This window comes from Mesorhizobium sp. WSM4976 (assembly GCF_029625685.1).
Lineage (GTDB): Bacteria > Pseudomonadota > Alphaproteobacteria > Rhizobiales > Rhizobiaceae > Mesorhizobium.
In genome coordinates, this window is sequence record NZ_JARTVT010000004.1 from 222,958 (window position 1) to 278,359 (window position 55,402).

Genomic DNA, 55,402 nt, shown 5'->3' on the forward strand with positions numbered 1-55,402 from the left:
TCGAGGGTGAGCTGATCGAAGTGCCGCCGCTGGAGGAGCGCGAGGAATTCTCGCTCGACGGCGTTACCTACGAGGCCTTCAACACCTCCGGCGGCCTCGGCACTCTGGCCGAGACGCTCAAAGGCAAGGTGCGCACACTGAACTACCGCACCATCCGCTATCCCGGCCACGCCGCGATCATGAAGGCGCTGCTCAACGATCTCGGCTTGCGCCACCGCCGCGACGTGCTGAAGGACATTTTCGAAAGCGCCCTGCCGGCGACGCTGCAGGACGTGGTCATCGTCTTCGTCACCGTCTCGGGTCGCCGCAACGGCCGCCTGCTGCAGGAAACCTATGCCAACAAGATCTATTCGCAGCGTGTCGGCAACATCGTGCGCAGCGCCATCCAGATCACCACGGCTTCGGGCATCTGCGCCGTGCTCGACATGCTGTCCAACGGCTCGCTCCCGGCGAAGGGTTTTATCCGCCAGGAAGACATCGCGCTCGACACCTTCCTCGCCAACCGCTTCGGCCGCGCCTACGCCCAGCACGAGATGGTGAGCCGGCTGGCGAGCTGAGCTGGCTAATCTCCCCCCTTGAGGGAGATGTCGCCAAAGGCGACAGAGGGGGTCGCCACGCGTGAAGCGCTAACCTCCTCGCGAGGGGCGCTTTTCCTCTCCCCCCTCCGGAGGGAGAGGAAAAGGGGAGCTTATACATGCAGCGCGTGGCCCAGCGCCTTCAGCGCCGCTTCCTGAAAACCCTCGCCTTGCGTCGGATGCGCATGGATGGTCCCTGCGATATCCTCCAGCCGCGTGCCCATCTCCAGCGCCAGCCCGAACGCTGTCGCCAGTTCCGACACGCCTTGCCCGACCGCCTGGATACCCAGCACCAGGTGATTATCCGCGCGGGCCACGACCCGCACGAAACCGTCCTCGCCCTGTTTCGTCATCGCCCTGCCGTTGGCCGCGAAGGGAAACTGGCCGATCTTGATCTCGCCGGCGAGCGCCTTCGCGTCTTCCGGTGACAGGCCGGCGGTGACCAGCTCCGGATCGGTGAAGCAGATCGCGGGAATGGCGCGCTTGTCCCAGCTTCTTTTGTGGCCGGCGACGATCTCGGCCACCATCTCGCCCTGCGCCATCGCCCGATGCGCCAGCATCGGCTCGCCGGTGACGTCGCCGATGGCATAAATGCCGCGCATCGAGGTGCGGCACTGGTCGTCGATGCGGATGAACTTTCCAGCCCTGTCGAGGTCGATCTGCTCCAGCCCCCAACCTTCGGTGAGCGGCTTACGGCCGACCGTGACCAGGATCTTGTCGGCAGCGATCTTGGTACTCTTGCCGTCGACAGTCTCGACCAGCAGCGCGTCACCCTTGGTCGACAATCCCTTCGCCTTCGCTCCTGTCATCACCTCGACGCCGAGCTCGCCGAGCCGCTTCAGCACTGGCCTCGTGAGCTCGGCATCATATTGCGCCAGCACGCGCGGCAAAGCTTCGACTATCGCGACCTTGGCACCCATCCTGGCGAAAGCCATGCCGAGCTCGAGCCCGATATAGCCGCCGCCGACGACCGCGAGCTTCTTCGGCACTTCGGCGAGCGCCAGCGCTTCGGTCGACGAGATCACCGGACCGCCGAAAGGCAGGAACGGCAGCTCCACCGGCGCAGAGCCGGTAGCGATCACCACCGTTTCGGCACGGATGACTTGCGTCCCGATCTCGGTCTCGACCTCGACGGTCTTGCCGTCCCGGAACGTCGCCCAGCCTTGCACGGTTTTGACCTTGGCCTTTTTCAGCAATCCGGCCACGCCACTGTTAAGCCGGCTAACGATGCCGTCCTTCCAGGCGACGGTCTGGGCCAGCGAGCGTCGGCGCGGCGACCTTGATGCCCAGCGGATCCTTGCCGCCGGCCAAATGCGCGACCTTCTCGAACTCCTCCGCCGCATGAATCAGTGCCTTGGACGGGATGCAGCCGACATTGAGGCAGGTGCCACCCGGCTTGCCGGTTTCGACGATCACCGTATCGACGCCGAGTTGGCCGGCGCGGATGGCGCAGACATAACCGCCTGGGCCGGCGCCGATCACGAGCAGCTTGCAGGAGATTTCTTTCATTGGGTCCTCGTTGCAAGGCACGGGGATTTTGCCAAGCGGGCGCACGACGGCGAATATCCAGAGCCCAGGCGGAAACGACGGTGGTTAGCGGATGTCGTCCGAACTTCGTGATTCCAGGGCGAAGCAAGGAGCAAAGCGACGCGCGTAGACCCTGGAATCCATGCCGTGACGTTCGAGCGTTGTGACGGTGCAGAATTCTGCGCCGCTTCACCCTTTGCCGCCGGGCACGGCATGGATCCTCGGGTCAAGCCCGAGGATGACGAAGGCACGGGGGCAAGGTCTCTCTCCATCCCTTCAATCCACGAAAATCAGCGCCGGCGTTTCCAGCAGCGCCTTGATGCGCTGGACGAAAACCGCGGCATCCCAGCCGTCGATGACGCGATGATCGAAGCTGGACGACAGGTTCATCATCTTGCGCGGAATGAACTGCGTGCCGTCCCAGACCGGCCGCACCATCATCTTGTTGACGCCGACGATCGCCACTTCCGGATAGTTGATGACCGGCGTGGTCGCCACGCCGCCCGTGGCGCCGAGCGAGGTGATGGTGATGGTCGAGCCGGACAGCTCCTCGCGGCTCGCCGTGCCCGCCTTGGCCGCATCGGCAAGCCGGTTGACTTCCGCGGCACTATCCCAGAGATCTCGCGCTTCGGCATGTTTCACGACCGGCACCACGAGGCCGTTGGGCGTCTGCGCGGCGATGCCGATATGGATGCCTTCATGCTGATGGATAACGCCGGCCTCGTCGTCGAACAGCGCGTTGAGGTTGGGCTGCTCGGCGATCGCCTTGACCATCGCCCGCATCAGGAAGGGCAGCAGCGTCAGCTTGGGGCGATCCGCCCGCTTTTCCTTGTTCAGCGTCGCGCGCAATTCCTCCAATGCCGTGACGTCGATCTCCTCGACATAAGTGATGTGCGCGATGCGCGATTTGGCGAGCGCCATTTTCTCGGCGATCTTGCGCCTGAGCCCAACGACCTTGATGTCCTCGACACCGTCCTTCCGGGCAAGTCCGGTGGCTCGGGCGACCTGCGGGCCGCGTGCCACGAATGCATCGATGTCTTCATGGGTGATCCGCCCGGCCGGACCGCTGCCCGGAACCTGGCGCAGATCGACGCCGGCTTCCTTCGCGCGCAGGCGGACGGCCGGCGAGGCCAGCGGCTTCTCGCCCTCCGCGCGCGGCGCGCCGGAGCTGGAGGCAGGGCGCGCGGCCTTCGGCGCGGCGGCCGGCGAAACCTTGGCCGGCGGATCGGCTGGCTTCGGCGCCACTTTCGGTGCGGCCGGCGCCGGCGCCGGTTTTGCCTCGGCCGGTGCGGCCGGCGCTTTCACCTCGGAGGCCGCCTCGGCGGCGGCCTTCACATTGCCTTCGCCGGCCACCTTCAGCCGCACGATCGGCGAGCCGATCGCCACCGTGTCGCCGATCTCGGCGCCGAGCCACAGGATCTCGCCGTCGACCGGCGACGGGATCTCGACCGTTGCCTTGTCGGTCATGACGGCGGCGAGAACCGCGTCCTCGCGCACGAGGTCGCCGACCTTGACATGCCACTCGACAAGCTCGGCCTCGGCGACGCCTTCGCCGACATCGGGAAGCTTGATGACGTGTTCGCCCATCTCAGGTTTTCCCCTCACGCTTCCAGTGTCTCGATCAGGGCGCGGCCGACCCGAGCAGGGCCTGGGAAATAGTCCCATTCCTGGGCATGCGGATAAGGCGTGTCCCACCCGGCGACCCGCGCGACGGGCGCTTCCAAATGGTAGAAGCAGTTCTCCTGCACCAGCGAGACCAGCTCGGCGCCGAAGCCGGAAGTCAGCGTCGCCTCGTGCACGACGACGCAGCGTCCGGTCTTCTTCACCGAATTCACGATTGTGTCGAGGTCGAGCGGCAGCAGCGTCCTGAGATCGAGCACCTCGGCATCGATGCCGGTCTCCTCGGCCGCGGCCTGCGCGACATAGACCATCGTGCCGTAGGCGAGCACCGTGACCGCCGATCCAGACCGGCGGATCGCCGCCTTGCCGAGCGCGATCGTGTAATGGCCGTCGGCGACCTCGCCGAGCTCATGCTTCGACCATGGCGTCACCGGCTTGTCGTGATGGCCGTCGAACGGGCCGTTGTAAAGCCGCTTCGGCTCGAGGAAGATCACCGGGTCCGGATCCTCGATCGCCGCGATCAGCAACCCCTTCGCGTCGTGCGGATTGGAGGGCACGATCACCTTCAGGCCGGAGACATGGGTGAACAGCGCTTCCGGGCTCTGGCTGTGTGTCTGGCCGCCGAAGATGCCGCCGCCGGTCGGCATGCGCACCACGATCGGGCAGGTGAAGTCGCCGTTCGAACGGTAACGCAGCCGCGCCGCCTCCGACACGATCTGATCGTAAGCTGGATAAACATAGTCGGCAAATTGCACCTCGACGCATGGCCGCAGCCCATAAGCTGCCATGCCGATGGCCGAGCCGACAATGCCGGATTCGCTGATTGGCGCGTCGAAGCAGCGGCTCTTGCCGTATTTGGCCTGCAGGCCTTGCGTGGCGCGGAAGACGCCGCCGAAGAAACCGACATCCTCGCCATAGACGATGACTTGGCTGTCGCGCCCCATCGAAACGTCGAGCGCATCGCGGATCGCCTCGATCATGGTCTTTCTGGGCATGGTCAGACCCCCGCCTGCTGGCGCTGGCGCCTGAGATGCGGCGGCATCTCGGCATAGACGCCCTCGAACATGTCGCGCGTCGACGGCTTGCCGCCGGCATGCAGCGTGCCGTGGCTCTCGGCCTCCTTCTGCGCCGCGATCACCGTTTCGAGGATCTCGGCTTCTGCCTGGGTGTGGCGATCCTCGGACCAGACGCCGTTATGGATCAGGTGGTTCTTCAGCCGGATCACCGGATCGCCGAGCGGCCAGGCGTCGGATTCGGCCTTTGGCCGGTAGGCCGACGGATCGTCAGACGTCGAATGCGCGCCGACGCGGTAGGTGACGTATTCGACCAGTGTCGGCCCGAGATTTCGGCGCGCCCGCTCGACCGCCCATTTTGCCACCGCATGGACGGCGAGATAGTCGTTGCCGTCGACGCGCAGCGAAGGAATGCCGAAGCCGAGCCCGCGCGCGGCAAACGTGCCGGAGCCGCCGCGCGCGATGCCCTGGAAGGTCGAGATTGCCCACTGGTTGTTGACGACGTTGAGCACGACAGGAGCCTTGTAGGTCGAGGCGAAGACCAGCGCCGCATGAAAATCGGACTCCGCCGTCGAGCCGTCGCCGATCCAGGCGGCGGCAATGCGTGAGTCATTGGAGATCGCCGAGGCCATCGCCCAGCCGACCGCCTGGATATATTGCGTCGCCAGATTGCCCGAGATCGAGAAGAAGCCGTGCTCCTTCGAGGAATACATGACCGGCAGCTGGCGGCCCTTCAGCGGATCGGCCTCGTTGGAATAGATCTGGTTCATCATCGAGACCATCGGATACCCGTCGGCGATCAGCAAACCTGCCTGTCGATAAGTCGGGAAGTTCATGTCCCCCGGCTGAAGCGCCTTGCGGAAAGCGCAGCTCACGGCCTCTTCGCCGAGATGCTGCATGTAGAAGGAGGTCTTGCCCTGGCGCTGCGCCATCTGCATGCGCGCGTCGAAGGTCCGAAGCGTCATCATATGGCGCAGGCCTTCGAGCAGTTCCTGGTCGCTGAGCAGCCCCGCCCACGGCCCGACGGCTTCGCCGGCTCGGTTCAGCACGCGGATGATGGAGAACGCCATGTCACGGATGGTGCGCGGATCGACGTCGATCTCCGGACGCGGCACCGAGCCGGCCTTCGGGATGGTCACATTCGAGAAGTCGGGTGTGCCGCCGGGCCGCACCTCGGGCTCGGGCACATGAAAGCGCAACATTCCAGCATCGGCCATGAGCTCAGGTCCTCCAATGTTGCCGGTGCGATCTTTGCACATCCGCGCCGCCACACCAGTGCCAATTCGCCGGGTCTGGGCACGGCCTTCCTCCCCGGCGCCGGCCTCGGCACCGGATGTGGCGCGCAGGCTCAAGATGCAGATATGGCAACGAAATTTCTTGTCGATGTTTTCGCCCAGCGCGCAATTTGGCGGAAGTTTACGGGGCGATTGCCGCCAGAAAAGGCAAATGGAGGCCGGGGCCGGGCGCGGTCTTGCCCTTCTCCCCTTGTGGAGATGGTGGAGACTCTGGTTCCTTGACCCCGCCCCGTGCTAACTCACCCGGCATGGCACAGAAGAAAGGTTACGAGGTCGATTCGTGGCTGGCGAGGCCCGATCCCTCCATGGGAATCGTCCTGCTTTACGGCCCCGACCGCGGCCTTGTCGCCGAGCGGGCAAAAACCTTCGCGGCAAAGACCGGCTTGCCTCTGGATGACCCGTTCTCGGTGGTCAAGCTGGATGGCGCGGAGGTCGACCGCGACGGGGGCCGGCTGCTCGACGAGGCCCGCACCGTGCCGATGTTCTCCGACCGGCGGCTGCTTTGGGTGCGCAATGCCAGCGGCCAGAAGGCGCTGGCCGACGACATCAAGGCGCTGACTTGCGAGCCGGCCAAGGATGCGATCATCCTCATCGAGGCCGGCGACCTGAAGAAAGGTACGGGCCTCAGGGCCATCGTCGAGGCCGCCGGCAACGCGATCGCTCTGCCCTGCTATGCCGACGAAGCGCGCGACCTGGACTCGGTGATCGACGACGAATTGCGCAAGGCCGGCATGTCGATGACGCTGGACGCCAGGCAGGCGCTGCGCCGCAATCTCGGCGGCGACCGCCTTGCCTCGCGCGGCGAGATCGAGAAGCTGGTGCTTTATGCGCATGGCCGCAAGGAGATCGACATCGAGGACATCAACGCGCTGTCAGGCGACGTCTCCGGCGCTTCCTTCGAAGACGCAGTCGATGCCATGCTGGACGGCAAGGTCAGTGATTTCGACGTCGCCTTCACCCGTCATTGCCAGTCCGGCGGTCATCCTTTCCTTGTGCTGTCCTCAGCGATGCGGCAATTGCAGGCAATCCAGGCGATGCGCGGCCAGATGGAGAGCGGCGGCCGCAACGCCGCCTCGGTCGTCGCCGGCGCCCGCCCGCCGGTCTTCTTCTCCCGCCGCAAGCTGGTGGAAAAGACGCTGGAGCGTTGGAATGTCGAGGCGCTCGGCCGCGCGCTGGCACGGCTGCAGACAGCCGTGCTGCAGACCCGCAAACGGCCCGATCTGGCGGAAGCGCTGGCACGGCAGGCGCTGCTCGGCATTGCCATCGAAAGCGCGAGGCTGGGCCAGCGCGGCTAGTCTCCGCGCCATTACAGCGCCGCGATCGGGAAAAATCGCGGCTTCGCCGATCTCTCCCCAATGGCGAGATGCCCGCAAACGGCGAAGGAGCGCCGCCGGCCCTCATCGTCATCTTAGGCCGAAGCAAGGAGCGGAGCGAGGCGTCGCAGACCCTAGGATCATGCCGTTACGCTAAGGCGTTGCAACGGTTCAGAATTCTGATGGCCGTATTCCATGGCACGGTCACGGCGTGCATTCTCGGGTCAAGCCCGAGGATGGCGAGGCGCACGGCCTGCGTGGATCGTTCTCTACGCATCGCGGTCGCCTTCAGCAGTCGCCAACAAGAAAGGGCCGGCACATCGCCAGCCCATCGTTGTCTATCACCGATATATCAGCCGTATCCAGCCTTGAGCCGAACCCTCAGCTACCGCCAAATATGGTTACGCCCCAGCCGCCTACCGCTCGTCCTTGAGGCGCCGGCAGAGCTCGTCGAGCTGCTCCAGCGAGCGGTAAGCGACGCGCAGCGTGCCGCCCTTGCCCTTGTGCTCGATGCCGACGATCATCCCGAGCGTGTCGGTCATCAGCTTCTCGAGCGCCAGCGTGTCGGGATCCTTTTCGTGCGTGCCAGGCGAGGACTTCGCCTTGGTCGGCGTCGGCCCGGCGGGCATCTGCGCCAGCGCTTCGGCCTGGCGCACCGAAAGCCCCTCCTTGACGATGCGCTTGGCAAGCCCGGCCGGGTTTTCGGCGGTCACCAGCGTGCGGGCATGACCGGCCGACAGGTCGCCGTCGACCAGCATCGAGTGGATGACGGGGGGTAGCTTGAGCAGACGCAGCGTGTTCGCCACATGGCTGCGGCTCTTGCCGATGACCTGGCCGAGATCGGCCTGGGTGTAGCCGTGCTCGTCGATGAGTTGCTGGTAGCCTTGCGCTTCTTCGACCGGGTTGAGGTCGGCGCGCTGCACGTTTTCGATGATCGCCAGCTCAAGGGCGGTGCGGTCGTTGACGTCGCGCACAATGATCGGAATCTCGGTCAGGCCGGCGCGCTGCGCCGCCCTCCAGCGCCGCTCGCCGGCGATGATCTCGTAGCGGCCGGGCTTCGACGGCGAGGGGCGCGCCACCACCGGCTGCACCACGCCATGCTCGCGGATCGATTGGGCAAGGTCGGTCAGTTCGGCATCGCCGAAATGCCGACGCGGGTTTTTCGGGTTCGGGCTGACGAATTCGATCGGTACCTTGCCGTCGGCCGCCACGACCGCGCTCGGCTTTTCCGGCGCCGCCGGACGGTCGATCTCGCCGATCAGCGCCGCGAGGCCACGGCCCAGTCTTTTTCTCGATTGGTCTTCGCTCATTATAATATCCAGATCGTTTCGGAATCGAATCGGCTGATTAACCAAGTCTGACGGCGGATTGCCGGCTCATGCGGCGCGCAGCTTGCGCTCGCGGCGGATGACCTCGGAGGCGAGCTGCAGATAGGCCTGGCTCCCTGAGCATTTCAGGTCATACAGGATCGCCGGCTTGCCATAGGACGGCGCTTCCGAGACCCGCACATTGCGTGGGATGATCGTTTCATAGACCTTGTCGCCCATGTGCGTGCGCACATCCTGCACCACCTGGTTGGCGAGGTTGTTGCGCCCGTCATACATGGTAAGCACGATGCCCTGGATGGTAAGGTCCGGATTGATCGTGTTGCGGACCTGCTCGACCGTTTCCAGCAACTGACTGAGACCTTCGAGCGCGAAGAACTCGCATTGCAGCGGCACGAGAACGGAATCGGCTGCCGCCATTGAATTCAAAGTCAAAAGATTGAGCGAGGGCGGGCAGTCGATCAGCACATAGCCGAATGGCGCCGAGCGTGCAGCTGCGGCGCGCAGCGCGTTGCGCAGCCTGAGCACGCGGTCTGGCGCCGAGGCGATCTCCATCTCGATGCCGAGCAGGTCGAGCGTAGAGGGCACGATGGATAGGCCCGGCACCGCCGTCGGCACGGCAGCCGCTTCCAGATCGAGCTCGCCGGTGAGCACGTCATAGGACGACACGGTGCGGTCCTTGCGGTCAATGCCGAGCCCGGTGCTGGCATTGCCCTGCGGATCGAGGTCGACAATCAGCACGCGTTCGCCGATCGCGGCCAGCGCCGTGGCCAGGTTGATGGCCGTCGTCGTCTTGCCGACACCGCCCTTCTGGTTGGCGACAGTGATGATACGCGGTGCTGTGCTCATGGGCCTATGCCAGTAATTCATTGCTGTTTCGCCGGGCGCAAGTCGCTGATTTCGAGGATGACGCCATGGGGGTCGGTCATGCTCGAATGTTCTACCAGATCGAAGCCCCAGCGGTGAGTGCTTTCTTCCACTTCGGCCCGGTAATCCCGTCCTTTATGGAAAAGCGCGCGCCCCCCTTTGGTCAGCCAGGGCGCCGCCAGATCGAGCAGGTCAGGAAGGGCGGCCAGCGCCCGCGCCGTGACAATTTCCGGTGCGGAAACAAGCGGATAGCTGTCGTGGATGCGTTTCGCCAAGACCCGCGCCGGCAAATCGAACTGGCCCACGACCGACTGCAGGAACGACGCCTTCTTGCGGTTGCTTTCGACCAGGTCGATCGACGCGCCGGGACGCTCCTTGAGCAGAAAACCGAGCACCAGTCCCGGAAAACCGCCGCCCGAGCCAAGATCGACCCAGCGTGTCGCGGCGGGCGCGATTCGCGCGAGCTGGGCGCTGTCGAGGATATGGCGCCGCCAGACATCCTCCAGCGTCGACGGCGCCGCCAGATTGATGCTGCGATTCCATTTCAGGAACAGCTGTTCAAAGGCCCGCAGCCGCTCGAATGTTTCACGTGAAACCGGACCCGCTGCTTTCTGCAGGTCCGCCCAGCCATCCGCGCTCACGCCACGGACCTGCGCGCCGCAAGCTCGGCGTTGCGGACATGCGCGACAATGATGGCAAGCGCCGCTGGCGTCATGCCTTCCATCCGTTGCGCGTCGGCGATCGAACGCGGCTGGCGCGTCCTCATCTTCTGCTTCAACTCGTTCGACAGGCCCGGAACATCCGAGAAGTCGATCCCCTCAGGGATGAGCCGCGATTCCTCATGCCTGATCTGCGCCACATCCGCCTGCTGGCGATCGAAGTAAACCGAATATTTCGCTTCCGTTTCAAGCCGCTCGGCGGTCTTGGCGTCAAGCGCGGCAAAGCGCGGTTCGACGCGGGCGAGCCAGGCCATGTCGACGCCCGGATGCGCCAAGAGCCCGTAAGCCGAGCGCCGCACGCCGTCCTTGTTGATCTCCAGCCCGAGCCGCGCCGCCTCGTTCGGCGTCCAGGCCACCGACTTCGCCAAGACGCGGGCGTCGTCGAGCTTCCGAACCATCCCGCCGAAGCGCTGCAGCCGTTCCGACGACGCGATGCCGAGCTTTTCAGCCAGAGGCGTCAGCCGCTCGTCTGCATTGTCAGCGCGCAGCGAAAGCCGGAACTCGGCGCGCGAGGTGAACATCCGATAGGGCTCTGCGATGCCGCGACTGGTGAGGTCATCGACCATCACGCCGATATAGGCTTCGGTCCGACTGAGCACGAATTCGTCACCGCCGGCCGCCTTGCACGCCGCGTTGATGCCGGCAAGCAGACCTTGCGCGCCGGCCTCTTCGTAACCGGTGGTGCCGTTGATTTGCCCGGCGAGGAACAGGCCTTCGATCCGCTTGGTCTCCAGCGTCGTCTTTAGCTCGCGCGGGTCGACATGGTCGTATTCGATCGCATAGCCCGGCTGCAGCATCGTCGCCTTTTCCAGCCCAGGGATGGTCTTGAGGATCTCGAGCTGAACGTCCTCCGGCAGCGAGGTCGAGATGCCGTTCGGATAGACCGTGTCGTCATCAAGGCCTTCCGGCTCCAGGAATATCTGGTGGCCTTCGCGGTCGCCGAACTTGACGATCTTGTCCTCGATCGATGGACAGTAACGCGGACCGACACCCTCGATCGAGCCGGAATACATGGCCGACCGGCCGAGATTTGCTCGGATCAGGTCATGTGTCGCCGGCATGGTCCGCGTGATGCCGCAATGGATCTGCGGGTTGGCGATAGCATCTGTCATCAGCGAGAACGGCACCGGATCCTCGTCCGCGGCCTGGCTCTCCAGCGAGGCCCAGTCGATGGTGCGGCCGTCGAGGCGAGGGGGCGTTCCGGTCTTCAGGCGCCCGAGCTTGAAACCCGCGCGCGACATCGTCGCCGACAGGCCCATGCTAGCCTGCTCATTCATCCGCCCGGCGACGATCTTCCTTTCGCCGATGTGGATCAAGCCGCGGAGGAAGGTGCCGGTCGTCAACACAACCGCGCCGCAAACCAGCCGCCGCCCGCCCGATAATTGAACGGCAGCCATCCGCCCGTCCGTGATTTCAAAATCGAGGACCTCGCCTTCGATCACATTGAGATCGTTCTGCTGCCGAATCGCTTCTTGCATGGCCAAACGATAAAGCTTGCGGTCGGCCTGGGTGCGCGGCCCGCGCACGGCGGGACCCTTGCGGCGGTTGAGCAGGCGGAACTGGATGCCGGCGGCATCGGCGATGCGGCCCATCAGCCCATCCATGGCGTCGATCTCGCGCACGAGGTGTCCCTTGCCGAGACCCCCGATCGCCGGATTGCATGACATGACGCCGATCGTGTCGAAGCGCAGTGTCACCAGCGCGGTCCTGGCGCCAGCGCGCGCGGCGGCGCTTGCCGCCTCGCATCCGGCATGGCCGCCGCCCACCACCACCACGTCATAGTGATCGGTCATTTTCCAAGAATCCGCTTTCAGGGCAATTCCAGGAAAAGTGTAAGCGGTTTTCCGTCCGGAATTGCGAAAAAACAAGGGAGATAGATCGGCTCGCTGGTTCTGTGGTGAAGAGCACTAGAGCTTGCCCGACACATGTCCCCACTGCCCCGCGCTGTCAAGGACGAAGACCAGACTCGTTTCACGTGAAACATCGATGCGGCCCAATTGCATGACGTTTCACGTGAGTCACTGCCGGGCAAAGGTCGGCTGTGTTTCACGTGAATCATTTACCAATGCAGAACTGCGAAAAGATCACGTCGAGCAGATCCTCGACGTCGACGGCACCGACGATGCGGCCGAGGCGCTCGGCCGCCAACCGCAATTCCTCGGCGCGGAGCTCCTCGCTGTGCCCCTTCAACGCCGCCCGCAGGAAATCCATTGCCTCTTGCAGCAGCTCGACGTGGCGCATTCTCGATGGCAGCACATCCCCCACATCGCCAGCCGCAGCGGCGGCGCGGCTCCCGATCTCGTTGAGAAGGTGTTCCAGCCCGGAGCCGTCCTTGGATGAAATCACCATGTCGTAAGCACCAGCACCGGCATGGGGGATATCCGACTTCGTCCCGATCCTCAGCAACGGAGTCCCACTCGAGACACCACCGACAGCCACCGGATCAGCCATATCCTCCAGAAGCAAAACGAGATCCGCCATGTCAGCCTTGGCCCGTGCCCTCTCAATGCCAATCGATTCCACCTTGCCCGCGGCCTCGCGAAGCCCCGCCGTATCGACAAGCCGCACCTTCAGCCCGTTGAGGTCCAAGGCGACTTCGAGCAGATCGCGCGTTGTCCCCGGCTCCTCGGTGACTATAGCCGCCTCGCGCCTAGCCAAAGCGTTGAACAGGCTGGATTTTCCGGCATTCGGCGCACCTAGGATCACCACATCGAAACCGTCTCGAATGATCTCCGCAGCCTTGAACCCTTCAACGTGTCGCTCGATCTCGCCGATCATCGCGGCCACGTCCGACCAGATCGCTTCCGAAACGGAACCCGGGACATCGTCCTCATCTGCGAAGTCGATCTCGGCCTCGATCATGGCTCGGGCGTGGATCAACCGGCGACGCCAGCTCGAATAGAGCTCGCTTTGCACGCCTTCGACATTGCGCAAGGCGAAACGGCGCTGCGCCTCGGTCTCGGCATTAACCAGATCGGCCAGCGCCTCTGTCTCGACGAGATCCAGCCTACCGTTGAGAAAGGCGCGCCGGGTGAATTCTCCGGGTTCTGCATGCCTGATGCCTCCGAAGCCGGTGATCGTCTCCAGCATCTTCGCCGCGACCGCCCGGCTGCCATGGACCTGGAACTCCGCGACGTCCTCGCCGGTAAAGCTGCCGGGACCCGGAAAGAACAGGACAAGCCCTTGGTCGATCTTGGAGCCGTCCGCAGCTCTCAGCGTCCGCAAACTGGTAAACCGATCCTTAACCGGCCCGGCGATCGTTTCGACAACGAATCGAGTCTTAGGGCCGGAAATACGGATGACCGCGATGCCGGCCGGCAGGCGGCCGCTGGAGAGCGCTACGATCGAATCCTTCGAACCCATTGGCGAAACCATTTGCCGGACCTGCCGAACCGCCTAGATAAAAGGCAGAGCATGTCGGCCGCGTCATCTTTCGGCATCACGCTCTAGCCCCTGCCTCAAACCACGCCGAGCCGCCCACCTTGACCTTGCCCCCGCGAAACCTGCTTGCCGAAGAAGCCAGTCCCTATCTGCGGCAGCACAGCGACAATCCCGTCCATTGGCGGGGCTGGTCGCCGGCAGCCCTCGCCGAAGCGAAGGAGCTAGGGCGACCGATCCTGCTCTCCATCGGCTATGCCGCTTGCCACTGGTGCCACGTCATGGCCCATGAAAGCTTTGAGAACGACGCCGTGGCGGACGTCATGAACCGGCTCTATGTGAATATCAAGGTCGATCGCGAGGAACGGCCGGACATCGACCAGATCTATATGGCCGCGCTCCACGCCATGGGCGAGCAGGGCGGCTGGCCGCTGACCATGTTCCTGACGCCCGACGGCAAGCCTTTCTGGGGCGGCACCTATTTTCCGCGCGAGGCGCGTTACGGCAGGCCTGGCTTCATCCAAGTGCTGGAGGCAGTCGACAAGGCCTGGCGCGAAAAACAGCAGAGCCTTGCCGAGAGTGCCGACGGGCTGACGGCCCATGTCGAGCAGCGCCTGGCCGGCGCGCACGGCAAGGCGGTGCTCGACCGCGACACGTTGGCCGATCTCGCCGGCCGCATCGATGGCATGATAGATCGCGATCTCGGCGGCCTGAAGGGCGCGCCGAAATTCCCCAACGCGCCGTTCATGCACACGCTTTGGCTGTCCTGGCTGCGCGACGGCCAGGCGGACCATCGCGACGTCGTGCTGCTGAGTCTCGAAAAAATGCTCGCCGGCGGCATTTACGACCATGTCGGCGGCGGCCTTAGCCGCTATTCGACCGATGCCGAATGGCTGGTGCCGCATTTCGAGAAGATGCTTTACGACAATGCCCAGCTCGTCCGCCTGTGCAATTGGGCCCATGCGGCCACCGGAAACGATTTGTTCCGGAGACGAATCGAAGAGACCATCTCTTGGCTGTTGCGCGAGATGCGGGTCGAAGGCGGCGCCTTCGCCGCCAGCCTGGACGCCGACAGCGACGGCGAGGAGGGGCTTTTCTACACCTGGAACCGCGACGAGATAGAGGCCGCGCTAGGCGACGACGCCCCGGCCTTCTTCCGGTATTTCGAGCTGGCCGCGCCGCATGGTTGGGAGGGTAAGCCGATCATCCGTCAGAGCCAAACGCAACAAAGCGAAGGCATCGCCGACTACGCCAGCCTTGCGCCTTTGAAAGCGACGCTGCTGGCCTTCCGTGAACAGCGGGTCAGGCCGGGGCGCGATGGCAAGGTGCTCACCGACTGGAATGGCCTGATGATCGCTGCACTCGCCGAGGCCGGCCGCTCGCTTGGTCGGCCTGACTGGACCGAGGCCGCAGCGCGGGCCTTCGCCCATATCGTCGAGGCCAGCCAGGACTGCCGTCTGCCGCATTCCATACTAGGCAGGAAGAAGCTTTTCCCGGCGCTGTCCAGCGATTACGCCGCCATGACCAATGCCGCGATCGCGCTGTTCGAGGCAACCGGCGATCCGACCTATTCCGATCGCGCCCGGCATCTGATCGCCGAACTCGACCGCTGGCACCTGGATGCGGAAAAGACCGGCCATTGGCTGACGGCGTCGGACAGCGGCGACGTACCGATCCGCATCCGCGGCGATGTCGATGAAGCAATCCCATCGGCCACTAGCCAGATCGTCGAGGCCCTGGTCCGGTTGTCCTCGCTCACCGGCGATCTCGAACTCTGGGAGAAGGCCTGGGCGACGGCCGAGCATGCGATGGGCCGGGCATCCCAGCAGGCCTACGGCCAGGGCGGCATCGTCAACGCCTGCGCCCTGGCGCTCGAGCCGTTGAAACTCATCATCATAGACAAACCGGATTCCTCAAGCCTCGTTCCGGTTGCGAATCGGAATCCCGACCCGCGTCGGGTCGACATCATCGTGCCGATCGGTTCGGAAGCGAATCGACCGCTCCTTCCGGGCGGCGTGCTACCGCCGACGGACAAACCGGGCGCCTGGTTCTGCAGCGGGCAGGTCTGCCTGCCGGTGGTGACGGATGCCCGTGAGTTGGAGAGGCTGTTGCGGCGATAGTGCCTTGCCTTCTCTCCTTGCGGGAGAAGGTGGTGGATCGGCGCGTCAGCGCTGAGACGGATGAGGGGTGTTCCAGCGGAGTGAGACGCTGGCTTTCCCCGGAGCCCCTCATCCGTGGCCTTCGGCGACACCTTCTCCCACAAGGGGAGAAGGAGCGCTGCCCATCACGTATTCATTGAATCGAAGAAGTCCGCGTTGGTCTTGGTCTGCTTGAGCTTGTCGATGAGGAACTCGATCGCGTCGGTCGTGCCCATCGGGGCCAGGATGCGGCGCAGCACGAAGATCTTCTGCAGGTCCGAGCGCGGCACCAGCAGGTCTTCCTTGCGGGTACCCGACTTGAGGATGTCGATCGCCGGATAGATGCGCTTGTCGGCCACCTTGCGGTCGAGCTGGATTTCGCAGTTGCCGGTGCCCTTGAACTCTTCGAAGATGACTTCGTCCATGCGGCTGCCGGTATCGATCAGCGCCGTGGCGATGATGGTCAGCGAGCCGCCTTCCTCGATGTTGCGGGCGGCGCCGAAGAAACGCTTCGGGCGCTGCAGCGCGTTGGCGTCGACACCGCCGGTCAGCACCTTGCCGGATGACGGCACCACGGTGTTGTAGGCTCGGCCGAGGCGGGTGATCGAATCGAGCAGGATCACGACGTCACGACCATGCTCAACCAGGCGCTTTGCCTTCTCGATCACCATTTCGGCGACCTGCACGTGGCGCACGGCCGGCTCGTCGAAGGTCGAGGAGATGACCTCGCCCTTCACCGAGCGCTGCATGTCGGTCACTTCTTCAGGACGCTCGTCGATCAGAAGAACGATCAGGTAGCATTCCGGATGGTTGGCGGTGATCGAATGCGCGATGTTCTGCAACAGCACCGTCTTACCGGTGCGCGGCTGGGCGTTGATCAGCGCGCGCTGGCCCTTGCCGATCGGTGCGACCAGATCGATCACGCGCGGCGAGATGTCCTTGGTGGGGGGATTGTCCACCTCCATCTTCAGCCGCGAGGTCGGGTAGAGCGGCGTCAGATTGTCAAAGTGGATCTTATGCCGGATCTTTTCCGGATCGTCGAAATTAATGGTGTTGACCTTCAGGAGCGCGAAATAGCGCTCGCCCTCTTTCGGGCTGCGGATCGGCCCCTCGACCGTGTCGCCCGTCTTGAGCGAAAAGCGCCGGATCTGAGACGGCGAGATATAGATGTCGTCGGGGCCTGGCAGGTAGTTCGCGTTGGCCGAGCGCAGGAAGCCGAAACCGTCCTGCAGCACCTCGACCACGCCGTCGCCGATGATCTCGATGTCTTGCGCAGCGAGCTTCTTCAGGATCGCGAACATCAGCTCCTGCTTGCGCATGACGCTGGCGTTCTCCACCTCGAGCGTTTCGGCGTAAGCGATCAGCTCCGGCGGCTTCTTGTTCTTGAACTCTGCGAGTTTCATTTCTTGCATTAGATAGACTCTGGGTAGGCTTTTGGGAGAAAAATCGGCTGAATACGACAAATGCCGGGCGCGGCCGAAAGCGAGTAAAGGGGCGGCGCATGACGGGAAGGAAGACCCGTCTTTTATCGTCGGTCGTCCGAAAGAGCAAGCCGCCTTTTGCTGGGCTTCTTCTGGTTTGGCAGGATCCTAGAACGGCTTCACGACGACCAGGATGACGATGGCGATCATCAGCAATGTGGGGATCTCGTTGACGATCCGCCAGTGCCTGGCCGGCTTTTCGTTCTTGTCTTCGGCAAATTTCCTGACGGCGCCGGCGAGATAGCCATGCAGTCCCGACAGGACGAGCACCAGCGCGATCTTGGCGTGCAGCCAGCCGCCTTGGAAGGCGAAGCCCTTCCAGGCCAGCCAAAGGCCGAACACCCAGGTCACGGTCATCGCCGGATTGATGATTCCCCTGAGCAGCCGGCGCTCCATCACCTTGAAGGTTTCGGACTGCACCGAGCCTTTCTCGACATCGACATGATAGACGAAGAGCCGCGGCAGATAGAGCATGCCCGCCATCCAGGCGATCACCGCGATCACATGGATGGCCTTCGCCCAGAGATAGAAGCCCTCGCCAGCCACCAGGTAGAGAAGGGCAGTCGCCACCACGAGAACGACAATGCCGATCACCATGCGCTTCATTGCCTGGCCGGTACTGTTCTCGTTGCCTGCATTGTTCATCGGTGGCTCCTCACCATTTTCACCATCGCCTCGACATGCGCGACCGGCGTTTCGGGCGTGATGCCATGGCCGAGATTGAAGATCAGCGGTCCGCCGCCCAATGTCTTCAGGATCAACTCGACGCCATCGGCCAGCGCCTTGCCGCCGGCGACCAGCCGCAGCGGATCGAGATTGCCTTGCACGGCTCCATCGCGCTGCAGCTCCTTCGCCATGCACAAAGGCACAGTCCAGTCCAGGCCGAGGCCGGCGATGCCGGTCTTCTTCCTGTAGTCGCGATAGCGTTCGCCGGCGCCCTTCGGAAAACCGATCACCGGCACGTCGGGATGAACCGCCTTCACCTGCCGCACGATCTCGGCCACCGGCTGAACGCAGAAAGCCTCGAAGGACGGTTCGTCCAGCACCCCCGACCAGGAATCGAAGATCTGCACCGCATCGGCGCCGGCTTCGATCTGGCGGATGAGATAGGCGGCCGAATGGTCGGCCAGAATTTTCAGAAGCCGTGCGAAGGCCTCGGGCTCGCGATAGGCGAAAAGCCGCGCAGGGCCTTGGTCGGGCGTGCCGTGGCCCGCGATCATATAGGTCGCCACCGTCCAAGGCGCGCCGCAGAAGCCAAGCAGCGTCGTCTCGTCGGGCAGTTTCGCCCGCAGCCGGCGCACGGTCTCGTAGACCGGTTCGAGATTCACGTGAAACATCTCGCCGTTCAGCGCCGCAATCTCGGCCGGAGATATCGGCTTCAGGATTGGCCCGCGGCCTTCCTCGAAACGGACATTCCTTCCCAAGGCATTGGGCACAACGAGAATGTCGGAGAACAGGATCGAGGCATCGAAGCCGAAGCGCTCGATCGGCTGCAGCGTCACTTCGACGGCCAGATCCGGATCGTAGCAAAGATCGAGGAAGGATCCGGCCCGCTTCCTTGTCTCTCTATACTCCGGAAGATAGCGGCCAGCCTGACGCATCATCCAGAGCGGCGGCGGTGAAACCGTCTCGCCCTTGAGGACGTCCAGCACGATCCGTTTCCCAGCCATCCAGCGCTGCCCTCTCCGGTCCTTTAAATCAAATATCTATTTTAAAAGAGTCTTCTGATTCTAAGAGTCTGTTGGTTGTGATGGTTGCGATCTGTCCAGCCTGCGGCGCGAAAAGGCCAGTCAGCATATTGTCGCGTACAGTCTTTCGCAAATTGGAGGGATCTGGGGACAAGGCCGATTCAAGCTTCCGAGTCAAAAGCTTGGCCGTTGCGCTCCGAGACCCGTGCTGTGGATGAAATCGGCCCAGAAAAGTTGGTCCCCGGTTTTGTCCCCAGCGCAGCGACAAAGCCTACAGCAGGGCGAATTGTGGACAAGCGGCCATCTGATACAGTCGTCTTCTTACCCAAGGCCAGCCCATCCAGCCTTGTCCACAATTGCCCACAGCCTGGACCCATCCCCTGTGAACAAACCTCAGAGCTTCTTCCATCTGCATCTGATTTCCGACGCCACCGGGGAAACGCTGCTGGCCGCCGGCCGCGCGGCATCCGCGCAATACAAGGACGCGCGCGCCATCGAGCATATCTATCCGCTGATCCGGACGGAAAAGCAGATCGCCAAGGTCTTCGAGGATATCGAGGAGGAGCCCGGCATCATTCTCTACACGGTGGTCGACCAGAAGCTTGCGCGCTCGATCGACGAGCGCTGCGCGACCATGGGCCTGCCTTGCGTCTCGGTGCTTGAGCCGGTGCTCGCCGTCTTCCAGTCCTATCTCGGCACGCCCGCTGGCCGCCGCGTCGGCGCCCAGCATGTGCTCGACGCCGAATATTTCCGCCGCATCGACGCGTTGAACTTCACCATGGAGCATGATGACGGCCAGTTGCCGGCCAATATGGAGGATGCCGACATCGTGCTGATCGGCATCTCGCGCACCTCTAAGACGCCGACATCGATCTATCTGGCCAATCGCGGCATCAAGACCGCCAACATCCCGATCGTGCTCGGCGTGCCGCTGCCCGAAAGCCTGATCGCAGCCAAGACGCCTTTGGTCGTCGGCCTGATCGCCACGGCCGAGCGTATTTCGCATGTCCGGCAAAATCGCATTCTCGGCAACAGCGCCGCCTTCGTGCCGACCGACTATGTCGACCGCGCCGCGATCAACGAGGAACTCGCCTATGCGCGCCAGCTCTGCACGAGGCATGGCTGGCCGATGATCGATGTCAGCCGCCGCTCCATAGAAGAAACGGCGGCGGCTATCGTTGCCCTGCGGAGCAAGACGCGCTAACGGAGATTGGCCGAGACGACCATTGCGACGTTGAGGAGGCTCCGGCTAATCTCCAAGGTTTGTGATGACCCACCGGACCAGCGCTGGAGTCTCGGTCGCCGGCAGAACGCCCAACCGGTCGGACCAACCAAGGGAACTAGTTGGCGAAAGCATGCCCGAAAAGATCATCCTCGCCTCCGGCAGCCCGTTCCGAAAAACCATGCTCGTCAATGCCGGTCTGGATATCGAGGCGGTGCCGGCCGATGTCGATGAGCGCGCCCTCGAAGCTCCCCTGAAGGACAGCGACGTCTCGCCGGAAGACGTCGCCTCGATCCTCGCGGAGGCCAAGGCGACCGAGGTCAGCGAGCGGAGGCCCGGCTTCCTGGTGCTCGGCTGCGACCAGACCCTGTCGCTCGGCGATGAGGTGTTTCATAAGCCGGCCGACATGGAAGGCGCGCGGATGCACCTCCTGGCTTTGTCAGGCAAGACGCATCAATTGAACAGCGCCGCCGTGCTCTGCCGCGACGGCAAGGTGCTGTGGCGCCATGTCGGCGTTGCCAGCCTCACCATGCGCAAGCTCGATCCCGCCTTCATCGGCAGGCACCTGGCGCGCGTCGGCGCCAAGGCGCTCGCCAGCGTCGGCGCCTATCAGGTCGAGGGCGAGGGCATCCAGCTGTTCGAGAGAATCGGGGGCGACTATTTCACCATCGTCGGCCTGCCGTTGCTGCCGGTCCTGAAGGAGCTGCGCGCGCTGGGAGCGATCGATGGCTGACAAACGAGCCTTCGTCACCGGACATCCGATCGCCCATTCCCGCTCGCCGAAGATCCACGGCTATTGGCTCCGCCAATACGGCATCGACGGCAGCTACCAGGCGATCGATGTCGCCCCGGCGGATTTCGCTGCTTTCCTGAGTTCTCTCGGCGAGCACGGCTACCACGGCGGCAACGTCACCATCCCGCACAAGGAAGCCGCTTTCGCCGGCGTCGCCCGCCGGGACCACGCGGCCGAGGAGATCGGCGCGGTCAACACGCTATGGTTCGAGGATGGCGTTCTTTGGGGCGGCAACACGGACGGCTACGGTTTTGCCGCCAACCTCGACGAGCATGCGGCGGGCTGGGCGGCCAATGGGCCGGCCGTGGTTCTGGGCGCCGGCGGTGCCTCCCGCGCGGTCATCCACGCGCTGAAGGAGCGTGGCATCAGGGATATCCGCATCGTCAATCGGACGCTGGCAAGAGCCGAGGAACTCAGCCGCCATTTTGACCCCGGCGTCTCGGCGCATGGTGCGGCCGCAGTCGGCGAGCTGCTTGCCGATGCCGGCCTGCTCGTCAACACCACGGCGCTCGGCATGCACGGCGACGCCACGCTCTCGGCTGATCCAGCCCGCCTGCCGGACCATGCCATCGTCACCGACATCGTCTATGTGCCGTTGGAGACGCCTTTGCTTGCCGCCGCCAGGGCGCGGGGGCTGAAGACGGTCGACGGGCTCGGCATGCTGCTGCACCAGGCAGTGCCCGGCTTCGAACGCTGGTTCGGCAGGAAGCCTGAAGTCACGCCCGAATTGCGGCGCATGATTGTTGCCGACATCGAGGTCCATTGATGATCGTGCTCGGCCTCACCGGATCGATCGGCATGGGCAAGTCGGCGACGGCGAAGATGTTCGCCGAGGCGGGCGTGCCGGTCCATGATTCGGATGAGACCGTCCATCGCCTCTATGCCGGCAAGGCGGCACCCCTGGTCGAAGCGGCCTTCCCAGGCACGACGCAGGCGGGCGTGGTCGATCGCGTGAAGCTTGGCCAGCAAGTGCTCGGCGATCCCGCCGCGCTGAAGAAGCTGGAAACGATCGTGCATCCGCTGGTGCGGGCCGACGCAGATGCGTTTCTGGCGAAGCATCGCGCCGCCGGTGCGCCGATTGCCGTGCTCGACATCCCGCTTCTGTTCGAGACCGGCGGCCGCGACCGCGTCGACAAGGTGGTGGTCGTCACCGCATCGCCTGAGATCCAGCGCGCGCGCGTGCTCGCCAGGCCGGGCATGAGCGAGGAGAAGTTTTTATCGATCCTCGCCAAGCAGGTGTCCGACGCCGAAAAGCGCCGCCAAGCCGATTTCGTCATCGATACCGGGCACGGCTTCGAGGCCGCTCGGAAGGCGGTTGAGGCCGTAATCGGCGAATTGACGGGGGATAAGCCCGGCCGTGATGGTTCCTGACGTCCGCTGGCAGCAGTCCCCATTGCCATTTTGTTCTGGTTTGTGATTCTGCTCTTGGGAGCGGATTGATTCGCATGCGTGAGATCATCTTCGATACGGAAACCACTGGCCTCGATTTGCGCGAAGACCGCATCATCGAGCTGGGCGGCGTCGAGCTGGTCAACCGTTTCCCGACCGGCCGCACCTTCCATAAATTCATCAATCCGCAGGGCCGCGCCATCCATGCCGAGGCCCAGGCCGTGCACGGCATCAGCGCCGCCGATCTTGCTGGTAAGCCAATATTCGCCGAAATCGTCGATGAGTGGCTGGCCTTCACCGATGGCGCCAAGCTGATCGCGCACAACGCTACCTTCGACCTCGGTTTCCTCAACCTCGAATACAGCCGGCTCGACCATCCGGCCATCGATCCCGGCCGCATCATCGACACCCTCGCCCTGGCGCGCCGCAAGCATCCGATGGGCCCGAACTCGCTCGACGCGCTCTGCCGGCGCTATGGCATCGACAACGCGCGCCGCACCAAACACGGCGCGCTGCTCGACTCCGAACTGCTGGCCGAGGTCTATATCGAGCTCATCGGCGGCAAGCAGGCGGCGCTGGTGCTGGACACAGTGGCGGTGCGGATGAACGGCGCCGGCGAAGTGGCCGATATCGACATCTCGATCGGCGCCCGGCCCATCGCCCTGCCGCCGCGGCTGAGTGAAGCAGACCGGACAGCGCATGCCGGGCTGGTTTCGACGCTCGGCGAAAAGGCGCTGTGGCTCAAGGTGGCGGTGGGCTGAGCAGGCGCTCCTGGCGCCGATCTGCGCAGTTGGCCGAACCCCCCCATGGCGGCGTCATACTCAGGCCTGATCCGAGTATCCATGCCGTGACCTGTGCCACAGAGTGCAACGATGCAGAATTCTGCAACGCCGCAATGCTTTAGGGTAACGGCATGGATTCCAGGGTCTGCGCGCGTCGCTCCGCTCCTTGCTCCGCCCTGGAGTGACGACCCGAGCTTTTTGCCGAGGCAAATCGCAAGGTTGATCCTGACCAACAAAAAAGCCCGGCACGAAGCCGGGCTCTCCATCGCGAAAGCGAATTTTCTCAGCTCACCTGAACCTTGCTGGCTGCGGCCTGGTCCTCGGCGATGCGCTGCTGGAACATCTGCGCGAAATCGATCGGGTCGAGCATCAGCGGCGGGAAGCCGCCATTGCGGGTGGCGTCGGAGATGATCTGGCGGGCGAAGGGGAACAGGAGCCGCGGGCATTCGATGAACAGGATCGGCAGCATGTGCTCCTGCGGGAAGCCCGAGATTGCGAAGACGCCGCCATAGACCAGCTCAACATTGAACAGCACTTCCTGGTCGAAGGAAGCCTTGGCGTTCAAGGTCAGGTTGACGTCGAACTGCTTGTCCGAAAGCGGATTGGCGTTGACGTTGACATTGATGGCGATGCCAGGAGCCTTGTCGCGGCCGCGCAGCGAATTCGGCGCGCCGGGGCTTTCGAAGGACAGGTCCTTCACATACTGGGCAAGCACATTCAGCGAGGGCTGGTTCTGGGTGCCGTTGCCGTTGGCGGCGCCGGTCGCCGCGTCATCGTTGCTGGCCATGAGCCTTTAAGTCCTTCTGCCTGGGCAGCATTGCTGACCGGATTGAAATCGCGGGTTCGCTACCATGGCCTGCCGGACAAAACAAGTTTTGCCGCCTCTACCGGCTGACGGGTCCGGGACTAGTCGTTTTTCAGCCGCCGCCAGGGCGAATTGTGATCCGGCCGGTTCGGATAATCGTCGCGCGAATAGTCGCTGCCATCGAGATCGATGACGGTGTCGCGCCGTCGCGCCGAAAAGCCGCTCGAGAAGCTGGTCGCCATGACGATGCGGCTCTTGAGCAGGCGCCAGGCCAAGTCGCGCACCGGCGGCAGCAGGAGGAGAATGGCGAAGATATCGGTGATGAAGCCCGGGATGATCAAAAGGATCGCCGCCAGAACGATCATCGCGCCATGGGCGAGCTGGCGGCTGGGATCATGGCCGGCATCCATCTCCGCCCGGACCCGCGTCATGACGCCGAAACCCTGATGCCTGAGCAGCAGGCTGCCGGCGACGCTGGACAGGATGACCAGCCCGACCGTCGCCAAAGCGCCGATCTCGCGGCCGACGACCACAAAGCCGGCGATCTCCAGCAGCGGCAGCAGGAGCAGGAACAGCGGGATGAAGGAAATGCGCAAAGTCTCGACCGATCGCTTTCTTCTTTAGGGAGCTAACGGACAATCGCCGCTGGCCTTGGCGCCCTTAGATAGGTATGGCTGCCTTTGATTTGAATGATTGCGCCTGCCGTTCTATATGCTTTGGGTGTTGAACGCTATGCGACCGCGGTCCCCGACGGGGTTATGCCGGTCCGGCAAGAACAGGGTTCGAGTTGGCGGAAAATATGGGTTTCTTCGACTTCGGCACGATTTTCTTTTTGATTGCGGCGGTTGTAATCTTTTTCCAGCTGCGCAACGTGCTCGGACGTCGCACCGGCAACGAGCGCCCGCCCTTCGATCCCTATTCGGCGAGCCGCACGCGTGAGGCCGACGCGGCGCAGAAGCCCGAAAATGTCGTATCGCTGCCGCGCAAGCGCGCGCCGGGCGAGAGCTCGGCCGAGACCTATGCAGCGATCGACGCCTTCGCCAAACCCGATACCGATCTCAACAAGGGCCTGCGCGCGATCAAGGACAATGATGCGTCCTTCGATCCAAAAACCTTCGTCGACGGCGCCAAGATGGCCTATGAGATGATCGTCATGGCCTATGCCGACGGCGACCGTAAGACGCTGAAGAACCTCCTGTCGCGCGAAGTCTATGAGGGCTTCGTCGCCGCCATCGGCGAGCGCGAGGCGAAATCGGAAAAGATCCAGTCCTCCTTCGTCGGCATCGACAAGGCCGACATCGTCTCCGCCGAGATGAAAGGCTCGGAAGCGCATATCACGCTACGCGTCGTCTCCGAGCTGATCTCGGCGACCCGCGACAAGGCCGGCGCTGTCATCGACGGCGACCCGGAGACGGTGGCCGAGGTCAAGGATGTCTGGACCTTCGCCCGCGACACCCGCTCCCGCGACCCGAACTGGAAGCTCGTCGCCACCGAAGAAGAAGATTGAGATAAAGCGGCGGAGCTCGGTCGTGCCGCTCTCTTCCACATTCAGCGAGAAGTCTTTCAGCGACTTGCCTGGCTGGAGCGAGGACGACCATCTCGCCGCCTTCGCGGCCTTTCGCCGCTCGGCCTTTCATGCGCCCGTAAAGCCCTATCGCACCGGATCGCTCGGCGTCGATTTCAACGCCTTTGCCGACGCCTATGCCGAGGCGCGCGCTGTTTCGGACCCGAATCCGTCGCAAGCGCGATCCATTTTCGAACGGCATTTCATGCCGATGCTGGTGAAGGCCGACAATGGCGTGGGTCTCGTCACAGGTTTCTACGAGCCGGAGGTCGAGGCCTCGCCGGTCAGGACCGAGCGGTTCGTAGTGCCACTGCTGTCCCGCCCCGCCGACCTTATCGACATCGATGACGGCAACCGGCCGGCTGGCATGGATGCCTATCTGGCCTTCGGCCGCCAGACGAATGACGATCCTGTCGAATATTTCGATCGCGGCGCGATCGAGCGCGGCGCCCTCACCGGCCAAAATCTCGAAATTGCCTGGCTTGCCGAAAAGGTCGATGCCTTCTTCATCCATGTGCAGGGCGCGGCTAGGCTGAAGATGACCGACGGCAGGCTCGCCCGCGTCACCTATGCCGCGAAATCGGGCCAGCGCTTCACCGGTCCCGGCAGGATTCTGAGCGAGCTCGGCGAGATACCGCTGGAAAAGGTGACGATGCAGTCGATCCGCGCCTGGTTCAAGTCGCATCCGGAGCGGGTCGACGAGATCCTTTGGCAGAACCGCTCCTACATCTTCTTTCGCGAAGCTGCGGTCGACGACGCGGCGCTTGGGCCCATCGCCGCCGCCAAGGTGCCGCTGACGCCCGGGCGCTCGGTCGCAGTCGACCGGCTGCTGCACACTTTCGGCACGCCCTTCTATATCGACGCGCCGGCGCTCACCGCCTTCGACCAAAAACCGTTCCGGCGGCTGATGATCGCGCAGGACACCGGCTCGGCCATCACCGGTCCCGCGCGCGGCGACCTCTTCGCCGGCTCGGGCGATGCCGCGGGTGAGATCGCCGGCGTGGTCCGCAATGCCGCCGACTTCTACGCGCTGGTGCCCCGCGCGTTGTTCGACGGAGCGCGCCGGTGAGCCGCCGCGACGATCATCTCAGCGACGACGACCGCATCCTGTGGAATCTGGTGGCGCGTTCGGCCCGGCCCTTGAAAGGCAAGACCGCGGTCGAGATTCCGGACGTCATCGAGCCCAAGCCGGCGCCGGCCGCCGCTCCGGCCAACGGTGTCCCGGCCGTCGCCGCGAAGCCGAAGACGCCGCATGTCTCACATGCGCTTGACGACCAGACATTGCAAAAACTGAAGAAAGGCCGGCTGCCGATCGAAGGCCGCGTCGACCTGCACGGCATGACGCAGGACGAGGCCTATTCGCTGCTGCTCACCTTCCTGCATCGGGCGCATGCCGGCGGCATCCGCTACGTTTTGATCATCACCGGCAAGGGTTCGTCGTCGGGCGGCGACGGCATCCTGCGCCGCGCCGTGCCGGCCTGGCTCTCGACGCCGGCCTTCCGCCACCTTGTCTCCAGCCACGATCACGCCGCCCGCAACCATGGAGGTTCGGGCGCGCTCTATGTGCGGCTGCGGCGAACGCGGCCATGAGGATGCCTAGAGCAATTCCAGGAAAGGTGTGTAGCGGTTTTCCGTCCGGAATTGCGCCAAAACAAAGAGACGGGGCGGTTCGCCGCTTCCGTGAAGCGGTGAGCCGTTCAAGATGACCCCGTTCGGCGAGAAGCTTAGGGCGCTGCGCGCCGAGCGCGGCGTCAGCCAGAAGGCGATGGCCGAGGCCATCGGCGTCAGCGCCGCCTATCTGTCGGCGCTCGAGCACGGCCGCCGCGGCGCGCCGACCTGGACGCTGATCCAGAAGATCATCGGCTATTTCAACATCATCTGGGACGATGCCGAGGACCTCGCCCGCCTTGCCGAAAGCTCGCATCCCAGGGTCAGGATCGACACGTCCGGCCTGTCGCCGGCGGCCACCGAACTGGCCAACCTGCTGGCCGAAAGCATCGAGAGACTGGATGAGGCGGAATTGCGCCGCCTCAGCGCATCGATACGCAGGGCGCTTGGTCGGCCTTTATGATCCCGGCGTCTGGCGCCAGCGGATGGCGATGGTCCGCTCGCGCTGGTTCGTCTCCATCTGAACTCTTGAGATCAGGGCTTGCCGGCGCCGTTGGTGCTGCCCCGGCCGCCTTGGCCTTGATGGCCCTGATGGTCGCGGCCATTGCCACCGCCCAAGCAGTTCGCGGAACCGACGCTGCAGCAGCGGCCGCTCCACAGGTCATTGAGGTTTGTCGCCGCGCAGCTTTTGTAGGTCTGGTCCGCCAGAGCCGATCCAGTCAGGGCCGACACAGCGACCGCGGCAAGTAGGGTGTTGCGCAGGAAAGAAGTCATTTGGTTTCTCCATGGTTGGGTTTGCCATTCACGGCTGTCTGTCGCCGGCTGAACGGCAATGGTTCATGGAGTTGTGCGATTTTTCCGGAGGCCCGTTGCTCTCGTCGTCCACGGGCGGAGCGACGCGAAGCGGAGCGCAGACCCGAGGACCCATTCCGTGACCTCGCGCGAAGGGTAGAAGCGGGTCGTTCTCCACCGCGGTAACGTCTCAAGAGAAGGGAATTGATTCCAGGGTCTGCGCTGCGTCGCTGCGTTCCTTGCTCCGCCCTGGAATGACGAAACCGAGGGTTGGCGCGCCCGAAGCCTACTGCACCGAGCCGACTAGCACCGCCTGGCCGTCGCGGATCGAGACCCAGCGTCCGGTGTTGTCGATCGCCTGGCGCTTGAGGAAGCGGTAGCCGGTCGCGTCCCAGGCTTTGACCTTGTCGGTCAGATTGTCGAGCACATAGTCGCCCTTGTCGGTGCGCACCGTCAGCACGGCATGGCCTTCGCCGTCCGGCTTGCGCACAACGGTGATGAGGAGGTCGGCCAGCGACATGCCCAGGCGATAGAGCTGGCGCCGCTTCTCCAGCACATAGTCCTCGCAATCGCCATAGCCGTCGTCCGGATAGGCCCAGACTTCGTCCTTGCCATAGTGATCGAGATCGCTCATCGGCTTGACGGCGGCATTGACCTTGGCGGTCACGCTGACCAGCCGACGCCACAGGCTATCGGTCATATTGGCCGGTTCGAGATCGACCGGATGGATGTTGCATTCGTTCGGTTGCGACTTGCAGAAATCATAGTGCCCGATCGGCTGCGAGGTCAGGCCGCCAGTGGCCATTGCGCCCGCCGCCCAGGCGGGCACCGCCCAGTGGGCCGAAATCGCCAGCCCTGCGACTGAACACAAACGCAGAATCCGCGTTATCGCTGAGGAAGTCATTGCCCCCGCCGCCTTGTTCTTTATTAACGAAACGTTAAAGGCGATTTACAGTCCGTGTCAATTGGAGACCACGGCCAGTTTGACGGCATGGTTACCTGGACGATCTCGTAGCGGCACTTTCGCAACAGAGGCACTGCCGCAACACCAGCGGCCGCCGTCTGGCGGCGGAACGGAACTCCGCGCTGGCGCGGTCTGCGGCGTTCACCTTTTCGCGGAACGGACCAGTTTCGGTTTCGTCGCCACACGCTGCTGGCGGCCATAGCTGGAAATGAAGTCGGCAATGCGCGGCACGATTTCGGAGCGGAAGCGAGAGCCGTTGAAGACGCCGTAATGGCCGACGGCCGGCTGCGTGTAATGGACATGCTTGTCGGCGGGAATGTTGACGCACAGATCGTGCGCGGCCTGCGTCTGGCCGAGCCCGGAAATGTCGTCATTCTCGCCCTCGATGGTGAGCAGCGCGACGTTGCGGATCGCTGTGCAGTCGATCGTCTCGCCGCGATGCGTCATCTCGCCTTTCGGCAAAGCGTGGCGCACGAACACGGTGTCGACTGTCTGGAGGTAGAATTCCGCCGTCAGATCCATCACCGCCAGGTATTCGTCATAGAAGTCGCGGTGCTTTTCGGCGCTGTCGCCGTCATGCTTCACAAGGTGCATGAAAAAGTCCTTGTGGGCGATGATGTGGCGGTCGAGATTCATGCTCATGAAGCCGGAAAGCTGCAGGAAGCCCGGATAGACGACGCGGCCGAAGCCCGGCACCGGCCAGGGCGCCTGCATGATGACATTGTCGCGGAACCAGTCGATGCCCTTTTCCTTGGCCAGAAGATTGACCGCGGTGGGATTGCGGCGCGTGTCGACCGGCCCGCCCATCAGCGTCATGGTGGAGGGCACGAAGGGATCGCCGCGCCTGTCCATGAGCGCCACCGCCGCCAGCACCGGCACGGAAGGCTGGCAGACCGCCATCACATGGGTGTCGGGGCCGAGTGCGTGGAACATCTCAATGACGTAGTCGATATAGTCGTCGAGATCGAAGCTGCCTTGCGCCACTGGCACCATGCGCGCGTCGACCCAGTCGGTGATGTGCACGTCGGCGTGAGGAAGCATCGCCTCGACCGTGCCGCGCAGCAGCGTCGCGTAGTGGCCCGACATCGGCGCCACGATCAAAAGCTTCGGGTCAGGCTTGCGCCCCGTGGGCAGCGCGCGCTCGAAGCGCACCAGATTGCAGAACGGCTTCGACCAGACCGTCTTTTCGGTGACGTCGACGCTCTTCCAGTCGATCACGGTCTTGTCCAGGCCGAATTGCGGCTTGCCGTAGCGGCGGGTGGTGCGCTCGAAGAGTTCGGCAGTTGCCGCGACCGAGCGGCCGAAGGGGGTGTGGGATATCGGGTTGAGCGGGTTGGAGTAGAAGAGCCGCACCGCATCGGCGTACAAGCGCGCGGGCTGCAGCGCGGCATGGTTCATTTCGTAGAGCTGGTAGAACATCGAGAGAACCCCGCTGCCGTCCGACGACCGAAGGACGACGAACAGCGCCGAGCCTTGAATGTCTCCCGGCGAGGTTAACAAGATATTGTTGCGATGCAATACGTCATTTTGTCTGACGAATGCTTCTTTGGTTCAACCTTTTGAAAATCGGCCTTAAGCGGGCGAGCCGGCTCACTGTGCGGTGCCGAAATGTGAAGGATATGTGTATGTGTCCGGCCCCTCTTGCTGGACACTCGACCACGATCCCGAAAAGTGGATTCCGGTTTTTGTTTCGCTGACCTGCGGTTCGGAAGAGATCATGGTCCAGGGAGACCCTCAGACGCGCGCCATGCAGACGGCGGTGTGGCCCGAACCGATGAAACCGAGCTGGCTGGCGGCGCCGCGGGATAGATCGAGCATGCGTCCCTTCACGAATGGGCCGCGGTCATTGATGCGCACGACGACGCTGCGGCCATTGTCTTTGTTGGTGACCCGGAGCTTGGTGCCGAAGGGCAGGGAGCGATGGGCGGCAGTCAACGCCGAGGGGTTCATGCGTTCTCCTGAGGCGGTTCTGGAATGCAGCGCATACCAGGAGGCGCGGCCGCATTGCGCGGCGGCGGAGGAGGCGGACGAAGCGCCAGCCATCAGGCCAGCCGCTATCGTTACCGCGACAAGCGCGGTCTGGTTGGTTTTCTTCATGCTTTGGGGGCGGCTCCGTTGATCGAATAGCCCCGCCTAAGTGGCGAATGAGGCGGGAAATGCGGCAGGCTTCTGGCGGTTCCATGGCGAAGGCACACGTTTGGAGTCGCCGCGAAACAGTTTGTCATGCTATTTCTGGACCCGGATAGGCGTATTCTTGATGAATATCCAACCGGCCTCCTGGACGTTCCGGGCAAGATCGGTCCTCAAGATTTGCAGTATAGGGGAACCGAACTATTTCGATTCCTCAGCGTCTTTTGTTGAGTCCCCGTCGCCGTTCAGGATCGACTTTGGAGAGGGTCCAGCCGATGCGATTGATCAGGTTTGTGCTGGCTCTGATTGTGCTGGCCGTCGGTGCGCTGTGGTCGCTGCAGGGCCTCGGCCTCGTCAAGGGCAGCTTCATGACCGGCCAGACTCAATGGCTCTATATCGGCCTCGTCACCATGCTGGCCGGTATTGTCGGGCTGCGCTGGGCGAGGCAGTCGCGCGTCTGATCCTGCGACATGATTTTGTAACTTGAGATCGCGGCCGGCGCTGCGCTCAAGCCCGGTTGAACAGATGCTTCCGGGTGGCGGCCTCGACATGGGCAAGTTCCGCCGAACCGTGCCGGCGGGCCTGGTCACCGGCACGTCGAGGTTGAGGGCAATCCTGCCGGCGCCGATCACCACGGCGCGGTCGGCAAGCCCGATCTCGGCATTCTTCACCATGCTCGCCCAGGGCAGCAGCCGCGGCTCGCGGCGCTCCGCCCTTGAATGATGAAGGAGACGAGGCGCCGGTCTCGGACCGAACGAAAATTCTCCAATCAGCCCACTCAGGCAAATCCATGCCTCACAGGGCAGCCGAATTGAAAAGCCGGTTCCGGGCCTGGCCCGCTTAGTATAGTAATCTTATCAACATTGGGAGTGAGAGAACGATGCGCGACCTTGAAAAGACCGTTCCGGCGATCGTTGGTGGGTTGCGGCCGAGACCGCCCGCGGCGGCGGCCGCGCGCTGATCGCTCCGTTTCGGCTCGCGGTCATGGTTGGACGCGCCAATTCCATCATCATTGTCGGCGGCGGCGCCAGCGGCGTGGTGCTGGCCGCGCATCTGCTCAAATCGCCCAATCCGGACCTGCGCGTCACGCTGATCGAGAAGCGGCCGCATTTCGGCCAGGGCATGGCCTATTCGACATTGCTTTCGGCACATGTGCTCAACGTCAACGCCTCTGGCATGAGCGCCTATGCCGACGATCCCACCCATTTCGCGCGCTGGGTGCTGGAGCGCGGATTGGCCAAGCCGGACCAGGGACCATTTTATGCGCCGCGCGGCCTCTATGCCCGCTATTTGCAGGATGTGCTCGATGGCCTGGAGGAACGGGAGCGCGAGACCGGCCGCCTCCGGCTGATCCGCGAGGAAAGCCTGTCCATCTCCCCAACCCCATCGGGCGTCGACGTGGCCTTGGCCAACGGCACCAGCGTGGTGGCGCATCTGGCTGTTTTGGCCACCGGCCATGACGAGCAACCGGGCGCCTTCCAGGGTCATCCCATCCGCATGGGCACGGAGGCCGACACCGCGCTCGAGCCGCAAGCTGGTGTCCTGCTGCTCGGTACAGGCTTGAGCATGGTCGACGCCTTCCTGTCGCTGGAACAGCGCGGCCATCGCGGCCCGATCGTCGCGGTCTCGCGGCGCGGGCTGCTGCCCTCGCCGCACCGCAAGGGCAACCCGATCAAGCTCGATATCGCCGATATCCCGCTCGGCACCGAGCTTTCCTATTTCGTTGGCTGGTTCCGCAACCTGATTCGCGAGACCCAGAAGGTCGGCGGCGACTGGCGCGACGTCGTCGATGGCCTGCGGCCCTTCAACCAGACGATCTGGCAGAACTGGCCCTCCTCGGCAAAACGCCGCTTCGTCGAGCACACCAAGGCCTGGTGGGACATCCACCGCCACCGCATGGCGCCAGAGGTGTACGCGCGGGTCATCGAAGCGGTCAGGTCAGGCCGCATCCGCCTCGTCGCCGGCAGGGTTGTGAATGTCGAGGCGAATGGCGGCTTCACCGTGAGAATCCAGCCGCGCGGCAAGCAGGATATCGAGGCCCTGCAAGTCGCCCGCCTCTATGATTGCATGGGCATCGCCCGCGACATCTCGAGGACCTCGAACGCCCTCGTGCGCGCGCTGATCGAGCGCGGCGTGGCGCGGCCCGATCCGCTGCGCCTCGGCCTCGACGTCACCGCGAAATGCGAGCTGATCGCGGCCGACGGCACGGTGTCGTCGAAGCTTCTGGCCGTCGGGCCGCTGACGCGCGGCACCTTCTTCGAGATCGACGCCATTCCGGATATCCGCGTGCAATGCGCGAAGCTCAGCAAGCAGCTGCTGGGGTAGCCACACCTATCGACGCTGGCGGGACAGCTTGGCGCTGGCTTCAATAATGAGGGGTAGCGCAGTGCCTCTTCGTGAAATTCCATTCCTCCACTCGCCGCTGGATTGGCACGATCTATCTTCTTTCCGGATGAAAAGGGCTGGAAAAGACAGGGCGCGCGATCCGCGAAACCGGAATAGATTCCCGCGGCCTGCCGCGCGAGATTGCCAGGTTCCGCCTCGAACTGCTTCGATGGAGCATCTCAGATGAGCGAGCAGAGACAACCGGCGCCCGGCGGCGCGGCCAACAATTTGTCGAGGCTGCGCCCGCCTTACAATTCGGTGCTCGACCTGATCGGCCAGACGCCGATCGTCGAGTTGACCAAATTCGACACCGGCAAATGCCGGCTGTTCATCAAGCTCGAAAGCCAGAACCCGGGCGGCTCGATCAAGGACCGCATCGCGCTGTCGATGGTCGCCGCCGCGGAGAAGGATGGGCGGCTGAAGCGTGGCGGCACCATCGTCGAGGCCACCGCCGGCAACACGGGCCTCGGCCTCGCCCAGGTCGGCATACCGAAAGGCTACAGCATCATCCTGGTCGTTCCCGACAAGATGTCGCGCGAGAAGATCCAGCATCTGCGCGCTTTGGGCGCCGAGGTGCGCATGACGCGCTCCGATGTCGGCAAGGGCCATCCCGAATATTACCAGGACATGGCCGAGAAGATCGCCGCCGAGTTGCCCGGCGCCTTCTACGCCAACCAGTTCGCCAACCCGGCCAACCCGCTGGCGCATGAGACGACGACCGGACCGGAAATCTTCTGGCAGCTCGACGGCGACGTCGACGCGGTGGTGGTCGGCGTCGGCTCCGGCGGCACGCTCACCGGGCTCGGCCGCTTTTTCGCGAAACATTCCCCGAAGACCGAGATGGTGCTGGCCGATCCCGTCGGCTCGGTGCTGGCGCCGCTGATCAAGACCGGCAAGATGGAGGAGGCCGGCAGCTGGACGGTCGAAGGGATCGGCGAGGATTTCGTGCCGCCCAATGCCGATCTCTCGCTGGTGGCTAAGGCCTATTCCATCCCCGACAAGCAGAGCATGCTGGCGGTGCGCGATCTGCTGTCGCGCGAAGGCATCCTGGCCGGCTCGTCCTCCGGAACGCTGTTGTCGGCGGCCCTTCGCTATTGCCGCGAGCAGACGGTGCCCAAGCGCGTCGTCACCTTCGTCTGCGACAGCGGCAACAAGTACCTATCGAAGGTCTTCGACGATATCTGGCTGGCCGAGCAGGGCCTTGCCGACCAGGAGCAGCACGGCGATCTGCGCGACCTGGTCATGCGCTCGCCGCGCACCGGCGATATCGTGACCGTCGGCCCGGAGGAAAGCCTGCTCAACGCCTATGGCCGCATGCGACGTTCCGATGTCTCGCAATTGCCGGTGCTGGATGAAGGCAAGCTGGTCGGCATTGTCGACGAGAGCGACATCCTGGCCAAGGTCGACGGCCCCTATGACGGCCGCTGGGACCGTTTCAATGCGCCCGTGCGCACGGCCATGACGTCGAATCTGCACACGCTGCAAGCCAACCAGACGCTCGACGCGCTGCTGCCCGTCTTCGACCGCAACGAGGTCGCCATCGTCTTCGATGGCGACGAGTTCATCGGACTGATAACCCGTATCGACCTGATCAACCATTTGAGGCGCCGCGCTAAATGACTTCAAACGGCAAGAACCGCCTGGCCTTTTCCACCCGCACCATCCATGGCGGCCAGAGCCATGACCCGCTGACCGGCGCGGTGATGGTGCCGATCTACGCCACCTCGACCTACGGCCAGCAGTCGCCCGGCGTGCACAAGGGTTTTGAATACGCGCGCAGCCAGAACCCGACGCGCTTTGCCTTCGAGCGCGCGGTCGCCGACCTTGAAAGCGGCACCAGGGCTTTCGCCTTCGCTTCCGGCCTGGCGGCGATCTCGACGGTGCTCGAGCTTCTCGATTCCGGCGCCCATATCGTCGCCACCGACGACATCTATGGCGGCTCGTTCCGCCTGATGGAGCGGGTGCGCAAGCGTTCCGCCGGCCTTAAGGTCAGCTTCGCCGACTTCACTGACCTGGCTGCGGTCGAGGCAGCGATCCAGCCGGAAACAAAACTGCTCTGGGTCGAGACGCCGACCAACCCGCTGCTGCGCATCGTCGATCTCGAAGCGGTTGCCGCTTTGGCCAAACGTAAGGGTCTGCTTACCGTTGCCGACAACACCTTTTGCAGCCCCTATATCCAGCGTCCGCTGGAGCTCGGCATCGACATCGTGGTGCATTCGACGACGAAATATTTGAACGGCCATTCCGATATGGTCGGCGGCGTCGCGGTCGTCGGCGACAACAAGGATCTCGCCGACCAGCTGAAATTCCTGCAGAACGCCATCGGCGCAATCTCCGGCCCGTTCGACAGCTTTCTCGCCCTGCGTGGCATCAAGACTCTGGCGCTGAGGATGGAGCGCCACTCGTCGAACGGCCTTAAGATCGCGCAATGGCTGGAAACGCGAAAAGATGTCCGCCGGGTCATCTATCCCGGCCTCGCTAGCCACCCGCAGCATTCCATCGCAGTCCAGCAGATGCACGCCTTCGGCGGCATGATCTCCGTCGACCTCGACCGCGACCTTGCCGGCACAAAGCGATTCCTCGAACGCACCCAGCTTTTCACGCTGGCCGAAAGCCTGGGCGGCGTGGAAAGCCTGATCGAGCACCCGGCGCTGATGACGCACGGCTCGATCCCGGCTGAAAAGCGCGGGGCGATCGGGATTACCGACTCGCTGGTGCGGCTGTCCTGCGGGATCGAGGATGGCGATGATCTGATCGCGGATCTGGAGCAGGCGCTGGCGCACTAAGCAATTCCAGGAAAAGTGTGAGTGGTTGGGTTCGGCGGCTTCGCCGTAGCCTTCCGTCCGGGAACGGTGAAACGCTCTGAGCGCAACTGAGTGCACTTTGCGATTTCAGAACGTATCATAGCCGCGCCTGCCGATTGGCCGGCGGCGCTGGGATAAGAACTGATGACACAAGGACGCAGCGGTGGGGAAAAATCGGCGGCTACGCGTACCGGCCGCGCGGCCGACAGTGTCGAGCGTGTCTATGCCCGGATCAAGGACTTCGCGATCGACTATCGTTTCCGGCCGGGCGAGCGGATCAACGAGGTCGAGCTCGCCGCCGAGCTGGCGGTCAGCCGGACGCCGGTGCGCGCCGCGCTCAATCGGCTGGAGCGCGACGGCTTCGTCACCTCCGTGCCGAACAAGGGCTTTTTCGCCCGCGAGCTGACGCCGGAGGCGGTGCGCGATCTCTATGAGCTTCGCGCGGCGATCGAGCGTGCCGCCTTCGTGCTTGCCTGCGAGCGAGCGACCGATGCCGAGATCGAGGCGGCGACCGGGACCTGGACAAGACACAGCAACCTGGAAGACGAGGGCTCATGGGCGAAGATCGCCGTCGCCGACGAGAGCTTCCACATGGGCCTGACGCGATTGTCGAAGAACGCGCAGATGATAAGCGCGCTCGAAAGTCTCTGCTCGCGTATCCGCTTCTTCAGATGCATCGACCTGGAGTCTTCGTCGCGTCGCGAACGCACCTATCGGGAGCATGACGCGATCATTCGCGCCCTGCGCCGCCGCGACGCCGCGGGCGGAGCGAGCCTCCTCGAAAAGCACATCACGCTGAGCTCCGCGCACGCTATCGAAGTGGCCGCGCGCGGTCTGGCTCGGCTTTTCCCGGAGACAGCGGCGTAGGGAGCTTTCGCGGAAAACCTCAACGCCGCGGCCCGCCATCTCAAAAGACGGCCATTTGCAGGCTACCCCTTGCGGATCTCGCGTTAAATTCTAAAGTGTACTCACTTTGCGATCTCCGGAGGCGTCATGCGCGTGATCGTGTTGGGTGGCGGCGTGGTCGGCGTCACCACGGCTTACCAGCTGCAGAAGGATGGGCACGAGGTCGTCATCCTCGAGCGCCAGCCTCAGGTCGCCGCCGAGACCAGCTGGGGCAATGCCGGCATGATCGCGCCGGGGCATTCCTTCGTATGGTCCTCGCCCAGGGCGCCGATGATCCTGTTGAAGTCGCTGGTGCTGAAGGATCAGGCGCTGCGTTTCAAGCTTTCGGCCGATCCGAGACTCTACAGCTGGTCGTGGCTGTTCCTGATGGAATGCACGGCCGAGAAGGCCCGGCGCAACACGCTGCTCAAGCACCGGCTCGCCGTCTATTCGCAATCCGTGCTGAAAGAGGTGGTTGCCGGCGAGGCGATCGACTACGACCGCAACGATCGCGGCATCCTCTATTTCTATCGCAGCCAGCAGGCGCTCGACAAAGGCGTCGAGCATATGCGGCTGCTCGAATCCGACGGGCAGCTGATCAAGGTGCTCGACCGCGACGCCATCGTCGCGCTCGATCCGTCGCTGGCCTCGGCGAAGGAAAAGATCGCCGGCGGCATCCATTGCCCGACCGACGAGACCGGCGACCCGGCGAAATTCACCCGGGCGCTGGCCGCCAAGCTGGTCGAGCGCGGCGGCGAGATCCGCACCGGCACCACCATCACCGGCATCGAGACATCGGGCGACGCCGTCGCGCAGGTGATGACGGACAAGGGCGCGGTCAAGGGCGACGCCTATGTGCTGGCGCTCGGCTCCTACAGCCCGCTGATAGCCAGGACGATCGGGCTCAGCCTGCCGATCTATCCGATAAAAGGCTATTCGCTGACCATCCCGACCGGCAACCGCCCGGCGCCGCCGACCATCGCCGCCATCGACGAGCACAATCTCGTCGCCGTCTCGCGCTTCGGCGACCGGCTGCGCGTCACCGCCACCGCCGAATTCGCCGGCTACGACACCAGCCACAAGCCTGCCGATTTCGCCTTCATGAAGGGCGTGACCGAGGAGCTCTATCCGGAAGGCGCCGATTACGACCGCGCCGAGATGTGGGCGGGTCTGCGTCCGATGACGCCGAACAACCTACCCGAATTCGGCAAGCGGCGCCTGCGCAATCTCTATCTCAACACCGGGCACGGCCATATCGGCTGGACCATGTCGCACGGCTCGGCCCGCATCACCGCCGACCTGATTGCCGGCCGCACGCCGGCGATTTCGATGGATGGACTTTTGAACTGAACGTTCGCTCCGTATGGGATCGACAAGAAAAAAGGGAACGCCATGTCCGTCAGCGCCGCTACCCGCCCTCATTCGTCAAGACCGGTCGATCTGGGTGTGCTACCGTCGCAGATCGATGGCGGCCTCGCCTCGCGCGCGGCGATCGGCCTGGCGATCCTCGCCACTGACCAGACTCTGGAGCACGAGTTCCGCGCGCTGGTTCGCATTCCAGGCGTCGCCTTCTACGAGGCGCGACTGTTCAACGACAACGACATCACGCCAGACACGCTGCGCGCCATCGGCCCGCGCATCGCGCCCACCGTCGACCTCATCCTGCCCTCGATCCCGCTCGACGTCGTCGGCTTCGGCTGCACCTCGGCGACCATGACGCTCGGCGAGGAGGCCGTCTTCGCCGAGATCCGCAAGGCGCGGCCGGGTGTCGCCTGCACCACACCGGTTACCGGCGCGCTCGCCGCCTTCAAGGCGCTGGGCGCGAAGGCCGTCGGCCTGCTGACCCCTTACGCGCCCGAGATCAACCAGGGCCTGGTGCGCTATTTCACCGGGCGCGGCCTCGACATCGCCGCCGTCGCCACCTTCGACCGCCGCGACGACCGCGAGGCCGCCCGCATCTCGCTCGCCTCGATCGAGCGGGCGGCCGAACGCATGGCTGAAGTGCACGGCGTCGATGCGATCTTCATCTCCTGCACCAGCCTGCGCGTCGCCGAGGCGGTCGCCGATCTGGAGCGGCGCATCGGCATTCCCGTCACCTCCTCCAACCACGCCATGGCCTGGCACTGCCTGCGACTCGCCGGCATCGACGACGTGGTGCCGGCGGGTGGGAGGCTGTTCGCGCTGAAGGCCGTGTGAGCAGCGCGGCGAACTTTCAGGCGACCGTCATGCATTGTTTAATGTAGCGCTGGTCGTCCCCCACTCCGCTCGGCTTCGCCGAGCCCACCTCTCCCCGATCGACGGGGTAGAGGAAAGGGGCCAAGCTTTTTGCTGGCAACGCTCGTTCCAGCAAGGCTCCCTTCCTTTCCCTCCGGAGGGGGGAAAGGTGGCGCTGCGAAGCAGCGACGGATTGGGGGAACCACGTGGCAATCAAGCCTCGGCCTGATCAGTCACGCCAGTCACAGATGATGCGTTGCATAGCGTAGATGAACATGGGGAGAGGTGGCCGCGAAGCGGACGGAGCGGGGGCGGTGCTGCCCTCTGTCGTTACCGCAAATCGTCCCCGTTAACCGAATCGGAAGGAGATGTTTAACGCTTCCTCTCTATGTCCCTCCTTTGGGAGGCGCAGACAGAGCGAGCATGATGAACGACGAAAAACGAAATGAATGGCGTGCCATCTTCTACGTGCAGGCGCGCGTCGCCATCCTGTTTGTGCCGGTCGTGCTCAGCCTTCTCCTCATCGGTATTTTCGCCGGCAATGAGCGCAAATCCGTGCCCGACGCCGTCGATCCGACCGTGACGGGCTCGGTGCGCTGAAGAGGCGTCGCCCGGTCGGCTGAACTCAGACAAATTTCGGGATCGGCCCGTTCTGTGGCGTCGTATCGCCTTCGAGGTCGACAAAAACCTCGTCGACGAAGCACCAGCCCCAGCCTTCCGGCGGGTCGTAGCCTTCGATGATAGGGTGCTGCGTGGCGTGGAAATGCTTTGTCGCGTGGCGGTTGGGCGAGTCGTCGCAGCAGCCGACATGGCCGCAGCTGCGGCAGAGCCTCAGATGCACCCACCAGGAGCCGCTCTTCAGGCATTCCTCACAGCCCAGCGCGCTCGGCGTGACCTTTTTGATGTCCCTGGTGTGCCTGCATTCATCCATCGCGGGTTCCTCGTCGGTACGGCCTGGTCATTCGTTGGCGGCGGCGGCGCCGTTCCGCGCCAGATAGGCATGCAGCGCCGCCACCACCTGCGCGCCTTCGCCGACGGCGGCCGCGACCCGCTTGACCGAGCCGCAGCGCACGTCGCCGATGGCGAACACGCCGCTGCGGCTGGTTTCCATCAGCCCGTGCCCCGGCGTCGTGTCCGGCCCGGTGCGCACGAAACCCTTGGCATCCAACGCCACATTGCAATTCGCCAGCCAGTCGGTGTTCGGATCGGCGCCGATGAACAGGAAGAGGTGGTGGATGGCGCGCCTCGTCTCCTCGCCGGTCACCCGGTTGCGCCAGCGCAGCGTTTCCAGATTGCCTTCGCTGCCCTCCAGCGCCACGACCTCGGTCTCGGTCAGCACCTCGATGTTGCGCTGCGCCTTGATGCGCTCGACCAGATAGCGCGACATGGTAGCGTCGAGGCTGTCGCGGCGCGCCAAGAGCGTCACCTTGCGCACCTGGCTCGCCAGGTAGACGGCCGCCTGTCCGGCCGAATTGCCGGCGCCGACCAGCGCCACCTGCTGGCTCTGGCAAAGCCTGGCCTCGATCGGCGACGCCCAGTAATGCACCGAGGTCCCCTCGAACTGCGCCAGGTTGGCGATGTCGAGGCGGCGGTAGCGCGCGCCGCTGGCGATCACCACCGCGCGTGAGCGCACGCTCTCGCCGTCGCCGATGGCAAGCTGGTAGCGGGCGCCGTCGCCGGCGTCGTAGAGCAGCTTCGCCTCGTCGGGGATGACCATCTCCACACCGAATTTCTGCGCCTGGTTGTAGGCGCGCGCCATCAGCGCCATGCCGGTGATCCCGGTCGGGAAGCCGAGATAGTTTTCGATGCGGGCCGAGGCGCCCGCCTGCCCACCGAAGGCGCGGCAATCGAGCACGATGGTCGACAGCCCTTCGGAAGCCGCATAGACAGCTGCCGCCAGCCCTGCCGGCCCGGCGCCGACGATCGCCACGTCATAGACCTTCTCGGCATCGATCGGCCGCAGCAGGCCGACGCAGCGGGCAAGCTCGTTCTCGCCCGGATTGTGCATCAGCTTGCCGTTCGGGCAGAGCACGATCGGCAGATGGTGCGGATCGATATGGAACCGCTCGATCAGCGTCTTGGCGCAAGGATCGGTGTCGGAATCGAGCGCGCGATGAGGAAGCCCGCTGCGCCGCAGGAAACCTTGCAGCCGCAGCACGTCGCCATTGCCCGGAGGGCCGATGACCACCGGCCCGCTGGCGCCGCTTTCAAGCAGGCCGACGCGGCGCAGGATGAGCGCCCGCATGACGCGCTCGCCGAGATTGGCCTCCTGCACCATCAGGTCGCGCAGCCGCTGCGAGGGGATGACGATCGCCTCGACCGGCTCGACGGCCTCGGCATTGACCAGCGACGGCCGGTTCGACAGCTGCGCCAGCTCGCCGACGAAATTGCCCGCGCCATAGGTGATGATCGGCTCCGGCCGTCCGAGCCCGCCGGCCTGGGTGATGGCGACCTTGCCCGACAGGATGAGGATCACGCCGGGTGAAACCCTGCCGGCCGTCACGATATGATCGCCGGCGGCGTAGGCGCGCGCTTCGCCGAACCGGCGCATGCGCTCGATATCCCCGTCGGTGAGGACGGGAAACATCTGGTCGCGGCGGGCGGCGATGGCAGGGCTGACGGAAGGCATGAGCGGACCGTAGCGTTATGGCCGCCGGGTTTGAAGGGGTTTGTTGGAGGACTGGCCGGAAGGAGAGGTGCGGGCGCCGCTTCGTCGTTCAAACGGCCTCTACCTGATTGCCTCACGCAGATCGGCGAGAGAGATCACCAGCGTCATGGGATCGAGGGGCGAGGGGTCGAATCCCAGCGCCGTGTAATAGCTTCGCGCTTCGTCAGAGACGGCGTGAGCCAGGATGCCGCGGATGCCGAGCGAACCTGCCGCATTCATCACTCTGCGTGCTGCATCCTGGACGAGCACCCTGCCGATTCCCTGCCGCTGAATGGAAATGTCGATTGCGAGGCGGGCAAGAATTGCCACCGGGATCGGACCGGGCATGGTGCGCCGGAACCGGCCCGGCACACGGCTGGCAATGACGCCGCCCGACGCGAGCGCGTAGTAGGCGAGAACCTTGTCGTCCTCGCAGGCCACGAAGGTACGTGTCGCGCCACTGTCTTGGTTGGCGAGCGCTCGACGCTTGATCCAGTCATCCGACGCCGCGGCACCGGATGAAAAAGACGAAAAATCGTGGCCATGATCCAGCGGTACGGGTGCCTGCAGCCTCACTTGGCTTCCCAGGGCAGCGGCGCGTTCATCAGTTTGGACAGTCCCTCGTTCGACTTGGCCGGCGCGTCGAGCAGGACAAGGAACTCGGCATAGGCGTCCGGTGAAGCCTTGATAAGCGTGCGCTCGAGCAGCGTGTCCTCAGCCATACGCAGGGCGGCGTCGAGGATGAAATCCGTTCGGGTCTTGCCAAGCGTGCGCGCGGCTTCGTCGATCAGGCCGCGCTCCTCGGGCCTGATGCGCATGTTCAGCGTGGTTCTCCTCGAAGCGTGCGGCGATTCGTGCTTCATTGTTTCAGAGTAGTAGCCTGTAATGACGTTGTCATTATAATGAGAGCAGTTTTAAATGTGGCAGAACGAATGTAGATGTCAAAAATGGCGTTCTCTGAACGGTATAGACAAGGTATGTGCGTATGGCAACTCGCCTACTCCAATGAAAGCCTACCAAAGCGACCCGGTCATTACCATATAAGTCGGACTGATACGCATCATATTAGACATTACTGAATTGCGATATGGCCAAAGCGCCCGCTGAGACTCAAGATACATTGCAAGGATAACGGTCGTAATAGAATATTAACTTTTTCGATTAAGGTCTTCAAAAGTGTTTCTGTATAGTTTGAGCGCGTCACTAACGGGCAACGAGGATATCGCAAAATGCTCAAACTGATTACGCGGTTCAAGAATGACGAATCCGGCGCCACGGCTATCGAGTACGGCCTGATCGCGGCGCTGATCGCACTGGCAATCATGGTCGGCGCCAGCTCGCTCGGCGGAGCGCTGAACACCAAGTTCAAGCTGATAGCCGACTGCGTCAAGGACCCCAAAGCCACTGGATGTCCGACATAACTTCTGTCCACGTGTTACGGCACGGGCTTCGGGGCCGCCTTCGGGCGGCTTCTCTTTTTTGCGGCGTCGAAAAGCAGCGCGGCGCGACCGCATAGCGTTGGCTGAGTAGGACTGAACCGCAACCGTTCGAATAGGCGTTGCGGATACTCTTCGCTCTCGGAACTCCGGGATGGCCTGCCATCCGAAGCTCGAAGAGCGAAGGATGGTGCCCAGAAGAGGACTCGAACCTCCACTCCTTGCGGAACACGGACCTGAACCGTGCGCGTCTACCAATTCCGCCATCTGGGCTGGTGGGCGCTCATGTAAGCGGGCAAACGATATGTGTCAACGCGCTTTTTTCGTAAGCGCCAACGCCGGATAGGTGGGGCTCCTGCTTCGCTTCGAGCCCGGACGAGATAATCGTCGAAGCTGACTGCCCCTCATCCGCCTGCCGGCGCCTTCTTCCCGTATAGTGACGGGAGAAGGAAGCTGCTCCTCACCCCTCCAGCACTTCTTTCTTCGCCACGGTGGAATCGGCGTTGAGCTTGTAGATGACCGGCACGCCGGTGCCGAGCTCGAGCTTGACGATTTCCTCGCCCGACTTGCCGTCCAGCGCCATGATCAGCGCGCGCAGCGAATTGCCGTGCGCGGCGACCAGCACGGTCTCGCCGCGCAGCACATGCGGCTGCACCTCGTGCAGGTAATAGGGCCACACGCGCGCGCCGGTGTCCTTCAGGCTTTCGCCGCCGGGCGGGGCGATGTCGTAGGAGCGGCGCCAGATATGCACCTGCTCCTCGCCCCATTTCTTGCGCGCGTCGTCCTTGTTGAGGCCGGAGAGGTCGCCATAGTCGCGCTCGTTGAGCGCCTGGTCACGGATCGTCTTGAGCTCGCCCTGGCCGACGACGTCGAGGATCAGCTGGCAGGTCTTCTGCGCCCGCTGCAGCGCCGAGGTGTAGGCGATATCGAATTTCAGGCCGCGCGCCTTGAGCTTTTCGCCGGCCGCGAGCGCTTCGGCGGTGCCCTGCTCGGTCAGGCCGACATCACGCCAGCCGGTGAACAGGTTCTTCAGGTTCCATTCGCTTTGGCCGTGGCGCACGAGCACGAGAGTTCCCGACATGTTTGCTCCTTTGGAATTTTAGGGAAGCGACGCCTCAGCTCAGGCCGAGCACGTCCCGCATGGAATAAAGTCCGGGCTTCTTGCCGCGCGCCCAAAGTGCCGCCTTGACAGCGCCGCGGGCGAAGATCGCCCGGTCCTCGGCGTGGTGGGAGAGCGTGATGCGCTCGCCGGTGCCGGCAAGGATCACGCTGTGGTCGCCGACGACCGAGCCGCCGCGCAGCGTGGCGAAGCCGATTGAGCCCGCCTTGCGCACGCCGGTATGGCCGTCGCGCACCCGCACGCTGTTGCCGGCGAGATCGATGCCGCGCCCCTTGGCCGCGGCCTCGCCGAGCAGCAGCGCCGTGCCGGACGGCGCGTCGACCTTGTGGCGGTGGTGCATTTCCAGGATCTCGATGTCGAAATCCTCCGGGTCGAGCGCCTTCGCGGCCTGCTCAACCAGCACGGCCAGAAGGTTGACGCCTAGGCTCATATTGCCGGATTTGACGATCGTCGCATGCCGCGCGGCGGCCGCGATCTTCGCATTGTCGTCGCCCGAGCAGCCGGTGGTGCCGATGACGTGCACGATGCGCGCCTGCGCGGCATAGCCGGCGAATTCGACGCTCGCCACAGGGGCCGTGAAATCGAGCACGCCGTCGGCCTTGGCGAAGGCCGGCAGCGGATCGTCCACGATCGGCACGTTGATGGTGCCGATGCCGGCAAGCTCGCCGGCATCCTTGCCGAGATGGGGCGAGTCCGGCCGCTCGATCGCGGCTGCGACGCGCGCGCCAGGCATCGTATGGATGGCGCGGATCAGCGTCTCGCCCATGCGGCCGGCGGCGCCCACCACCACGAGGCCCATATCGCCGGCTTCACTCATGCGCTTCTCCTCACGGTCTTCCTGGCGCGGCTGCGCGGCGCTGGAGTTTGGGCCGAAGTTTGGCTTGCCTTGACGTCGTCGACAAGCCCGAGGCCCTTCTTGCCCTGGATGCGGTGGAAGCGGGCATAGATGCTGTGCGGGTCGGCCATCAGCGTCGCATGGGTGCCTTCCTCGACCAGCCGTCCCTCTTCCAGCACGATGATATGGTCGGCATTGACCACCGTCGACAGCCGGTGCGCGATCACGATCGTCGTGCGTCCCTCCATGACATGGGTCAGCGCCTCCTGGACGCGCGCCTCCGCCTCGTTGTCCAGCGCAGAGGTCGCCTCGTCGAGCAAGAGGATTGGCGCCTGGCGAACGATGGCGCGCGCGATCGAAACGCGCTGGCGCTGGCCGCCGGAAAGGGTCGAGCCGCCTTCGCCGACCGGTGTGTCGTAGCCTTGCGGCTGCTGGCGGATGAACTCGTCGGCCGCCGCCAGTTTCGCCGCCTGCTCGATCTCGGCGTCGGTGGCTGACAGCCGGCCGAAGCGGATGTTGTCGCGGATCGTGCCCTCGAACAGGTACGGCGCCTGCGCCACATAGGCGATCGATTGGCGCAGCGAATGCTTGGTCAGCTTGGCGATGTCCTGGCCGTCGACCTCGATCGAGCCCTTGTCGACGTCGTAGAAGCGCTGCAGCAGCGCCACCATCGTCGACTTGCCGGCGCCCGAGGCGCCGACGATGGCCGTCACCTTGCCGGCGGCGGCGGTGAAGCTCAGATCCTTCACCACGGGGGTGTCGGCGTTGTAGCCGAACGTCACATTGTTGAAGCGCACCTCGCCGGTGGCGATCTTCGCCTCGACCGCGTCGGGAGCGTCGCCCTGCTTCGGCTCGAGGTCGAGCAGCTCGTAGATCATGCGCGCGTTCACCAGGGCACGCTCCATGCCGACCTGTGTGCGCGCCAGGCGCCTTGCCGGGTCGTAGGCCATGATCAGCGCGGTGATGAAGGAAAACACCGCGCCCGGCGGCTGGCCGAGCACCAATGCCCGATAGCCGGAATAGGCAAGCACGGCGGTGATGGCGAGGCCGCCCAGGATCTCGGAAATCGGCGACAGCCGCTCCGACACGCGGGCGATCTTGTTGTTACGCTGCTCGGCGGTGTCGGCCATGATGCCGATGCGGCGCGCCAGTTCGTCCTCCAGGGTGAAGGCCTTGACGATGGCGATGCCTTGCGTGGCCTCCTGCACCGACCCGTTCAGCCGCGAGTTGATCAGCACGGATTCGCGGTTGATCCGCCGCAGCCGGCGGGTGATGTAGATGACGGCCCAGATCAGCGGCGGCCCGATCAGCAGCGAGCTGAGCGACAAGACAGGATCCTGGTAGATCATCACGCCGACAAGGGCGACGAGCGAGACCGCGTCGCGGCTGATGGAGGTCAGCGTCAGCGACAGGAGATCGCGAATGCCGCCGACATTCTCGTTGACCTGCGCCGCCAGCCGGCCGGAACGGGTCTCGTTGAAGAAGTCGACGCCGAGCTTCATCAGATGGTCGAAGCTGCGCTTCTGGTAGCGGGCGACCAGGTTATTCCCGATCCTGGCCAGCGCCACCGCCTGGCCGTAGCCGGCGAAGCCGCGCAGCAGGGAGGCGCCCATGAAGCCGGCGCAGATCCACACGATCATGTCGCTGCGCCGTTCGTAGAAGATCTGGTTGATCATCGGGGCCATGATCCACGCCGTGAAGGCGGTGGTGCCGGAAACGACCAGCAGACAGACGACGGCGACCACATAGGTCCAGCGGTATTCCTTGCCGTTTTCGGCCAGGATGCGGCGCAGCACGGCGCTGACCTCGGCAGGCTGGACCTTCAGTTTGAGGGAAGTTTGAACGGTCAAATCAGGAGCGCTTCATGGTTTCCGCGTGTCGGATGGGCCGCGTTCGGCATCCTCTTAACGCCCTGGCTTCGGCTTGCCTATGGCCAAACTTCGCCGCGGCGGCCGATCGCCGGCCCGAACCGGGCTCGGTCACGCCCGCCAGTGCCGCCCCGCCGTGTTCACGCCGAACAGCGACGGTGTCCTGGCGTAGGCGGCAAGCCCAAGCAGCGCCGCCAGCGGATGGGTGATGACATAGACCGGCATCTCGCGCATCAGCGCGCTGTGCGGCGCCTTGTCCTCGAAGGCGGCGCGGAAATTGCCCTCCTTCAGCGCTGGCACGATCTTTTGCGCGATGCCGCCGGTCAGGAAAACGCCGCCTCGGCTCATGAAAACCAGCGCTAGGTCGCCCGCGGTGCGACCGAGACAGGTGACGAAGAGCGCCAGCGCTTCCTCGGCCACCGCGTCGGTTTTGGCGAGCGCGGCGCCGGTGACCTCGGCCGGCGTCGTGAAGGGCGTCGGCTTGCCGTCCGTCCTGGCCACGGCGCGATAGACGTTGACCAGCCCGCGTCCGCACAGGATCTGCTCGCCGGAGATGCGGCCTTCCAGCTTGTCGATATGCGGGAACACCTCGAAGTCGCGCGACGTGCGCGGGCCGATATCCATATGCCCACCCTCGCCTGGCACCGGTATCCAGTGGTCGAGCGCGTAGATCAGCCCAGCGACGCCAAGACCCGTGCCGGGGCCCAGCACGACGCGGCTCGCATTGGGTTCCGGCGCGCCGCCGCCGATCTTTTCCATATGCTCTTCGCCGAGCGCCACCACGGCCAGCGCCTGCGCCTCGAAATCGTTGAGCACGACGACCTCGCTCAGGCCCAGATTGGCGATCATCTGCCGGGGTTTCACGACCCAGGGGCAGTTGGTAAGCGGAATCTCGTCGCCGTCGACCGGTCCGGCAATCGCAAGCACCGCCGAATTCGGCTGGATGGACGAACGGTCGAGCACCGCCGCCTGGATAGCGTCGTCGATGGTCTTGAAATTCGCCGTCTGGACGATCTGCGGGTCGGTCGCTTCGGAATTGGCGTCGCGCACGATCGAGAAGCGCGCGTTGGTGCCACCGATGTCGCCGATCAGGACCGGAAACCGCAGTCCCTTCTCGTCTTCGCCTGCCATGCGCTTGGTCGTCCTCATTGCAGCGCGACTGCGCCGTTTCAATCGATTGACTAGCGCATGACCCCGGAAAGGGGAAGCCCGCTTGCGCCATAGAGCAATTCCAGGAAAAGTGTGAGCCGTTAGGCTCGGCGCCTTCGCCGTCGCTTTCCGTCCGGAATTGCGTCAAAGCAAAGAGATAGGGCGTTTCGCCGTTTACGTGAAACGGTGAGGCACTAGTTTCCCGGTCTAGGTCTTGGCAGCGGAATGCCGATCTTGGGCGTCGGCGCGAAAGCGCTGGCCGCCGCCGGCATCGCGGCGTTGCCGCTGGAGATCGTCTCCGCCGGCCCGCTCGGCTGCGGTTCGGCCGCGGCGACCGCGGTGGCGCTGCCGCCCTGGTAGGTCACGGCCGCCACCGACGGCGCATCCGTCGCGGCGAGCACCGCCTGGCACTCTTTCGGCAGATTGGCCATCGTCATCAGGTCGCGGGCCTTCGGCGCATCGGGATTCTTGTTCGGCCGCCACGGCGCCTCGGTGAACCACCAGGCCAGCGGCTTGCCGCAGCCGTCATCCGCCGGCGTCGCCTCCTGCTCCTTGCAGCCCGGCGAGCCCGGCTGGCAGCCGATGCGCATGTGGAAGTGATAGTCATGGCCCCAGAACGGCCGGATCTTGCGCAGCCAGGAACGGTCGCCGGTGACCGTGTCGCAGAGCTTCTTCTTGATGCCGGGATTGACCAGGATACGCTCGACTTCCGGATAGCTCGCCGCGCGCTTGAGCAGCCTTGTGTGCGCCGGCGTCCACAGAGCGTCCTTCACCAGATGCGTCTTCTCGTCGACCATCAGCGTGGCGCTCATCGATTCGCGCTGCGCCATGGTCAGCGGCCGCTTCGGCATCGGCGTCAGCCAGACGTCCGCGTCGAGCCCGATCTGATGCGAGGCATGGCCGGTCATCATCGGTCCGCCGCGCGGCTGCGAGACGTCGCCGACCAGAAGCCCTGGCCAGCCATCGGCTACCGCGTCACGCGCGAGTTTCTCGATAAGCGCGATCATGGCCGGATGACCCCAGCGCCGGTTGCGCGAGGGGCGCATCACTTCCCAGGTCGGGCCTTCCATCGGCAGGGCGACGCCACCGGCGAAGCAGCCCTTGGAGTAGAAGCCGAAGGATTGCGCGGGCACCACCGCCGGCAGTTTCTTGGCGCCGAACAGGTCCTTGGCGCGCGGTTCGGCCGAAATCGCGGCCGCCGCCAGCGCTGCCAAGGTCACCAACGCCAGCGCGGCGGTCAGGAACGGCTTCCTATCGGGCAGTGATCGCAAGTTCATCAGGCCGGATCCCTCTCCAGTCTATCCGTTTGCGGCACGGTCAGGCGAATAGGAACGAATCATACCACGCCGCGCGTCCCGCATCGATTTTCAGCGCCTCATCGGGCTGCGCGGCGCTCCGTCCCGCCAGTTGCCCTCGGCCCACATTCGCTCCAGCGCCACCCGATAGTCGGGGAACCGAAAACGATAGCCGGCCACCTTGATCGCCTTGTTGGCGACGCGCTTGTTCTCGCCATAGAAAGACCGCGCCATGGGCGAAAGTTGGGCGGTCTCGAAGGGAATTTCGGGCGGCGGCTCGACGCCCATCAGCCCTGCGGCGTAGGCCACGACATCCTGCGGCGGCGCCGGCTCGTCGTCGGTGACGTTGAAAATCCCGCCGAGACTGTTGTCGGCGAGCAGCCACAGCGCGCCTGCGATATCGTCGCAATGGATGCGGTTGAACACTTGGTCCTGCTTGACCAGCCGCCGCGCCGTGCCGTCCTCCAGATTGGCCAGCGCATTGCGACCCGGCCCGTAGATTCCGGAAAGCCGCAGCACCGCCACCGGCTTGCCGATCTCCCGGCCAAGCGCCAGCCATTGCTGCTCGGCCGCCACCCGCATCACCGAGCGCTTCGACACCGGCCGGCAGTCGCTGGTCTCGTCCACCCAGGCGCCGCCATGGTCGCCATAGACGCCGACGGTGGAGAGATAGGCGATCCATTCCAGCGCCGGCATCTTTTCCCGCAGCGCATCGCCGGCGGCGTTCAGCACCGGGTCGCCGGTGTCGTCGGGAGCGACCGAGACGATGAGATGCGTGGTCCTGGCGAGCGCTTCGCCGAGTTCCGGCGACAGCGCGCCGTCGAACTGCAGCGGCTCGACACCGGCCGACCGCAGCGCCCCGAACCTTTCCGGCGCCCGGGTCGTGCCGAAGATCGGCGCATGTTGGGCATTGGCCCGCGCGAAAGCCTTGCCCGAATAGCCGGCGCCGAAAATGAAGAAACGTCTTTCGCTCATCGATGAACCCTCAATCGGCCTCCACGGCAGATGCCGCTACCGCCAGCCATTCCTCTTGGACCGCTACATCGGTTTCGGTCCTCGAAACCGTGGCGGCAAGCTCGCCAAATTCGCGATCGGGCAACAGTCGCGACAGGGCCCAGATTGCCGCACCCCGCACCAGCGGCGAGGCGTCGCCGAGCAGCCCGCGCACGATCGGCGTCAGTGAAGCGTCGCCCGAATTGCCGGCAGCGATCAGCACGTTGCGAACAAAACGGTCGCGGCCGATGCGCTTGATCGGCGAGCCAGAGAAGAAGGCACGAAACGCCGCATCGTCGAGCACCAGCAGCTCCGAAAGCTTCGGCACGCGCAGATCGGCCCGCGCGGCAAGCTTCGCTTCGGATGCGGCGCTGGCGAACTTGTTCCACGGACAGGCGGCCAGGCAGTCGTCGCAGCCATAGATCCGGTTGCCGATCTTTTCGCGGAATTCGCGCGGGATCGGCCCCTTGTTCTCGATTGTGAGATAGGAGATGCAACGCCGCGCGTCGAGCCGGTAGGGCGCCGGAAAAGCATCGGTCGGGCAGGCATCGAGGCAGGCGCGGCAGGAACCGCAATGGTCGATCTCGGCCGCGTCCGGCTCGAGCTCGGCCGTGGTGAAGATCGTGCCGAGGAACAGCCAGGAGCCATGCGCGCGGCTGACGAGGTTGGTGTGCTTGCCCTGCCAGCCGAGCCCCGCCGCCTCTGCCAGCGGTTTTTCCATCACCGGCGCCGTGTCGACGAACACTTTCACGTCGCCGCCGGCTTTGGCCACGATCTTGCCGGCGATCTCCTTCAGCCGGCCTTTCATCACGTCGTGATAGTCGCGGTTTTGCGCATAGACCGAGATCGCGCCGCGGTCGGGCCTTGCGAGAATGTCGCGCGGATCATGGTCAGGGCCGTAATTCATCGCCAGCACGACGATCGAGCGCACCTCCGGCCACAGCGTCGAGGGCTCGGCTCGGCGCTCAAGCGTCTCGGCGATCCACGCCATCGAGCCGTGGAAACCGTCGGAAACGAATTCGGCAAGCCTTGCCGGCGCCAGCGGGATCGCGTCCGGGCGCGTCAGGGCGACCGCCTCGAAGCCGGCGCGGCGCGCCTCCGCCTCGATCAGCGCGCGAAGTTTTTCAGAAGTCGAGGTCCGCATAATGCGATACCGGCGACAGGCCGCGCACCCGGTCGGAAAGCAGCGGCCTGAACGACGGCCGCGATTTGACCCGCGTGTACCATTCGCGCGCGGCGCTGTGTTCGCGCCACTCGATCTCGCCGAGATAGTCGAGCACCGAAAGCGTCGCCGCCGCCGCGAGGTCGGCATAGGTCACCTTGTTGCCGGCCAGCCAATGGCGCGTGCCGGCCAGCCAGTTGGTGTATTTCATGTGCTGGCGGATGTTGGCGCGGGCGGCGCGGATCGCCGCCGAATCGGGCGAGCCGCCGCCGGCGGTTTCCGGCATGACCGGCTTCAGCACGCGCTCGCGGACCAGATGGCGGGTGACCTCGCTTTCGGCCTTCGCCAAGTACCAGTCGGTCAGCCGGCGGATTTCGGCGCGCTGCATGGGGTCCTCGGCGAACAGCCGCTTGTCGCGCTTGAGCACCCCGCGCGTCTCGTCGAGATATTCGGCGATTACCATGGCGCCGACGATCGGCACGTCGCCTTCGGCGAGCAGGATCGGCAGCGTGCCTGCAGGATTCAGCGCCAGGAACTCCTTGCGCCGCGTCCACGGCTTTTCCTCGATCAGCGCCAGCTCCTCGCCATACTCGCCGAAGGCGAGGCGCACGAACCGGCAGGTGGCGAACATGGGATGATGGAAAAGCGTCAGCATGGTTCCGCGATGATAGGGCGCACTGGCGAATCGTTACCCGCGCCGGTAAGTCTTGGCGGCCCGTCATGCGGCCGTCACGGTGTTGCGACCTATAGGGGGACTTCCGCGCCGTGACAAGCAAGCCGTTGTCCCCATCTATCCCCGAAATCTGAGGTTGCCATGGAAAGCCAGACCATCGTCGAAGCGCTGCTGCTTGGGCTTTTGGAGGGCCTGACCGAGTTCATCCCGGTGTCCTCGACCGGTCACATCCTGCTCGCGGGCCACTTCCTCGGCTTCCATTCGACCGGCAAGGCCTTCGAGATCCTGATCCAGCTCGGCGCCATCCTGGCGATCCTCAGCGTCTATTTCGGCAAGCTCTGGCAGATGCTGGTCAAGCTGCCCAGCGACCCGCAAATAAGGCATTTCGTCATCGGCATCCTGGTTGCCTTCCTGCCGGCGGCGGTGATCGGCGCGCTGACGCATGATTTCATCAAGACCATATTGTTCGAATCGCCCAGGCTGATCTGCATCATGCTGATCATCGGCGGTGTGGTGCTGCTCGTCGTCGACCGGATCAACTTCAAGCCGGTGCATCACAACGTCGAGCGCTTCCCGTTGAGCGTTTATCTCAAGATCGGCCTGTTCCAGTGCCTGTCGCTGATCCCCGGCACTTCGCGCTCCGGCTCCACAATCGTCGGCGCGCTGCTGATGGGCGTCGACAAGCGCGCGGCGGCCGAGTTCTCCTTCTTTCTTGCAATGCCCACCATGGTCGGCGCCTTCGCCTTCGACCTGTTCAAGAACCGCAACGTGCTGACCTCGGCAGACCTGCCGATCATTTCCGTCGGCTTCATCGCCGCCTTCGTCGCCGCGCTCATCGTGGTTCGCTTCCTGCTCGATTACGTCTCGCGCAGAGGCTACGCGCTGTTCGGCTGGTGGCGGCTGCTGGTGGGGATCGCCGGGCTGGCGGCGTTGATGGTTTGGGGGTGAGACCCTCAATTCCTTCCATAAAACGCGTTCTCGACATGCACCGGCCAGCGCCAGGGCAGCACCGCCACCATGTCGAAAAGCATCGAAAGCCTGCCATAGTCGGGCTGGCGCGACAGCCACAAATCCGCGGCGCCCTCGATCCGGCGCTCTGATTCACGGCCGATCGCTTCCATCGCCTCGATCAGCGTGCGGCGCGCCTTGACCTCGACGAACAGCACGAGATCGCCGCGTCTTGCAATCAGGTCGATCTCGCCGAGCCTGGTGCGGTGACGACGCGCCAGGATCCGGTAGCCTTTCAGCATCAGCGCCAGTGCCGCCAGCCATTCGCCGCGATGGCCGCGACGATAGGCCTTTCGCCTATGTCCGGCCGTGCGTTCAGCCATCTTTCTGCGTTGCCATGATCTCATCAAAAAAGCAGGCTTCCGCATTTGGGGTCATGGTCTGTCTTTCAGCTCCAAGAGCCGCCGGTAAAGCGCCTGCTTCTGGCCGCCGGTCATCTTCGCCGCCTCCGCTGCCGCCTTGGAGGCGGGCATTTCGGCGGCGAGCGAGAGCAGCAGCCGGTCGATATCGGCCGGCTCTTCCTCCGTCGCTTCCGGCGGGCCGACGCAGACGACGATCTCGCCCTTCGGCGTGTCGGCAGCCGCATAATGATCCGCCAGTTCGGCCAGCGTTCCGGTGCGCATCTCCTCGAAGGTCTTGGTCAGCTCGCGCCCGATCGCGGCTTTGCGTTCTCCGCCCAGCGCCTCGACCATGGCGGCGAGCGTCTCGGCCAGCCGTCTGGGCGATTCGAAGAAGATCAGCGTCGCCGGCACCGCCTTGAAGGTTTCAAGCTTGGTCAGTCGTTGTCCAGCTTTCACGGGCAGGAAACCGGCGAACAGGAAGGCGTCGGAGGGCAAGCCCGAGGCGGTCAGCGCCGCGAGCGCGGCCGAAGGTCCCGGGATCGGCACGACGCGGATACCTTGCTCCAGTGCCTCGCCGACCAGCCGGTATCCGGGATCGGAAACCAGCGGCGTGCCGGCGTCCGAAATCAGCGCCACGCTTTGCCCCGCCGCCAGCGCCTCGATGAGCTTCGGCCCGGCTTCCTGGGCATTGTGCTCGTGATAGGCGGTGGTGCGCCGCCGGATACCGTAGCGTTCGAGCAGCACGCGCGAGACGCGCGTGTCCTCACAGGCGACGATGTCGGCGGCGGCCAGCGTCTCCAGCGCGCGCAGCGTGATGTCGGCCAGATTGCCGATCGGCGTCGCCACCAGATAGAGCGCCGCCGCGAGCGGCCGCGCCGCGATCTCGGTCTGTCCGATCAGGTAGCTGCGTTTGTCGCCGGTCACCGATTGCCCCTCATAACCGGCCTTGTTTGGCATGGCTGACGCTTCGTTGCAAAACGTGAGGTCGGGTCAAGGAAATCGCCATGCCTTTGCCACAGTGCGGAACGAAACCCACAGCGGCGAATTTAACCCCTGATTCCCCGGGAGGAGGCAGGACCGAACGATGCCCAATCGCTTCGACATCTTCATCAGCCGACTTGAAAGCAAGACCGCCCGCGAGGGCATCCCCCCACACCCGATTGCCGCTCAGAGCGGCGGACGCCGAGACAAGGGCGATTCGAAGCCCGTGCGTCACGACGAGGCGCATGGCGAAAAGCACCGCGGCAAGCATCGCCAGAAGCACGACGCGTAAAGCGCCGCTCGTGAGCGCTGACGGCTCTCGCTTCGTCACCCTAGGGCGAAGCAAGGAGCGAAGCGACGCAGCGCAGACCCTAGGATCCATGCCGTTACATTGAAGCGTCGCTGACGGTGCCGAATTCTGCTCCGCTGCACCCTATGGCCAAAGTCACGGCATGGATTCTCGGGTCAAGCCCGAGAATGACGAACGCGAGAGGCATTCGCCTCTTTCAAAGGTATCTGCCGACCCTCACTTCCAGCAGCCGCACCAGTTCCGGATCCATGAACTCGTAGTCGTCCGGGATGTCCAGGCAGATCACCCTGGCGCCCTTCAGGCTCGCC

Annotated in this window: 56 protein-coding genes, 1 tRNA gene and 1 pseudogene (2 of these 58 running past the window's edge); 24 read left to right on the forward strand and 34 right to left on the reverse strand. The window is 64.3% G+C overall.

The features are described from left to right. On the forward strand, nt 1-557 hold the 3' portion of the coding sequence (locus tag P9272_RS06940) for a saccharopine dehydrogenase family protein (RefSeq protein WP_278159934.1). The gene continues 547 nt to the left of window position 1, outside the view; 557 of the gene's 1,104 nt are visible here — the last part of the coding sequence; the start codon falls outside the window, past its left edge; its stop codon occupies nt 555-557. Between the two features lie 131 nt (nt 558-688). Here P9272_RS06940 and lpdA read toward each other — a convergent pair. The 4 genes and pseudogenes from lpdA to P9272_RS06960 form a co-directional block, all read right to left on the reverse strand. Next, nucleotides 689-2,084 (reverse strand): annotated as a pseudogene (gene lpdA / locus P9272_RS06945) (dihydrolipoyl dehydrogenase). 294 nt (nt 2,085-2,378) lie between these two features. After that, nucleotides 2,379-3,689, reverse strand: a complete 1,311-nt coding sequence (locus tag P9272_RS06950; RefSeq protein ID WP_278159935.1) for a dihydrolipoamide acetyltransferase family protein — start codon at nt 3,687-3,689, stop codon at nt 2,379-2,381. 14 nt (nt 3,690-3,703) lie between these two features. Further along, on the reverse strand, nt 3,704-4,717 hold the full coding sequence (locus P9272_RS06955; protein WP_128257885.1) for an alpha-ketoacid dehydrogenase subunit beta: 1,014 nt from the start codon (nt 4,715-4,717) through the stop codon (nt 3,704-3,706). Nucleotides 4,718-4,719: 2 nt separating this feature from the next. Next, entirely contained in the window at nt 4,720-5,952 is a 1,233-nt protein-coding gene (locus P9272_RS06960) for a 3-methyl-2-oxobutanoate dehydrogenase (2-methylpropanoyl-transferring) subunit alpha (protein ID WP_278159936.1), read from the reverse strand. A 326-nt stretch (nt 5,953-6,278) separates the two neighbouring features. Between P9272_RS06960 and holA the strand changes: the two genes are divergently transcribed. Beyond that, nucleotides 6,279-7,325 carry a DNA polymerase III subunit delta gene (gene holA, locus P9272_RS06965; protein ID WP_278160006.1) on the forward strand — a complete coding sequence of 349 codons (1,047 nt, stop codon included), beginning with the start codon at nt 6,279-6,281 and terminating at the stop codon, nt 7,323-7,325. Between the two features lie 434 nt (nt 7,326-7,759). On the opposite strand, the gene P9272_RS06970 is transcribed toward holA, so the two are convergent. The 5 genes from P9272_RS06970 to mnmE all read right to left on the reverse strand — a co-directional run bounded on the left by P9272_RS06970 (nt 7,760) and on the right by mnmE (nt 13,617). Next, entirely contained in the window at nt 7,760-8,653 is an 894-nt protein-coding gene (locus P9272_RS06970; protein ID WP_278159937.1) for a ParB/RepB/Spo0J family partition protein, read from the reverse strand. 66 nt (nt 8,654-8,719) lie between these two features. Continuing rightward, the gene (locus P9272_RS06975; RefSeq protein ID WP_278159938.1) at nt 8,720-9,517 is read right to left on the reverse strand and encodes a ParA family protein; all 798 of its coding nucleotides are present in this window, start codon (nt 9,515-9,517) and stop codon (nt 8,720-8,722) included. A gap of 17 nt (nt 9,518-9,534) precedes the next feature. Further along, nucleotides 9,535-10,176, reverse strand: coding sequence for a 16S rRNA (guanine(527)-N(7))-methyltransferase RsmG (gene rsmG, locus P9272_RS06980; protein ID WP_278159939.1), 642 nt, complete (start codon nt 10,174-10,176; stop codon nt 9,535-9,537). Then, the gene (gene mnmG / locus P9272_RS06985; protein WP_278159940.1) at nt 10,173-12,047 is read right to left on the reverse strand and encodes a tRNA uridine-5-carboxymethylaminomethyl(34) synthesis enzyme MnmG; all 1,875 of its coding nucleotides are present in this window, start codon (nt 12,045-12,047) and stop codon (nt 10,173-10,175) included. The genes rsmG and mnmG overlap by 4 nt, the downstream gene beginning before the upstream one ends. A gap of 262 nt (nt 12,048-12,309) precedes the next feature. Then, nucleotides 12,310-13,617, reverse strand: a complete 1,308-nt coding sequence (gene mnmE / locus P9272_RS06990; RefSeq protein WP_278159941.1) for a tRNA uridine-5-carboxymethylaminomethyl(34) synthesis GTPase MnmE — start codon at nt 13,615-13,617, stop codon at nt 12,310-12,312. Nucleotides 13,618-13,736: 119 nt separating this feature from the next. On the opposite strand from mnmE, the gene P9272_RS06995 reads away from it, so the two are divergent. Continuing rightward, nucleotides 13,737-15,752 (forward strand): thioredoxin domain-containing protein, encoded by a 2,016-nt coding sequence (locus P9272_RS06995; RefSeq protein ID WP_278159942.1) that lies wholly within the window; start codon nt 13,737-13,739, stop codon nt 15,750-15,752. Nucleotides 15,753-15,916: 164 nt separating this feature from the next. On the opposite strand, the gene rho is transcribed toward P9272_RS06995, so the two are convergent. The 3 genes from rho to hemE all read right to left on the reverse strand — a co-directional run bounded on the left by rho (nt 15,917) and on the right by hemE (nt 18,921). Next, entirely contained in the window at nt 15,917-17,182 is a 1,266-nt protein-coding gene (rho, locus tag P9272_RS07000) for a transcription termination factor Rho (RefSeq protein ID WP_128257876.1), read from the reverse strand. A 177-nt stretch (nt 17,183-17,359) separates the two neighbouring features. Then, entirely contained in the window at nt 17,360-17,896 is a 537-nt protein-coding gene (gene hemJ / locus P9272_RS07005; protein ID WP_278159943.1) for a protoporphyrinogen oxidase HemJ, read from the reverse strand. Next, complete coding sequence (hemE, locus tag P9272_RS07010) at nt 17,893-18,921, reverse strand: uroporphyrinogen decarboxylase (protein ID WP_278159944.1); 1,029 nt, start codon at nt 18,919-18,921, stop codon at nt 17,893-17,895. The genes hemJ and hemE overlap by 4 nt, the downstream gene beginning before the upstream one ends. A gap of 400 nt (nt 18,922-19,321) precedes the next feature. On the opposite strand from hemE, the gene P9272_RS07015 reads away from it, so the two are divergent. The 5 genes from P9272_RS07015 (at nt 19,322) to dnaQ (ending at nt 23,104) form a co-directional block, all read left to right on the forward strand. Continuing rightward, nucleotides 19,322-20,143, forward strand: coding sequence for a pyruvate, water dikinase regulatory protein (locus P9272_RS07015; protein ID WP_278159945.1), 822 nt, complete (start codon nt 19,322-19,324; stop codon nt 20,141-20,143). Between the two features lie 151 nt (nt 20,144-20,294). Next, on the forward strand, nt 20,295-20,894 hold the full coding sequence (locus P9272_RS07020; protein WP_278159946.1) for a Maf-like protein: 600 nt from the start codon (nt 20,295-20,297) through the stop codon (nt 20,892-20,894). Then, on the forward strand, nt 20,887-21,720 hold the full coding sequence (locus tag P9272_RS07025) for a shikimate dehydrogenase (RefSeq protein ID WP_278159947.1): 834 nt from the start codon (nt 20,887-20,889) through the stop codon (nt 21,718-21,720). Before P9272_RS07020 ends, P9272_RS07025 begins: the two co-directional genes overlap by 8 nt. After that, nucleotides 21,720-22,325, forward strand: coding sequence for a dephospho-CoA kinase (gene coaE / locus P9272_RS07030; RefSeq protein ID WP_278159948.1), 606 nt, complete (start codon nt 21,720-21,722; stop codon nt 22,323-22,325). The genes P9272_RS07025 and coaE overlap by 1 nt, the downstream gene beginning before the upstream one ends. A gap of 74 nt (nt 22,326-22,399) precedes the next feature. Then, nucleotides 22,400-23,104: a DNA polymerase III subunit epsilon gene (gene dnaQ, locus P9272_RS07035; RefSeq protein WP_278159949.1), complete on the forward strand. Its 705-nt coding sequence runs from the start codon at nt 22,400-22,402 to the stop codon at nt 23,102-23,104. 304 nt (nt 23,105-23,408) lie between these two features. Here dnaQ and secB read toward each other — a convergent pair whose 3' ends face one another. Together secB and P9272_RS07045 are read right to left on the reverse strand one after the other, a co-directional pair. Further along, nucleotides 23,409-23,912, reverse strand: a complete 504-nt coding sequence (secB, locus tag P9272_RS07040; protein WP_128257868.1) for a protein-export chaperone SecB — start codon at nt 23,910-23,912, stop codon at nt 23,409-23,411. Between the two features lie 119 nt (nt 23,913-24,031). After that, complete coding sequence (locus P9272_RS07045; RefSeq protein WP_278159950.1) at nt 24,032-24,526, reverse strand: FxsA family protein; 495 nt, start codon at nt 24,524-24,526, stop codon at nt 24,032-24,034. A gap of 203 nt (nt 24,527-24,729) precedes the next feature. Here P9272_RS07045 and P9272_RS07050 point away from each other — a divergent pair, with 203 nt between their 5' ends. The 4 genes from P9272_RS07050 (at nt 24,730) to P9272_RS07065 (ending at nt 27,565) form a co-directional block, all read left to right on the forward strand. Then, nucleotides 24,730-25,437: a Tim44/TimA family putative adaptor protein gene (locus P9272_RS07050; protein WP_278159951.1), complete on the forward strand. Its 708-nt coding sequence runs from the start codon at nt 24,730-24,732 to the stop codon at nt 25,435-25,437. Between the two features lie 22 nt (nt 25,438-25,459). After that, entirely contained in the window at nt 25,460-26,563 is a 1,104-nt protein-coding gene (locus P9272_RS07055; RefSeq protein WP_278159952.1) for a murein transglycosylase A, read from the forward strand. Beyond that, complete coding sequence (locus P9272_RS07060) at nt 26,560-27,084, forward strand: Smr/MutS family protein (RefSeq protein ID WP_128257864.1); 525 nt, start codon at nt 26,560-26,562, stop codon at nt 27,082-27,084. Before P9272_RS07055 ends, P9272_RS07060 begins: the two co-directional genes overlap by 4 nt. Nucleotides 27,085-27,196: 112 nt before the next feature. Continuing rightward, a complete protein-coding gene (locus tag P9272_RS07065) occupies nt 27,197-27,565 on the forward strand; it encodes a helix-turn-helix transcriptional regulator (RefSeq protein WP_128257863.1) in 369 nt (122 codons plus the stop codon). A gap of 71 nt (nt 27,566-27,636) precedes the next feature. On the opposite strand, the gene P9272_RS07070 is transcribed toward P9272_RS07065, so the two are convergent. From P9272_RS07070 to P9272_RS07085, 4 genes are all read right to left on the reverse strand, one after another. Then, complete coding sequence (locus P9272_RS07070; protein ID WP_128257862.1) at nt 27,637-27,876, reverse strand: hypothetical protein; 240 nt, start codon at nt 27,874-27,876, stop codon at nt 27,637-27,639. Nucleotides 27,877-28,180: 304 nt separating this feature from the next. Continuing rightward, nucleotides 28,181-28,798, reverse strand: a complete 618-nt coding sequence (locus tag P9272_RS07075) for a transglutaminase-like cysteine peptidase (protein ID WP_128257861.1) — start codon at nt 28,796-28,798, stop codon at nt 28,181-28,183. Nucleotides 28,799-28,999: 201 nt separating this feature from the next. Continuing rightward, nucleotides 29,000-30,277, reverse strand: coding sequence for a polyhydroxyalkanoate depolymerase (locus tag P9272_RS07080; RefSeq protein WP_278160007.1), 1,278 nt, complete (start codon nt 30,275-30,277; stop codon nt 29,000-29,002). Between the two features lie 315 nt (nt 30,278-30,592). Next, the gene (locus tag P9272_RS07085; protein WP_128257859.1) at nt 30,593-30,955 is read right to left on the reverse strand and encodes a septal ring lytic transglycosylase RlpA family protein; all 363 of its coding nucleotides are present in this window, start codon (nt 30,953-30,955) and stop codon (nt 30,593-30,595) included. A 308-nt stretch (nt 30,956-31,263) separates the two neighbouring features. Between P9272_RS07085 and P9272_RS07090 the strand changes: the two genes are divergently transcribed. The 9 genes from P9272_RS07090 to P9272_RS07130 all read left to right on the forward strand — a co-directional run bounded on the left by P9272_RS07090 (nt 31,264) and on the right by P9272_RS07130 (nt 39,876). Then, nucleotides 31,264-31,449, forward strand: coding sequence for a hypothetical protein (locus P9272_RS07090; RefSeq protein ID WP_278159953.1), 186 nt, complete (start codon nt 31,264-31,266; stop codon nt 31,447-31,449). A 64-nt stretch (nt 31,450-31,513) separates the two neighbouring features. Beyond that, complete coding sequence (locus P9272_RS07095) at nt 31,514-31,711, forward strand: hypothetical protein (protein WP_278159954.1); 198 nt, start codon at nt 31,514-31,516, stop codon at nt 31,709-31,711. 261 nt (nt 31,712-31,972) lie between these two features. Then, nucleotides 31,973-33,313, forward strand: coding sequence for an FAD/NAD(P)-binding protein (locus P9272_RS07100; protein WP_278159955.1), 1,341 nt, complete (start codon nt 31,973-31,975; stop codon nt 33,311-33,313). 243 nt (nt 33,314-33,556) lie between these two features. Continuing rightward, entirely contained in the window at nt 33,557-34,993 is a 1,437-nt protein-coding gene (locus P9272_RS07105) for a pyridoxal-phosphate dependent enzyme (protein ID WP_278159956.1), read from the forward strand. Next, entirely contained in the window at nt 34,990-36,159 is a 1,170-nt protein-coding gene (locus P9272_RS07110; RefSeq protein WP_128257855.1) for a cystathionine gamma-synthase, read from the forward strand. The genes P9272_RS07105 and P9272_RS07110 overlap by 4 nt, the downstream gene beginning before the upstream one ends. A 162-nt stretch (nt 36,160-36,321) precedes the next feature. Further along, nucleotides 36,322-37,044: a GntR family transcriptional regulator gene (locus tag P9272_RS07115; RefSeq protein WP_278159957.1), complete on the forward strand. Its 723-nt coding sequence runs from the start codon at nt 36,322-36,324 to the stop codon at nt 37,042-37,044. Nucleotides 37,045-37,170: 126 nt separating this feature from the next. Then, nucleotides 37,171-38,412: a D-amino acid dehydrogenase gene (locus P9272_RS07120; protein WP_278159958.1), complete on the forward strand. Its 1,242-nt coding sequence runs from the start codon at nt 37,171-37,173 to the stop codon at nt 38,410-38,412. A 42-nt stretch (nt 38,413-38,454) separates the two neighbouring features. After that, nucleotides 38,455-39,258 carry an aspartate/glutamate racemase family protein gene (locus tag P9272_RS07125; RefSeq protein ID WP_278159959.1) on the forward strand — a complete coding sequence of 268 codons (804 nt, stop codon included), beginning with the start codon at nt 38,455-38,457 and terminating at the stop codon, nt 39,256-39,258. A gap of 444 nt (nt 39,259-39,702) precedes the next feature. Next, the gene (locus P9272_RS07130) at nt 39,703-39,876 is read left to right on the forward strand and encodes a hypothetical protein (protein ID WP_181179496.1); all 174 of its coding nucleotides are present in this window, start codon (nt 39,703-39,705) and stop codon (nt 39,874-39,876) included. A gap of 25 nt (nt 39,877-39,901) precedes the next feature. Here the strand turns inward: P9272_RS07130 and P9272_RS07135 are convergent, their stop codons facing one another. From P9272_RS07135 to P9272_RS07150, 4 genes are all read right to left on the reverse strand, one after another. Next, nucleotides 39,902-40,207, reverse strand: coding sequence for a UBP-type zinc finger domain-containing protein (locus P9272_RS07135; protein WP_278159960.1), 306 nt, complete (start codon nt 40,205-40,207; stop codon nt 39,902-39,904). A 27-nt stretch (nt 40,208-40,234) separates the two neighbouring features. Then, nucleotides 40,235-41,905, reverse strand: a complete 1,671-nt coding sequence (locus P9272_RS07140; protein WP_278159961.1) for a cyclic nucleotide-binding domain-containing thioredoxin-disulfide reductase — start codon at nt 41,903-41,905, stop codon at nt 40,235-40,237. Between the two features lie 99 nt (nt 41,906-42,004). Further along, on the reverse strand, nt 42,005-42,499 hold the full coding sequence (locus P9272_RS07145; protein WP_278159962.1) for a GNAT family N-acetyltransferase: 495 nt from the start codon (nt 42,497-42,499) through the stop codon (nt 42,005-42,007). Beyond that, the gene (locus P9272_RS07150) at nt 42,496-42,741 is read right to left on the reverse strand and encodes a DUF1778 domain-containing protein (RefSeq protein ID WP_278159963.1); all 246 of its coding nucleotides are present in this window, start codon (nt 42,739-42,741) and stop codon (nt 42,496-42,498) included. The genes P9272_RS07145 and P9272_RS07150 overlap by 4 nt, the downstream gene beginning before the upstream one ends. 411 nt (nt 42,742-43,152) lie before the next feature. On the opposite strand from P9272_RS07150, the gene P9272_RS07155 reads away from it, so the two are divergent. Further along, nucleotides 43,153-43,344, forward strand: a complete 192-nt coding sequence (locus P9272_RS07155; RefSeq protein WP_128257846.1) for a Flp family type IVb pilin — start codon at nt 43,153-43,155, stop codon at nt 43,342-43,344. A 203-nt stretch (nt 43,345-43,547) separates the two neighbouring features. On the opposite strand, the gene P9272_RS07160 is transcribed toward P9272_RS07155, so the two are convergent. The 9 genes from P9272_RS07160 to P9272_RS07200 form a co-directional block, all read right to left on the reverse strand. Continuing rightward, nucleotides 43,548-43,632, reverse strand: a tRNA-Leu gene (locus P9272_RS07160). A 187-nt stretch (nt 43,633-43,819) separates the two neighbouring features. Beyond that, a complete protein-coding gene (locus P9272_RS07165) occupies nt 43,820-44,440 on the reverse strand; it encodes a 2,3-bisphosphoglycerate-dependent phosphoglycerate mutase (protein ID WP_128257845.1) in 621 nt (206 codons plus the stop codon). 34 nt (nt 44,441-44,474) lie between these two features. Continuing rightward, the gene (gene dapB / locus P9272_RS07170) at nt 44,475-45,296 is read right to left on the reverse strand and encodes a 4-hydroxy-tetrahydrodipicolinate reductase (RefSeq protein ID WP_278159964.1); all 822 of its coding nucleotides are present in this window, start codon (nt 45,294-45,296) and stop codon (nt 44,475-44,477) included. Then, on the reverse strand, nt 45,293-47,164 hold the full coding sequence (locus tag P9272_RS07175) for an ABC transporter ATP-binding protein (protein WP_278159965.1): 1,872 nt from the start codon (nt 47,162-47,164) through the stop codon (nt 45,293-45,295). Before P9272_RS07175 ends, dapB begins: the two co-directional genes overlap by 4 nt. A 129-nt stretch (nt 47,165-47,293) precedes the next feature. After that, nucleotides 47,294-48,313: a glucokinase gene (locus tag P9272_RS07180; RefSeq protein WP_128257842.1), complete on the reverse strand. Its 1,020-nt coding sequence runs from the start codon at nt 48,311-48,313 to the stop codon at nt 47,294-47,296. Between the two features lie 212 nt (nt 48,314-48,525). Next, on the reverse strand, nt 48,526-49,608 hold the full coding sequence (mepA, locus tag P9272_RS07185; protein ID WP_278159966.1) for a penicillin-insensitive murein endopeptidase: 1,083 nt from the start codon (nt 49,606-49,608) through the stop codon (nt 48,526-48,528). Nucleotides 49,609-49,698: 90 nt separating this feature from the next. Next, a complete protein-coding gene (locus P9272_RS07190; protein WP_278159967.1) occupies nt 49,699-50,601 on the reverse strand; it encodes an SDR family oxidoreductase in 903 nt (300 codons plus the stop codon). A gap of 10 nt (nt 50,602-50,611) precedes the next feature. After that, on the reverse strand, nt 50,612-51,763 hold the full coding sequence (gene queG, locus P9272_RS07195) for a tRNA epoxyqueuosine(34) reductase QueG (RefSeq protein ID WP_278159968.1): 1,152 nt from the start codon (nt 51,761-51,763) through the stop codon (nt 50,612-50,614). Continuing rightward, nucleotides 51,744-52,436: a glutathione S-transferase family protein gene (locus tag P9272_RS07200; protein WP_278159969.1), complete on the reverse strand. Its 693-nt coding sequence runs from the start codon at nt 52,434-52,436 to the stop codon at nt 51,744-51,746. The genes queG and P9272_RS07200 overlap by 20 nt, the downstream gene beginning before the upstream one ends. A gap of 159 nt (nt 52,437-52,595) precedes the next feature. Here P9272_RS07200 and P9272_RS07205 point away from each other — a divergent pair, with 159 nt between their 5' ends. Then, nucleotides 52,596-53,402, forward strand: a complete 807-nt coding sequence (locus P9272_RS07205) for an undecaprenyl-diphosphate phosphatase (RefSeq protein ID WP_278159970.1) — start codon at nt 52,596-52,598, stop codon at nt 53,400-53,402. 5 nt (nt 53,403-53,407) lie between these two features. On the opposite strand, the gene P9272_RS07210 is transcribed toward P9272_RS07205, so the two are convergent. After that, nucleotides 53,408-53,785 (reverse strand): YraN family protein, encoded by a 378-nt coding sequence (locus P9272_RS07210; protein ID WP_278159971.1) that lies wholly within the window; start codon nt 53,783-53,785, stop codon nt 53,408-53,410. Nucleotides 53,786-53,836: 51 nt separating this feature from the next. Next, on the reverse strand, nt 53,837-54,760 hold the full coding sequence (gene rsmI, locus P9272_RS07215) for a 16S rRNA (cytidine(1402)-2'-O)-methyltransferase (RefSeq protein WP_278159972.1): 924 nt from the start codon (nt 54,758-54,760) through the stop codon (nt 53,837-53,839). A 127-nt stretch (nt 54,761-54,887) separates the two neighbouring features. Between rsmI and P9272_RS07220 the strand changes: the two genes are divergently transcribed. Then, entirely contained in the window at nt 54,888-55,076 is a 189-nt protein-coding gene (locus tag P9272_RS07220) for a hypothetical protein (RefSeq protein WP_128257835.1), read from the forward strand. 214 nt (nt 55,077-55,290) lie between these two features. Here the strand turns inward: P9272_RS07220 and P9272_RS07225 are convergent, their stop codons facing one another. Next, nucleotides 55,291-55,402, reverse strand: partial view of a low molecular weight protein tyrosine phosphatase family protein gene (locus P9272_RS07225; protein ID WP_278159973.1) — the 3' end only. It continues 209 nt past the right edge of the window; only the last 112 of its 321 coding nucleotides appear in the window; the start codon falls outside the window, past its right edge; the stop codon is at nt 55,291-55,293.

Bases quoted from the DNA above. Each gene is read 5' to 3' on its own strand.
- P9272_RS07025 (WP_278159947.1), top strand. From the start codon at position 20,887: ATGGCTGACAAACGAGCCTTCGTCACCGGACATCCGATCGCCCATTCC.
- mnmE (WP_278159941.1), bottom strand. From the start codon at position 13,617: ATGGGTTCGAAGGATTCGATCGTAGCGCTCTCCAGCGGCCGCCTGCCG.
- P9272_RS06950 (WP_278159935.1), bottom strand. From the start codon at position 3,689: ATGGGCGAACACGTCATCAAGCTTCCCGATGTCGGCGAAGGCGTCGCC.
- secB (WP_128257868.1), bottom strand. From the start codon at position 23,912: ATGGCCAGCAACGATGACGCGGCGACCGGCGCCGCCAACGGCAACGGC.
- P9272_RS07020 (WP_278159946.1), top strand. From the start codon at position 20,295: ATGCCCGAAAAGATCATCCTCGCCTCCGGCAGCCCGTTCCGAAAAACC.
- P9272_RS06975 (WP_278159938.1), bottom strand. From the start codon at position 9,517: ATGAGCACAGCACCGCGTATCATCACTGTCGCCAACCAGAAGGGCGGT.
- dnaQ (WP_278159949.1), top strand. From the start codon at position 22,400: ATGCGTGAGATCATCTTCGATACGGAAACCACTGGCCTCGATTTGCGC.
- P9272_RS07180 (WP_128257842.1), bottom strand. From the start codon at position 48,313: ATGGCAGGCGAAGACGAGAAGGGACTGCGGTTTCCGGTCCTGATCGGC.
- P9272_RS07105 (WP_278159956.1), top strand. From the start codon at position 33,557: ATGAGCGAGCAGAGACAACCGGCGCCCGGCGGCGCGGCCAACAATTTG.
- P9272_RS07065 (WP_128257863.1), top strand. From the start codon at position 27,197: ATGACCCCGTTCGGCGAGAAGCTTAGGGCGCTGCGCGCCGAGCGCGGC.
- P9272_RS07200 (WP_278159969.1), bottom strand. From the start codon at position 52,436: ATGCTGACGCTTTTCCATCATCCCATGTTCGCCACCTGCCGGTTCGTG.
- P9272_RS07130 (WP_181179496.1), top strand. From the start codon at position 39,703: ATGAACGACGAAAAACGAAATGAATGGCGTGCCATCTTCTACGTGCAG.
- P9272_RS07140 (WP_278159961.1), bottom strand. From the start codon at position 41,905: ATGCCTTCCGTCAGCCCTGCCATCGCCGCCCGCCGCGACCAGATGTTT.
- P9272_RS07095 (WP_278159954.1), top strand. From the start codon at position 31,514: ATGCTTCCGGGTGGCGGCCTCGACATGGGCAAGTTCCGCCGAACCGTG.
- P9272_RS07205 (WP_278159970.1), top strand. From the start codon at position 52,596: ATGGAAAGCCAGACCATCGTCGAAGCGCTGCTGCTTGGGCTTTTGGAG.
- P9272_RS07120 (WP_278159958.1), top strand. From the start codon at position 37,171: ATGCGCGTGATCGTGTTGGGTGGCGGCGTGGTCGGCGTCACCACGGCT.
- P9272_RS07190 (WP_278159967.1), bottom strand. From the start codon at position 50,601: ATGAGCGAAAGACGTTTCTTCATTTTCGGCGCCGGCTATTCGGGCAAG.
- P9272_RS06960 (WP_278159936.1), bottom strand. From the start codon at position 5,952: ATGGCCGATGCTGGAATGTTGCGCTTTCATGTGCCCGAGCCCGAGGTG.
- P9272_RS07085 (WP_128257859.1), bottom strand. From the start codon at position 30,955: ATGAAGAAAACCAACCAGACCGCGCTTGTCGCGGTAACGATAGCGGCT.
- P9272_RS07100 (WP_278159955.1), top strand. From the start codon at position 31,973: ATGGTTGGACGCGCCAATTCCATCATCATTGTCGGCGGCGGCGCCAGC.
- P9272_RS06970 (WP_278159937.1), bottom strand. From the start codon at position 8,653: ATGAGCGAAGACCAATCGAGAAAAAGACTGGGCCGTGGCCTCGCGGCG.
- coaE (WP_278159948.1), top strand. From the start codon at position 21,720: ATGATCGTGCTCGGCCTCACCGGATCGATCGGCATGGGCAAGTCGGCG.
- P9272_RS07075 (WP_128257861.1), bottom strand. From the start codon at position 28,798: ATGACTTCCTCAGCGATAACGCGGATTCTGCGTTTGTGTTCAGTCGCA.
- dapB (WP_278159964.1), bottom strand. From the start codon at position 45,296: ATGAGTGAAGCCGGCGATATGGGCCTCGTGGTGGTGGGCGCCGCCGGC.
- P9272_RS07155 (WP_128257846.1), top strand. From the start codon at position 43,153: ATGCTCAAACTGATTACGCGGTTCAAGAATGACGAATCCGGCGCCACG.
- mepA (WP_278159966.1), bottom strand. From the start codon at position 49,608: ATGAACTTGCGATCACTGCCCGATAGGAAGCCGTTCCTGACCGCCGCG.
- queG (WP_278159968.1), bottom strand. From the start codon at position 51,763: ATGCGGACCTCGACTTCTGAAAAACTTCGCGCGCTGATCGAGGCGGAG.
- P9272_RS07110 (WP_128257855.1), top strand. From the start codon at position 34,990: ATGACTTCAAACGGCAAGAACCGCCTGGCCTTTTCCACCCGCACCATC.
- P9272_RS07090 (WP_278159953.1), top strand. From the start codon at position 31,264: ATGCGATTGATCAGGTTTGTGCTGGCTCTGATTGTGCTGGCCGTCGGT.
- mnmG (WP_278159940.1), bottom strand. From the start codon at position 12,047: ATGACCGATCACTATGACGTGGTGGTGGTGGGCGGCGGCCATGCCGGA.
- P9272_RS07115 (WP_278159957.1), top strand. From the start codon at position 36,322: ATGACACAAGGACGCAGCGGTGGGGAAAAATCGGCGGCTACGCGTACC.
- P9272_RS07220 (WP_128257835.1), top strand. From the start codon at position 54,888: ATGCCCAATCGCTTCGACATCTTCATCAGCCGACTTGAAAGCAAGACC.
- P9272_RS06955 (WP_128257885.1), bottom strand. From the start codon at position 4,717: ATGCCCAGAAAGACCATGATCGAGGCGATCCGCGATGCGCTCGACGTT.
- P9272_RS07070 (WP_128257862.1), bottom strand. From the start codon at position 27,876: ATGACTTCTTTCCTGCGCAACACCCTACTTGCCGCGGTCGCTGTGTCG.
- P9272_RS07210 (WP_278159971.1), bottom strand. From the start codon at position 53,785: ATGGCTGAACGCACGGCCGGACATAGGCGAAAGGCCTATCGTCGCGGC.
- P9272_RS07050 (WP_278159951.1), top strand. From the start codon at position 24,730: ATGGGTTTCTTCGACTTCGGCACGATTTTCTTTTTGATTGCGGCGGTT.
- P9272_RS07125 (WP_278159959.1), top strand. From the start codon at position 38,455: ATGTCCGTCAGCGCCGCTACCCGCCCTCATTCGTCAAGACCGGTCGAT.
- P9272_RS07135 (WP_278159960.1), bottom strand. From the start codon at position 40,207: ATGGATGAATGCAGGCACACCAGGGACATCAAAAAGGTCACGCCGAGC.
- rho (WP_128257876.1), bottom strand. From the start codon at position 17,182: ATGCAAGAAATGAAACTCGCAGAGTTCAAGAACAAGAAGCCGCCGGAG.
- P9272_RS07150 (WP_278159963.1), bottom strand. From the start codon at position 42,741: ATGCGCATCAGGCCCGAGGAGCGCGGCCTGATCGACGAAGCCGCGCGC.
- hemE (WP_278159944.1), bottom strand. From the start codon at position 18,921: ATGGCTGGGAAACGGATCGTGCTGGACGTCCTCAAGGGCGAGACGGTT.
- holA (WP_278160006.1), top strand. From the start codon at position 6,279: ATGGCACAGAAGAAAGGTTACGAGGTCGATTCGTGGCTGGCGAGGCCC.
- rsmI (WP_278159972.1), bottom strand. From the start codon at position 54,760: ATGCCAAACAAGGCCGGTTATGAGGGGCAATCGGTGACCGGCGACAAA.
- hemJ (WP_278159943.1), bottom strand. From the start codon at position 17,896: ATGAACAATGCAGGCAACGAGAACAGTACCGGCCAGGCAATGAAGCGC.
- P9272_RS07165 (WP_128257845.1), bottom strand. From the start codon at position 44,440: ATGTCGGGAACTCTCGTGCTCGTGCGCCACGGCCAAAGCGAATGGAAC.
- P9272_RS07080 (WP_278160007.1), bottom strand. From the start codon at position 30,277: ATGTTCTACCAGCTCTACGAAATGAACCATGCCGCGCTGCAGCCCGCG.